Here is a 57,671-nt window from a genome sequence, read left to right on the forward strand (position 1 = left end):
AACCAGGACGGCATTTACACGCTTTACTTCGCTCATCATCGGCTGGCCAGCATCGATATGCGTGAAGCCGACTAAACTGTTACCCATGTCCTGGCACGTCCGTTACCCATGTCATCGGTCTAAACACGGAGTCAAAGAGAAGTGCCCAGAGAAAACGACACCCCGCTTGGCGCTTGCCGGGCATCGGGCAACTGCTCCTGCGTTGCCTCAACTCGGGCATCCATGCCCTCGCCACGGGCGGCAAGTCCGTGAGCCGGCGCACAGGGGCCCCGGGTAGAGCAGCGGGCCATCCTGGCCCACACTCCTCAGAAGAACCAAATCAAGGGCCCAAAGCATCAACACGCACCCAAGCGACTTGCGATGAAGCGCCCGCGCGGCTACAAACGTCTTATCGCGTTCGCGATTCAGACAGGGCCACGATTTGCATGGATAAGCGACTCAACACATTGCTCAAGCGGCTCGACAAGTCCAAGACCGAGGAAGACGTCAAATCGGCCTGGGCAAGGCACCTGAAGCTGGACTACGACACGTCGGACGACATCGACCTGTACACACCGCAGGTATTGTTCGAATTCAAGTACGACCGCAAATTGTCCAACGCCTCACAGCTGGCACCTGTCATCGCGCAGCTGATGTATTACCTCCATCGACTGAAATACGCCGGGTCGGCCAAGGGCATCCCGCAGGCCTGGTGCATAGCCGACCGCAACGAGGCCGTGATCGGCGAGGCCGTCGACTGGTCAGACCTGTACAGCGATGACGGCTCACTTTTCGACTGGGATCTTCGCCCTTCGAGTCCCGATCCCGTGCTGGTCTCGGCAGTCCGCGCGCACGCCGCATTCCGCCCATTGATGCCACGCAACCTGGGTATCCCGGCGGAAGCCGCTGCGGTTCTGGTTGAGCTGGATCAGCGTTTCTCCAAACAGGTCGCGTTCCAGTTCGGCGACAAGAAACTGATCACCGAAGACAACTTCGAAGAGGTCTACGCTCATTGGGCGGAGATCTTTGGCGAGTCGGTGCGCAATGGTTTCAAGCCGTCGCGTTATTTCGTCACCGACATCCAGCAGGGGCGCACCCAGGTCATCGCCGCCGAAGGCAAGGTGTTTTTCCAGGTTGGCCCGGACGAGATGCGGGTCAAGAAGATTCTCCCCGAGGATTACCAGCGCTTCTGGCAGTTGTACGAAAAAGTACGCGACCCCGATGTGGTGCGCGGCATCCTCGCCAAGATCGATCGACTGACCGACGACGCCGCCCGAAGGCGCGAAGGCGAATTCTTCACGCCACTGGCGTTTGCCGCCAAGGCGCTGGAAGGATTGGAGAGGACACTCGGGAACGCATGGTGGCGCAGCGGTGAATATCGCCTGTGGGACATGGCTGCCGGCACCGGCAATCTCGAATACCACCTGCCGGCCGAGGCCTGGCCGTACATCTACCTTTCCACCTTGCATGACCAGGATGTCACCCATCTGGAGAAGATCTTCCCGGGTGTAGATGTGTTCCAGTACAACTACCTGGAAGACGACATCGGCAACCTGTTCGCCGGCGACGACGACCTCGCCGTCAGTCACGGATTCAGCGGTGGTCAGCGTGGTTTCGACTTCGCCAACGCCGCCACCTGGAAGATGCCCGAGCGCCTGCGTCGCGACCTGGACAATCTTGCGCTGAAATGGATCGTGCTGATCAACCCGCCGTTCGCCACCGCTCAGAAGGGCGGCACCAAAGGCGCCAACAAATCGGACGTCGCCAATACCAAGGTGCGCGCGCAGATGCACGCCCATGATCTGGGCGAAGTCAGCCGGGAGCTGTTCGCGCAGTTCCTGTACCGCATCCGTCGGGAGTTCCGCGGCAAGCAGGCACGACTTGGCCTGTTCTCCACGTTGAAGTATGTCAATGCCACGAATGACCAGAAATTCCGCGATCAAGTATTCCGCTTCGGTTTCGAGCGAGGTTTCATGTTCTCGTCCGTGAATTTCCGGGGTACGTCCGTTGCCAGCCAGTTCCCCGTAGGCCATTTGCTGTGGAATCTCACGCGTGAGCAAGCACTCGAAGATCAACTCATTGAGCTGGACGTGTTCAATACCTCCGCAGAAAAGACCGGTCGCAAGCTCCTGAGCAGCGCACATCGTGATGGCTTCTTGTCCAAGTGGATCGATCGTCCGCCAGGCGTGGCCACCTTTCCGCCCTTTTCGTCCGCCATCACGGTCAAGACGGCCGGACCGGATATTCGCGATCGCATCAGCGCTGATTTTCTTGGTTCGTTAATGTGCGCTGGTAACGACATCCAGCACCAGAACATGACGGCGCTGTATTCGGGACCCTATGCCAGCGCAGGCGGACACAGCATCACGCCGCAGAATTTCGAGAAGGCAATGGTGGTGCATGCGGTGCGCCGATTGCCAAAAGCCGAATGGCATAACGATCGCGACCAGTTCATGCAGCCGGCTCGCACATTGACAGACGAGTTCATCTCCGACTGCACAGTCTGGAATCTGTTCCACAACAGCAACCACACGGTGGCGATGAAGAATGTCAGCTACGCGGACAAGCTTTGGCAGGTACCCAATCATTTCTTTCCACTGCGGCATGCCTCACTGCATGGGTGGTCGATCAGCGACAGTGATATCGCCCTGCAGTTGCCAACGGCAACGGATCGCTTCGTCGCCGACTGGCTGGCCGGCCGAACCTTGTCCCCGCTCGCACAAGATTTGATGACTGCCAGCATGGCTGTGTATCGCGCCTACTTCGCCTCACTCAACCAGCTACGCACCGGCAAGTTCAAGATCGAGACATGGGATGCGGGCTGGTGGCAGATACGCAGCACGCTGAAAGACCGCGACCTTGGCGGTCCTGAGTTGGCCGCGACAAAGGTTGCCCATGATGCCCTGCGCGACAGATTGCGCCCGCAATTGAGCGAGTTTGGCTTTCTTGCACCTGTCGATATATTCGCCGCAAATGAACCAGCTCCTTTGGTTGATCCAATGACGGAGCGTCCCAAGGACGGTGAACTCACATGTTGATCAAGCAAGCCGACGACCACAGCGAAGAACTGGCGCAGTTGGAGCAGTTGACCAAGTCAGGCGCGGGTGATGCCGCGAAGCATGCGGCGAAGGATCTCGCCATCCGCAAGGCGGGCCTCAAGGGTGAGGCCGAATCGGCTTATCTGATCGACTTCCACTATGCAGCCTCGCCCAACTGGGCGGTGATTCATGACCTGCGTCTGGAACACAACGGCCGCACCGCACAGATCGACCACCTGCTGATCAATCGCTGGATGGAGTGTTACGTGCTGGAGTCCAAGCACTTCAACGCCGGCATCAAGATCACCGAAGACGGCGAGTTCATGCGCTGGAACGATTACAAGCACACCTTTGAAGGCATGCCATCGCCACTGCTGCAGAACGAACGACACATCGCCGTGCTGCGCGACGTGATGAATACGCTGGAGCTGCCCACGCGATTGGGCCTGCGCATCACATTCTCGTTCCAGACCTTCGTGCTGGTTGCACCGTCGGCGCGGATCGACCGCCCCAGGAAATTCGACGCCAGCCGCGTGATCAAGTCTGACCAGATCAAGGAACGCATCTGGCGCGATATCGACAATGAAAATGCGCTCATGGGCCTCATGAGAACTGCGGCAAAAATCGTCTCTGGCGACACCGTGCGCGACGTGGCGCAACAACTTGTCAATCTGCATCGCCCCGCACCGTGGCCAATCCCTTCGGCGACCATGGCTGTCACTGAAACCAGTATCAAACCATCCACACCGGCCGCATCTTCCTCAGTCGCCAAGCCGGCGACGAAGGCTCCGGCCAAGGCAGTCAAAGCTGCAGTCCCGCCGCCCTCCGCGAGGGCCACGTCCTGCACCGGCCCGCAGTGCAAGGAATGTCACAGCCACGAAGGCAACATCCTGCACGGCAAGTACGGATATTACTTCCAATGCACGGTGTGCCATGCCAACACCGCCATCAAGTTCACCTGCCTGCCCGGACACAAGCCACGCTTGCGCAAAGCCGGCAACCAGTTCTTTCGAGACTGCGCCGAGTGCGGCAGTTCGGAGCTTTACTTCACCAACGCCTGAGCCAAGCAAGAGCCCGCTGACCCCAACCCTCTCCCCGCCTTCGTCCGGGAGAGGGAGCAGAAGCGGCGGCAACGTCAGGCTGAGCCCTCCAGCTCTCGCAACCGCGCAGCGGTTGCGCACCGAATGCGGGCCACGATGGCCCGCTGCTCTACCCGGGGCCCCTGTGCGGCGGTGAGTCGGGGTCGACAGGCCGCCCTGCTTCAAGCTTTCGATTCAAGAAATGCAAGAAGGAATGACTCATCCGCTATTTTTCCGAACCGCCACCCGCGCGTTGCTTCGCCAGTTGTGCCTCGAAGCTCGCGCGCGCAGCTTTCACGTAGGCACGGCATCCCGCGGGATCCACCAGTGCATCCGCATCGCCTTTTTCGCGCCTGGCCACACGTGCCCACAAATTCACGGCGGCCGGGTGAGGATTGAGCACGATGTCGCAAGGCAACGCCGCGACCATCGCGAAGCTGTACTCGAAATCCTTGACGATATCCGGGTACTTCGGGTTGCCGATCAGTCGGTAACCGGGCGCCGACAGGCTGCCGACATCGACCATATGCAGGCAGCGCTTGCCGTCACATGACTTCCACGTCCAGGTGGTGTTGCCTTTGGTATGCCCCGGTGTCGAGTGCGCGGTCAGCACCAAGTCACCCAGGTGCAAACTCTCGCCATCGGTCACCGTGCGCGACACCTGCAGCGGGGAGAACGGGAATCTGTCGCCGTATTCCGGATCAGCGTGACCGCCGCGTTCCAGCAAAACCGCATCCGCGGCACTCGCGATCACCTGCGCACCCGTGTCGTGCGCGAGTTGCGCCAAACCGCCGGCGTGATCGAAATGCGCGTGTGAATTGAGGATCCACTTGATGTCGCGCAGATCGATGCCGAGATCCCGGATATTCGCTTCGATCAGCGCGGCGTCCCCCGGTACACCGCCGTCAATCAGGACATCGCCGGTGGGCGCGGTGACGAGCAAGACGGTCAAGCCATGGGGCCCGACATACCAGGTACTTCCGTAGACGCGAAACGGCTTCTGCGGAGCCGTCCACGAGGGATTATCGGCGATATTCTTTTGCTCCGAGGCGGGCGGCTGCGCATATGCACCCTGCACGAGTAATCCGGTGGCGAGAATCCAAGCTGTCGACAAGCGCATGCACAACTCCCATTCTGTGGAAACCTGCACAGTGGAAAATCAACATGACTTACCGCGGGCACGACTCTGACACTTTGCGGACAGCGGCAACTGGCCGCCACGACGACACCTGGTGGCCTTTCCGCTTGGTCGCCTGCAGCTGATGGGTTGACGCCTGCCGCAACCACGGTCGGCAGTCCGGCTGCCGGCAAATGCGCCACGATTGCAGAACAAAACTCGCGACCCCGTCGCCGGTGCGCTTACAAGGCGCAGGGAACCGGTCGTCATGTCGCGTCCGCGCTTCGTGCCCCTGCTCCGCCCCTGAACCCATGACAGGCCTGCCGAAAATGGCTAATCTTGCTGGATGCAGGCCGCCAGGATGGAACTGTATATGGGGGCAAGGGGGCACCAGCTTTTGCTTGGGAGACTGGCTCATCCGGCCGGCGCATGCGAGCTCGACCGAAGCCAAGGCGCTGCCATGAGCACCATGCGATGACCGGGCAGCCCTCCTTCCTCGCCGAACTCAAGCGCCGCAATGTGCTGCGTGCCGGCGTGCTGTATGCCGGCGCGGTGTGGGCGCTGGCGCAGGGCATCGCGCAACTCGGGCCCTCGGTCGGCGCGCCGGACTGGGCGACGCGCTGGTTTCTGGTCGCCGCCGCTATCGGCTTTCCGTTCTGGCTCGCGTTCGCCTGGTTCTACGAGTTCACACCCAGTGGACTGAAGCGCGAGAGCGAGATCGACCCGGCCGATTCGATTGCCCACGCCACCGGCCGCAAGCTGAACTACTGGATCTTCGGCGTGATGGCGGTGGCGATCGTGTTGCTGCTCACCGATCGGCTGGTGTCTCTCCGTGACGGCAACCCCACGACCAGCGCAGCAGCCTCGCCCACGTCCATTGCACCCACGCCAACCGCCCTGCCCCACTCGATCGCGGTGCTCGCCTTCGACGACCTCAGCCCCGCGCACGACCAGAAGAATTTCTCCGAGGGCATGGCCGAGGAGATCCTCAACGCGCTGACCCGGGTCAAGGCACTGACGGTGATCGGGCGCAGCTCGTCGTTCCAGTTCCAGGGCACCGACGTCAGCCCGCAGCAGATCGGCACCCGGCTCGGGGTGGCGCATGTGCTGGAGGGTTCGGTGCGCAAGCAGGGCGAACAGCTGCGCATCACGGTGGCGCTGGTACAGACCAGCGACGGCGTGCAGCGATGGTCCAAAAGCTACGACGGCAGCCTGGCCGATGTCTTCAAGCTGCAGGAAGCGTGCGCGCGCGATATTGCGGCGCAGATGAATGTGGTACTCGGCGATCACGGCAAGCAGCAACTGGTTCAACACAGCACCGACAATCCCGACGCCTATGCGCTGTTCGTGGAAGCACAGACCCTGGTCAATGCGCGTGTCGGCGACAATCTGCCGCGCGCCATCGGCAAACTCGAACAGGCCACCGCGCTCGACCCGGATTTCGCCCGTGCATGGTCCAAGCTGGCGGTGGCCTACGCCGTGCTGCCGCAATACGTTTCCGGTGACTGGAAGACCAGCTGGAAAGCGTCGGATCGCGCTGCGGAGCGCGCCCTGGCGCTCGATCCCGACGATGCGGAAGCCTACGCTGCCTTGAGCTACAACCAGTTCTCGCAGCGGCATTACAACGCCATGGTCGAGCCCATGCAGCGTGCGCTGACCCTGGACCCCGGCGATTCGACCGTCAACTACTGGGCCGCCAATGAACTGTCCGCGATGGGCCGCACGCGTGACGCCGAGGCGCGAATTGATACGGCGCTGACCCATGATCCAGCCAACGTACCGTTACTGTTCTACAAAAGCATGCTGCGCTGGCGATCGGGCGACAAGGCGGCTGCGCTGGCATTCGCACAGCGTGATGGGGTCGCCGGCTCGGCGTTCGGAGCGATGATGCTGTCGTTTTACGAAGCCGCGGACGGTGACATGCAGGCATCCGCCAGAGAGTTCGCCAAGTCCGAAAGCCAAATGGGTTCGAAAATCCCGCCAACCGAACTCGAAGTGATTTACCGCGGCAGTTATGGCAATACCGCCCGGCATCAGGCGGCGCTGAACATCGTCAACGCGTATGCCCACGACGATTGGGCACCCACCATGTTGCTGCAAATCGGGGAGTCGGCACGCTCGTTCGACCTGTACGAACACGGCGGCAGCGGTCTGTCTGATGCCTATCTGAACTGGCTATGGCAACCCGAAGCGTGGTCTCGCCACGCACGCCGAAGTCCTGCCTTCCAGGGCTTCGCCAGGCGCATCGGCCTGCTCGCCTACTGGAAGGCCAACCAGTGGCCCGACCTGTGCAAAGCTGCGCCGGAAAGTGGCCCGGACGCGTTCACCTGTCGTTGAAGCCGTCAGCCTGAGCCTTGATCCCTGACCGGTGCGCCGGAAGAGTCGTCCGAAGCGCCCGCCGGCGCGCCGGGTTCCGCCACCCACGGCTGGCTTGCGGGCTCAACATGAAATGCGTGGTGTTTTGCGCTGCCAGCCCACGCTGGCGCTCGACGTCGGCAATGCCTGGGTTCAGCGCTTTGCCCATGCGCTGTCGCCCGCGCAGGTGCAGCAGGCGCGATCTGACCGGTATGCCGAGCACAGTCTCGGCGATTTCGACCATGTCGGTCTCGCCGCCTTCAGCCAAGGCCTCGCCAGCGACGTTGAAGGCACGATCGCCGCTGCAACCGTGGCCCCGGCTCCGGTTCCGGCAGTGGCTGCGGTACTGACGGTGGCTGGTGAAATGCTCGATCCAGCGCTTTTCCGCCCGCATTTCTCGCTCTGAACCCCTCGTCTGAAGCCTGCTCCAGAGCCGCGGAAAGCAGGCTTCACGGCCAATTGACGTCCATGCCGCCGCTGGCATAGTCTGGGCCTCTTTCCACGCCGCCCTGCGAGCCGCCAACCATGAGCCTGGACATCAGCATTACTTTCAATGATTCCGATCTGCAGCTGTTTGTCGAAGCACGGAACCGCAGAGCGGAAGACGCGCTGAAGAAGACAGAAACGCAGGACGCCGCTGGTATCGTGGCCGCCGCACGCAGCCTGGTGGAAGAGACCCGCGGCAAGGCGCTGCCGGATTTCGTGACGACGCGCCTGAAGCACCTGGATACCATGATCGCCATGGTCGAGGACGTCGGCTTCGGCTTGCCCGAAGCGAACAGGGACAATGTGCTGGCCGCACTGGCCTATTTCTCCAGCCCGGATGACCTGGTGCCGGACGATGTTCCGGTGTTGGGCTTTCTTGACGACGCGATCGTGATCGAGTTGTGCGTGCGCGAGCTGCAGCCCGAAATCGAGGCTTACGACGATTTCCACCGCTGGCGCGACAACGAGGCGACACGGCGTGGCGAGAACAAGGCCGGGCTGACGCTGAACCGGGTGGAGTGGGCCGAAGCGCGCCGGGTCGAAACGCTCGAGCGCATGCATCGCCGCCGCAGCGAGTCCTATACCGGTGGCGGCTGGGGTCCGTCGCTGTTCAAGGTGCGCTGAACGCCGCAGCGGTCATCACGCAGTGAAGGGCGCCTCGGCGCCCTTTCTGTTTCTGATCACGCGAAAAGCAAAGGCCGACAGAAAACTGCCGGCCTTTGCTTTTGAATCTGGCGCCCGAAGTTGGACTCGAACCAACGACCCCCTGATTAACAGTCAAGTGCTCTAACCAGCTGAGCTATTCGGGCGTGAGCTGCGTAGTTTGTCGACGCTGCGGCGAACTGTCAAGCCGTCGCGACGAAGGATCTGGCCCGGTTCAGTGGGTCACCACGCGGTAGCACGGCACGTACGCGGCACCACCCGGCAATTTCATGCGGTGCTGTGCCACGAACGCCTGCAACAGCTTGTCCAGCGCGCGCATGATGTCTGCATCGCCGTCGATATCGAACGGGCCGTTACGCTCGATCGCCTGCACGCCTTCTTCCTTCACGTTGCCGGCGACGATGCCGGAGAACGCCCGGCGCAGGTCGGCCGCCAGTTCATGCAGCGGGCGTCCGTGATGGATCTGCAGCGCGCGCATCGCCTCATGGGTGGGTCGGAACGGCTGCTGGAATTCCAGCGGGATCTGCAGCGCCCAGTTGAAGAAGAACGCATCCTTGGTATCGAGCCGGTTCTGGCGCACCTTGTCCAGTCCCTTGACCATGGTCTTCGCCACTTTTGCCGGGTCGTCCACGATGATCTGGTAGTGCTTCGCCACCTCCTCGCCCAGGCTCAGGCGCAGGAAACGGTCGATCTGCTCGAAGTAGGCGGCCGACTCGTGCGGTCCGGTGAACACCAGCGGGAACGGGATGCCGGCGTTGTCTGGATGCAGCAGGATGCCGAGCAGGTAGAGGATCTCCTCGGCCGTGCCCACGCCGCCGGGGAACACGATGATGCCGTGGCCCATGCGCACGAAGGCCTCCAGCCGCTTCTCGATGTCCGGCATGATCACCAGATGGTTGACGATCGGGTTCGGCGACTCCGCCGCGATGATCCCCGGTTCGGTGATGCCGATGTAGCGATTGTGCCGGCGGCGCTGCTTGGAGTGGGCGATGGTGGCGCCCTTCATCGGCCCCTTCATGGCGCCCGGGCCGCAGCCGGTGCAGATGTCCAGCCCGCGCAGGCCGAGCTGGTAACCGACCGCCTTGGTGTAGTCGTATTCCTGGCGCGAGATCGAATGGCCGCCCCAGCACACCACCAGGCTGGGATCGATGTTCGGCTTCAGGATACGTGCATTGCGCAGGATCTCGAACACGCCCTGGGTCAGTGCGGAGGATTCGTCGAGGTCGGCGCCGATCTGCTCCAGCTGGGTCGACACGTAGACGATGTCGCGCACCACCGCCACCAGCAGCTCGTTGATGCCGCGAATGATCTGGCTGTCGACGAAGGCCTGCGCGGGGGCGTTCGTCAGCTCGATCTTGATGCCTCGATCCTGCTGCAGCACCTGGATGTCGAAATCCGGATACTGCTCGAGGATCGCCCGCGGATCGTCGCTGATGTTGCCCGACGTGAGGACCGCCAGCGCGCAGCGGCGCAGCAGGGCGTGCTGGCCGGAATCGCTGGCGCCGCGCAGTTTCGCCACCTCGTTGCGGGACAGTACGTCGAGCCCGCCGATCGGCGAGATGCGCGCGCTGACTGTCTTGGTTGTGTCGGAAGGATCGGCGTGATTGGTGTTCATTGAATCTCCATGTTGCTGCACGGGCGCTGCCCATGTGCAGGACAGACCATGTAGCTTCAGGCCATACGCCGGACAGGGTCAAGCATTCGCTTCTCTGGTCGGTGCGTATGCGCGGCCAGAAAAAAGCCGGCGCCCTTGCGGGCACCGGCTTTTCCTGTCAGGCAGCGCGATACGCTTAGAACGTGTAGCGCAGCGTGACCATCGCCGACCAGCGCGACACCACGTTGGTCTTGGTGTTGCGACCGGCATCGTAGATGATCTTCTGGACCGGCTGGTAGTTGCCGTTCTTGTCGGTGGTCAGCGAGTAGATGTACTTGCCGTCCGCACCCACACCTTCGTAGTTGGCAAGCGCACGGGTGTACGGGAAAGCCACGTAGCTTTGCTGGCCCCAGTCGCTGTTCAGCATGTTCATGAAGTTGTAGATGTCCAGACGCAGTTCGCCCTTGTTGCCCTTGAAGATGCCGGGCACTTCCTGACGGAAGCTCAGGTCCACCTGGTTTACCCAGGCCGAAGCGGTACGGTTGCGACCCGCAATGGCCCCTTGATGGTCCTTCAGGTAAGGGTCGCTCTGGATGAAGTTGTAGAACTGATCGATCGCGGCCTGGCTGGTACCCGCCTTGAAGTTCACGTCCCCCTTGTTCGGGATGTAGATCAGGTCGGTCTTGTACGAATCGCCGTTGGCATCGTTACCGAAGACCCAACTGTACGGCTGACCGCTGTGGCCGTCATAGAATGCGCTGACGCTGGTCACGTAGTCGCCGAAGAAACGGTGCTGCCAGGTCAACGAAGCGCTCAGGCGCTGCTTGATCGCATAGTTCGACGTCGACGCCACGTCCTCGTTCGGGTTCACCCAGGCATTGTTGCTGTAGTTCGAGCTTGCCTGGCTGGAGGTGCCCGGGTTCACTTCCGTGGCGTTGCCGAAGGTCACGCCCACGCTACCGAACCAGTTCTCGGAGAACGGCTTCTTCAGCGAAAGGGTCAGCGCCTCGGAGCGGCCCTTGTGAGTATTGGTCAGCAGGGTCGAGGTGCCGGAGAATCGCTTGTCCTGATTGGCCCGCGCGTCGCCGGAGATGCTGGCCTCGCCCGGAGTCTTCCAGTACTGGTTGCGTCCGTCCGGGAGAACTCCGGTGGGTGCGCCGAGGTTGATGTTCTTGTAGAGGATGCCATTGCGGGTGATGATCTGCTGATACTCAGCCGAGAAGATCGTGCCCAGCCACGGCAACTCGCGATCGAACGCCAGGCTCATCTTCCACACCGACGGCAACTGGAAGTGCGGATCGACGGTGTCCACATTCATCTGCGGGCTGGCCGGCGGCAGATTCTGCGCGAACGGGTCGGCGCTGAACACGGGCAGCGTATTGCCCACGCCGGGTTGCTGTCCGAGGTCGTTGAACACCTGGTAGGTGGCCGTGGTCACGCCGTTGTTCTGGTACGGATTGGTCATCCATACGGTGGGCGGATTGGACTGGAACAGGCCTGCGCCGCCGCGGATCTGCATCATCCGCTCGCCGCCAAGGTTGTAGTTGAACGACAGGCGCGGCTCGACCAGCTTCATGCCGTCGATGGTGTTGTCATTGCGATACCCGAACGCGGTCGTGAAGGTCGGGTTGTAGATCGGCGAATCACCCGTCTTGTTGAGATTCACGCGCACGCCGTATTGCACCGACAAATTGTTGTTCGCCTGCCAGGTATCCTGCAGGAAGAACCCGTACTGGCGCAGCGTCCACTTGGCCGCAACGTCGGCCAGCGTGTAACCCGAAGCCGGCTGGTAGAGGTTGTAGGAGCCGTAGATGCCCTTCTCGAAATTGTCGATGCCATAGAATTCGTAGGCGCCGAACTGGGTGCGGCCGAACAGGTTGTAGATCTTGTTCTGCTGGAAGTCGACGCCACCCTTGATGGTGTGGTCGTCCAGATACAACGTACCGGCGAACAGGCCTTTCCAGGTCTTGATGTCCAGTACGTTGTAATGGCTGTACTGGTCCTCGCCCAGGTCGACATACGGTGCCAAACCCTTCTGTTTGGCCGTCTTCGGATCGACCGACATGCCCAGGTCGACCCACACCTGCGGCTGCTGCGTGTCGACCGTACGCACCTGCGAGAACTGCGAGTAGCCGATCTTGGCCTCGGTGGAGAAGTTGCTGGTCCAGTCGTCGAACACCTGCAGCACGGTGTTCTTGGTGTCGCTGTTCTTGGTGTACCAGTAGCTGGTCAGGCCGATGGAGTTGGAGGCGTTGCCCTGCACGATCGGCTGGGTTTCCTTCGTGCGCTGGTAGGACAGGCTCGCGCGATGGTTGTCGACGATGTTCCAATCCAGCTTCATCAGGTAGCGCTTGTCCTGCAGGTCGGAGGTGCCGCCGCTGAAGGAGCCCGGCTTCAGGCCGAGGTTGTTGGCTGCATTGATGATGCGCTGCAGGTCGGCCGGTGAAACCTTGTTGGAGGTCGACTTGCCGGTCAGCGAAGCATCCAGCCCATTGGCCGAGTCGGCACCCAGGCCAATGGTCTTTTCCTTCTCGAAGTTCGCGAAGAAGAACAACTTGTCCTTGATGATCGGTCCACCCAGCGTGCCGCCGGCCGTCCAGTCGCTCTTGTAGCCCTTGTAGCCACGATTCTTGTCCAACCAGCCGGCGTCGCCAACCAGTTTGTCGGCGTTGCGGTAGGCGTAGTAGACCGAGCCGTGGAAATCGTTCGTACCGCTCTTGGTCACCGCATTGATATTGGCGCCGACGGTGTCGGAGCTCACGTCATAGTTCGCGGTCGAGATGTTGTATTCCTCGATGGTGTCGGTGGACACCGGCGAGCCGATGTACGGCATGCCATTCGAGTTCAGGCCGAACGGGTCGCCGACGGAAACGCCGTCGACACTGATGTTGTTGTAACGGCTGTTCTGACCCATCGTCGACATTGAGCCGTCACCGCGGTCGGTAATGACGATGCGCGGATCGAGGCGGGCGATATCCTGGATCGAACGACCCGGCGTTGGTGCGGCCTGCAACTCGCGCTGCGACACGTTGGTCGAGAGCCCCTTGTTGTCCGGCGTGAAGGTCTGCGCCAACGCATTGGCCGTAACGGTCACGCCCTCCAGATTCTTCGCTGCTACCACACCCATGGTCAGGTTCACGGCGCTGCTCTGCGACAGCTGCAGGTAGACCTTGTCCTGCTCGGCCTGGGTCAGGCCAGCCTTGGACGCCGTCACATCGAACGGACCGCCCACGCGCAGACCCTGCGCTGCGTAGCGGCCATCCGCGTCAGTGGTGGTGGTCTTGGTGGTACCGGACGGCTCGTGCACGATTTTCACCGTGGCGCCGGCAACCGGCTGGCCGTTGCTGTCCAGCACGCGACCGGAGATCGCCGAGGAAGTGTCTTGCGCAAACACTGGCGTGGCCGCCAGCAATGCGGTAATCGCTAGAGGCAGGATCTTTGCGCGGATGCAGCTACTCATCAGTGGTTCACTCCGGGTGGCAGGTCTGGATTGGATTCGGTGAAATCTGCGAGACCCATGCGCCTGACCGCGGCAAAAGCCGCTCCCGAGCCAGTAGCCATGCCTGGCCCCTGCGGACACCTTGGCAGCGCGAAGAGCGCAATCTCGCAATTTCCACACAATTCTATTCGCATGATATTACATTTTCGTAACATATTGCGCAAATAACTGCGATCGATGGCCAGTCGAGAAAACCCATCCGAATTCCCGGAAGATCTGCCGGGTGATGCCGCCACCCAAGGCATCGGCGGCAGGCCGCGCGGCGGACAAAAAAATGCCCCCGCAAGCGGGGGCATCGCTGAGATCAGGAGGCAGGGCCGCCCGTGATGGCCGCTATCAGAACAACGAGGCGCCCAGCGTCACCATCACGGTGCGCCCCTCCAGCAGCGAGTAGTACGGCGCGCTGGCATACAACTTGGTGCCGTTCACATCCTTGATGCCGTTCGGATTGGATGCGAGGTAGGCGCTGATGTTGCTGGCGTAGGTCAGCGCCTTGTGATCGGCAAGGTTGAACGCGTTGAGCTTGATGTAGGGCTTGCGGAACCACGACGAGAAATCGCTGAAACGCCAGCCAGCGCTCAGGTTGATCGTGGTGTAGCCGCCCACCTTCTCGGTGTTGGACCAGTCGCCCCAGATCGCGCCGCGGTATTTCGCATCGATGCTCGCCCACAACGGGCCGTGGTCGTAACCCAGGCGTACGAAGCCCGAGTTCAGCGGCGTGTTGATGAAGGTCTTGCCCTTGGTGTTGTAGATGCCGTCGCCGAGGTCGCTCGGATAAACCCCCGGACCGGGGCTGATGGTATCGGTGTTGAGACTCGACTGCATGATCGACTTGGTATAGGCGTACGAGGCGTACGCGGTCCAGTCCGGGGTGATCTTGTAGCTGGCCTCGGCGGTCAGGCCGCTCATGTGCAATCTGGGTATCGACAGATACACCGACTGCCCGGTGTTCTCGTCGTAGCCGGAAACCTGCTTGTTGTTCAGGATGGACGCATACGCATCGACATTCGCGGAGAACTGGCCACCGTAATAACGCCAGCCTGCGTCATAAGTCGTCGCGGTCTCCGGCTTGTTGACCAGCCCGTTGATCGGCGTGCCATATCCATCCGGGGCCGTCGCCACGATGGCGTTGAGCAGGATCGCGCTGTTGACCGGCGCGCGGAACGTCTTGCCGGCACCGATGTAAAACTGGTTCTGGTCATTCAGCTGGAAGGTGGCACCTGCCGTAGGGCTCCAGTCGTGATAGCTGGCCTTGGTCGGGCCGCCGATCTGACTCTGGTACTTCCTCACCGAACCCGGCCACTCATAGTCGAAGCCGTCGCGCTGAACCCAGAGATAGGAAACGCCCGCGGTCAGGGTCAGCTGGTCGGTGGGAGTCCAGGTATCCGTGGCGAACACCTTGCGCGTATCCGTGCGGGTGAACTCGTCATAGGCCTTCTGCACGGAGCCATCGGGGTAGCGGATCAAATCAGCTGCGGCCCACTGGTCCGACGGAATGCCGGTAACCGGGGCGGTGGACGAAAACACCTGGCTCTGCGACTGGCGCGGCTTGTCGTACCAGAAGCCATATTCCAGGCTGTTGTTCTCGCCGAAGTCCTGGTTCAATTTCGCGATGATGCCGGGACGGTAAGTGTGCGAAGCGCTGAACGCATAAACCAGGTCGCTGCCCTTGAGCACGCCATCGCCATTCAGATCCTGATTGGTTTCCCTGTACAGGTTGAGCGTGGAGGTGGTTTCGGTGAACGTGGTACCCGACCCGCCGCCGCCATAGCCGTACTGGAAATAGGGCACCACGGACAAGTGCAGGCTGTCGCTCAACCGGAACTCTCCGTCCATGCTCACCATGTAGCTGCGGAACGGGTTGAGGTGCAACTTGTAGAAATTGGTGTCCGTCGGAGTCAGCAACGTGGCGTCGTAACCCTGATTGTAGTTCTGCTGCGCCTGCGCCTTGCTCAGGCTGTAATACTCGTTGCCCATCTCGCGGTTGTACTGGAACGATGCCGAGATCGAGTCGTCGTTGTTGATGGTCCAGATCGACTTCGCGTCAATCTTGTCGGCCGAGTAATGGCCCGGACCGCGCCACAGGTCGGCCTCGTTGTGGGAATAGGAAACCCACGAGCGGAACGCGCCGGTGTCCCCGGTATTGAGGCGCAGGAAGGTGCGCCGATAATCATTGCTGCCCAGGGTCTGGCTGACATCCAGCCCGGCGGTGTGCGAAGGGTCGATGGTCACCCACGCGATCGAGCCGCCGGCGGCGCCGGAGACGGGTGTGTCCACATCCGGGTAGCCCTGCAGCACGGTGATGTCGCCGTAGTTTTCGGTATCGCCGTACTCGGTGGAATACACCTTGTAGTTGCCGCTGTCGTTGATCGGCGCGCCATTGACGGTGGTGCCGATCTCGTCGCTGGTGAAGCCACGAATGCTGTAGTTGCCGTTGGCAAGGCCGGTGAAATCGTCCGTGGACGCATTCACGCCGGGGATGCTGTCGATCATCTGCACGAAGGTCCCACCCGGCGCCGCCTTCACGATGGCGTCGCGGCTGATCGTGGACACCGCCTTGGGCGCGGTCTGCACCGACATCAAACCACCGCCGAGAGACAGTGCCTTGCCTTGCACAAGCACCGCGGACAGCTGCTGCACGCGCTTGGTGTCGTTGGACGTCGTCTGGTTCGACGTGCTCGACGCCGAGGTGCGCTGCGCAGCCTGGGCACTATTGGCCGCAGAAGGTGTCTGCTCGGGGGCATTTTGTGCCATGGCCAGGCCGGCGCTCATGCAGCAGGCAAGTGCGATGGATACGGAAAGGCGGGTATGTTTCATGGTTGATTCCATCTCGAATAGTTCAAACAGATAAGTGGTCGGGCCTAGGGGGCCTGCGGCGGTCTTTCGCCCCACTCACGGCGCCGAACACCCTCGCTCCAACAAGCAGGGGCGGTCCGGGTTGCAGCTCACCGAAGGGGTCTCCGGAATAGTCGGCGACCAGGCTTTCACCAGGTCGCGTCGCAGTTTCTTGCCAAAATGATCCAAAAAAGCGAAAGAAAAAACGCAAATGCCGAGCACAAAAAAACCTGACTTCTCAGCCAGGCGAATAAGCCGTGATTGTTTCGCAATTACTTGCAGCCGTTCCGCCCAAGGCGGACCTGATCCATCAAAAGGGCCTCCATTAACTTGCCGGATTTACCTTACAACAATTTTACAACAACTGACGCAATTGCCAATCAATCGTTGTATCAGGCGATGGAGAGGTACGGGAGCTTGTTGCACCGCTGCCCGTCGCCATGCATGGGTCAATCGGATTTCCCCAGATAGCGGGTGCGTTTTGCGGGTTTGAGGGCGGCCAGATCAAGCAACACGAGTCCGTCCACGCAGCCGGAAAAATCGGGATCCTCACCGAAATCCAGAAATCGCACGCCATCCGATGAAACCAGATCGACATACTGTCGATACAGCACCGGCATGGTGACACCCAGTGCATCGAGATGACGCTTGAGTTTTCCCAATCCCGCCATGGCATCGAGGCCGTCGAACTCCCGCCGCACGCCATCGGCGACCTGCCGTGAAATCACGAATGGATTCCTCGCGGTCGCCAGGCCCGGAGCGCCGAAATAATGCTCATGCGCAGCAGCAATCCATTCACGGGCTTCGCGCGGCAGGTTTACCGACATGCTTACCGGCCCGAACAGATACTTCAGTTCGGGATGACGCTGCAGATAAAGACCGATACCCTGCCAAAGCTGGTCAAGCGCGCGCGAGCGCCAGTAAGCCGGAGCAATGAAACTGCGGCCCAGCTCCAGTCCCTGTGTCAGGCGTGCCTGCAGGGCTGGCGAATAATCGAACAGACTCGAGCTGTACAAGCCGGCCATGCCACGCTCCGCGATCAAGCGGCTGGCCAGGCCCAGGCGATAGGAACCAACGATACGCAACGCGTCCGGATCCCACAGCACCAGATGCTCGTAATGCGGATCGCAGGCATCCAGATCGCGCCGGGCGCCGGTGCCCTCGCCCACCTTGCGGAAGGTCAGTTCGCGCAGGCGACCGATCTCGCGCATCGCGGCACTGTCGAACGCACCCTTGAACAGCCACACCTGCTTGCCGTCGCCGAGCTCGAGCAGCTTCTCGGAGCGACTCAATTCCACCGCCACCTGCCCGGCCAGTTCAGGCAGCGCCAGGGGCGCCTGCCCGCCGAAGATCAGGCCGCGATGCCGACCGACCCGATAGACGTGCCGACGCATCAGTCGGGCGGCCTGCGCGCTTGAGCCGCCACTGCGCCTCGCGATCTCCTGTGCACTCACCAGCGCCCCGATGCTCAGGCCAATGCGCCGACTGCTCGGCGCCACTGCCTCGCGCGGCAACATCGCCGTGCCCAGTGGTCTGGCCAGCATCGACAAACCGTAGAACATGGTTGAATTTCGCGCAGCGATATGCACCGGCAATACCGGCGCCTCGCTGCGCGAGGACAGTCGTGCGAAGCCACCCGACCATTGCCCGTCGCGCACGCCCGCCGGACTGATTCGAGACACCTCACCAGCAGGGAACACAATCAGCGCCTCGCCTTTGTCGAGGGCACGATAAATGCCGCGCAGGCGCGATGCCGCACCCTGACCGAACACGTCGACCGGCAGCAGCAGCTTGCGCAATTGCGGAATGGCCGCCAGCCACTCGTTGCCGAGAATGCGCACGTCGCGGCGCACCGAGCCGATCAGCTGCAGCAGGGCAAGCGCATCCTGCATGCCGAGTGGATGATTGGCCACGACCAGCAGCGGGCCATCGACCGGAATATGCTCGCGCTCGCGTGGATCGACGTGATAGCCGATGCCCAGAACGTCCAGCGTGCGCTCCACGAAGTCGAAGCCCTCGGCGGCACCGATCCGCTGCAGCACCCGGTTGAAACGATCCTCGTCGGCCAATCGGCCGAGCATGTCCGCCACCGGTCGCCGGATGCCGGGGTAGCGCGCCAGCCAGGGCAGTCGTTCGGTGAGGGACTGTTCGATGCTGAGCATGGGGAAATCCTCGGATTTCCACCATCGTGCCTGCCGATCATGACAGTTCGACGATCCAGTGGACGCCGGGCCCAAGACTTGCCGTGGCGCTTCGGGTCAAGGCACCGAATGCAGGAACGACGCCACGCCTGACATGAACATCTGCACCGACAAGGCGATCAGCAACATGCCCATCACCCGTTCCAGCGCGGTCAGCACGCTCTCGCCGAGCCAGCGGAACAGGTAGGTGGCGCTGAGCAGGATCGCCGAGGTGGCCAGCCATGCCAGCAGCAAGGCCACCACCCAGTCTGCCGTGCGGCCGGGCTGGGTGTTGGTCAACAGCAACAAGGCGGCCATCGCGGAGGGGCCCGCCACGCCGGGGATCGCCATCGGCACGATGAAGGGCTCGCCCTGCCCGGGCTTGCCGAAGATTCCGCCGCCATCCGCCGGCGGAAACACCATGCGGATGCCGATCAGGAACAGCACGATGCCGCCGGCGATGCTGATCGAATCCGGCTTCAACTGCAGCAGGTGAAGCATGTGCTGGCCACCGAACAGGAAGGCCAGCAGCACGCCCAGCGCGATCAGCAATTCGCGCACCATCACGCGGCGCCGCCGACGCGGCGGCACACCCTTGAGCAGACTCAGGAAAAACGGGATGTTGCCGAGCGGATCCATGATCAGGAACAACATGATTCCCGCCGACAACGTGGTCATCTGCGCTTCCATCTCGACTCCCTGCAGGCTGGTTTTTGAAGTGCCGTCAGATCGTGCATGCGTAGGAGCCCGCTCGCGGGCGATGCTCGTTCTCTCGTGCGAAATGGAAGATCAAATCAACAGCATCGCCCCGCAAGCGGGCTCCTACGGCGATCATTGGTCGGAACGAAGGTTGAGCACGGCACCACGCGCGGCACGCGCCTGTGCGGCGAGCAGATAAACCGCCGCCACCGCGCCGGCATCCGGCGTCGGCCGCTGCAGGATGTCTTCGCCGAAGTAGGCCAGACGGCGCAGCGCCGTGCGCATCGGCGCGGGCAGCATGGCATGCACGCGCAGCGGGCTCTCGTCGGTTTCCTCGTGCAGGATCGCCACGAACCGCTCCAGCGCCGCCTTCGACACGCCATAGCCGCCCCAGTGCGCGCGCTGCAGCAACTCCGGATTGTCCAGCACGAATACCACCGCACTGTCGCTGGCCTGGGTGAGCAGCGGCAGGCAGGCCTGGGTCAGGGCAAACGGCGCGTTGACATTGACGTGCATGGCACGCAGCCAATCGTCGGGCCGGTGCATCGCGATCGAGGTCAGTCCGGCAAAGCTGGCGGCGCAATGCACGATGCCGTCGAGGCGACCGAAGTCGCGCTCCAGCCCTTCCGCCAGTGCGCCGTATTCCTTCGGCGTGGCCACTTCCATGTCCAGCGGATGGATCACCGGCTCAGCCAGGCCTTCCTCGCGCATCGCGTCGTGGAGCTTCTCGAGCTGGCGCTTGCGTTTGCCGGTGATCACCACGGTAGCGCCTGCGCGCGTGGCCGCACGCGCGACCGCGCTGCCGAGGCCGCCATAGGCGCCGGTGACCAGCACCACCCGATCGACCAGGGTGTCGCCCGCCGGCTGCCAGCCCGCGGGAAGGTGCGCCACGGGCAAGGTGGTCAAGACGCCATCCCCGCCACGTCGCTGGCCATGCGCGACAGTTCACCCGCCACCATCAGTTCCTCGATGATGTCGCAGCCGCCGATCAGCTCGCCATGGATGAACAACTGCGGGAAGGTCGGCCAGTTGGCGAAGTGCGGCAGGGCCGCGCGGATCTGCGGATCGGCCAGCACGTTGACGACGTGGAACTGGGCGCCGGCTTGCGTCAGCGCCTGCGCCGCGCGGCTGGAGAAACCGCACATCGGGAATTGCGGCGTGCCTTTCATGAAAAGCACGATGGGATGCTCGGCCAGCATCGCCTTGATTTGCTCGTTTGTATCCATGGTCGGGGTTTCATCTTTACAATGCATGCAATCCCTTATTGTACCAGTCGCTTGCCGGGCGCCATCCGCAGCGCCCGCGCTTTCTCCCTCAGCAACCGCCAAGGAGCCGCTCATGGCCATCGAACTTCCCCCGCTCCCCTACGAAAAGAACGCATTGGAGCCACACATCTCCGCCGAAACGCTGGAATACCACTACGGCAAGCATCACCAGGCCTACGTCACCAATCTCAACAAGATGATCGAAGGCACCGAGTTTGCCGACGCGAAGCTTGAAGACATCGTCAGGAAATCCTCCGGCGGCATGTTCAACAACGCCGCGCAGACGTGGAACCACACGTTCTACTGGAATTCGATGAGCCCCAGCGCTCCTCAGGGCCGGGGCGGCGGCGAGCCGACCGGCAAGCTGGCCGATGCGATCAACAAGGCGTTCGGCTCATTCGCCAAGTTCAAGGAGGAGTTCAGCAAGTCGGCCGCCGGCAACTTCGGTTCCGGCTGGACCTGGCTGGTGCAGCGCCCGGACGGCTCGCTCGGCATCGTCAACACCGCGAACGCGGCCACCCCGATCACCGGCAGCGACAAGCCGCTGTTCACCGCCGACGTGTGGGAGCACGCCTACTACATCGACTACCGCAACGCGCGGCCGAAATACCTGGAGGCGTTCTGGAATCTGGTGAACTGGGACTTCGCGGCGAAAAATCTCGCCTGATCCCGCCTCAACGCCACAAAAAAAGCGGAGCCTGCACCGGCTCCGCTTTTTTTGTGATCGCCGGAACGGGTCAACGCAGCGATTGCAGCACCGACGCCGCCTGCTCTTCGCGACCCAGCGCCACGGCCAGTTCGCCCAGCCGGATCGCCAGTTGCGCCGCGTCCGCCGCACATACCGTGGCGTGACCGACCTTGCGACCCGGCCGCGACTGCTTGCCGTAGTCGTGCCAGTGCGCATCCACGCCCCGCAGCACGGGCGCAGCCACGGGCAGTTCGCCGATCCAGTTGAACATGGCGGCGACGCCGCGTGCGGCGGTATCGCCCAGCGGCAGGCCGAGCACCGCGCGCACGTGATTCTCGAACTGGCTGGTGTGCGCGCCCTCGATGGTCCAGTGACCCGAATTGTGAACTCGCGGTGCCATCTCGTTGCCGAGCAACTCGCCGTCCTTGACGAACAGCTCCAGGGCGAACACGCCGACATAGTCGAGCCGCTCGGCCAGGGTGTGCGCCAGCGCGGTAGCGCGCTGCTGCAGCTGGCCCAGGTCCGGCGCAGGCGCCAGGCTCATCGACAGCACCCCGTCGACATGCCAGTTGCCGGTCAGCGGCCAGGTGCGGAATTCGCCGTCGCGGGCGCGCACGGCGATCACCGACAGCTCGCGCTCGAACGGCACGAACGCCTCCAGGATCAAGCCGTGCCTGGCCGCCTGCGCACCCAGCGCGGCCCACGCGGCGTCGGCGTCGGCCGGACCGGCGAGGCGAAACTGCCCCTTGCCGTCGTAACCGAGTCGGCGCGTCTTGAGGATCGCCGGAGTCCCGACCCTTGCCAGCGCCTGATCGAGTTCCTCGCGCGTACCCACCGTCATGAAATCAGGGGTCGGCAAGCCGCATTCACGGAACAGGGTTTTCTCGGCCAGCCGATCCTGCGCCACAGCCAGCGCCTGCGGCGCCGGAAACACTGCCACGCGTTCCGCCAGCCAGCGCGCGGTTTCGGCCGGCACGTTTTCGAAATCGAAGGTGATCACGTCGACCTGCGCGGCAAACGCCTCCAGCGCGGCGTAGTCGGTCCAGTCGGCCACCACCAGCGGTGCCACCTGACCCGCGCAGGCATCGGCCGAGCTGTCGACCACCATGGTCTTTGCACCCAGCGGCGCGCCGGCCAGGGCCAGCATGCGAGCCAGCTGACCGCCGCCAAGAATGCCCACCACGGGTTGTCGCTGCCCGCTCAAGAACGCGGATCCGGCTGCTCGAGCACGGCCTGCGTCTGCCGCGTCCGCCAGTCTTCCAACGCATGGCACAAGGCCTGGTCGTGCAGGGCCAGCACCGCGGCGGCCAGCAACCCGGCATTGACCGCGCCGGCACGCCCGATCGCCAGCGTGCCGACGGGAATACCTGCAGGCATCTGCGCGATCGACAGCAGCGAATCCATCCCGTTGAGTGCCTTCGACTGCACCGGCACGCCGAATACCGGCAGGCGGGTCTTGGCGGCCAGCATGCCGGGCAAATGGGCAGCGCCGCCGGCACCGGCGATGATCACCTGGATGCCGCGCTCCGACGCCTGTTCGGCGTAGCTGAACAGCAGATCCGGCGTGCGGTGCGCGGAAACCACCCGCACCTCGTGCGCCACGCCCAGCTCGGTCAGCACGTCGGCCGCGTGCCGCATGGTTTCCCAGTCCGAACGCGAACCCATCACCACGCCCACACGCGGCGCCTTGCTTGCTGGTGTCATGGTCGGAACGTCCAAAAACCGTTATTGTACGGGCTTTCCCGACCCGACACACCCGAACCAGGCCACCATGGACAAGCGCCTCCTAGACATCCTGTGCTGCCCGGTCAGCAAGACCCCGGTGCGCCTGCTGACGCGGCACCAACTGGACGCGCTGAACGGGGCGATTGCCGCCGGGCAGGTCGATACGGTCGCCGGCGTGGCCGTACGCGAACCGGTGGCCGAGGCGCTGATCACCATCGATCACAAGCTGATTTACCGCATCGAGGACGGCATCCCGGTCATGTTGCCCGAGGAAGGCATCGGCACCCTGCAGCTGACCGCATTTCCCGTGACGTAGGACACGGCTGGCATGTCTGCACGGGCGATGGGCGTGGCATGGGGCCGGAATTTGGCTTATTGTCATCCCCCGCGCCGCCTTTCCTGGCCCAGCCGTGCGCGGGGCACCTCAGGGGGATGTGGCGATGAATGAAGCCGGTGAGCCAACCAGGGTCGTCAACTTGAGCCCGCGCATGGAACCATCCAGCGAGCGCGTCGGCGAGTTGCTCAGCGCCGTGCGCGGGATCGCCGGCAAGAAGCTGCAGCAAACGGTGGGCAACGCGTTCGAACGGGTCGACGACGCGCTGTTCGACCTCGCCGAAAAGGCCGAGAACAACGCCGCCCAGATGCATTATTTCGACGGCATGCGCGAGGTGCGCAAGCGTCGCCCCGGCATCGAGCGCAATTTCCTCGGCGCGATCGCCCGCCACCTGAGCGACCTGGCTCACCCCGCGAATGCGAAGGCAGCTGCCGCGTCGTCTTCGCTCGGCTCGGCCGAGCTGACCCTGGTCGCGGAAAGCGACCTGGAGGAATCGCTGGCGATCACCAGCATGATCAGCAAGAACGAGGCGCGCCTGGCGCGCGATCTGTTCGCGGTCAACCAGCGGCTCTCGGTGATCTGCGGTGGCCACAAGATCGACGATGCCAACAATCCGGTGGCCCCGGCGATCCTGTCCCAGGCGTTTCGCCAGGCGCTGCAAGAACTCACCGCGGACATGCGCGTCAAGCTGATCATCTACAAGCTGTTCGATCGCTACGTGCTGTCGGTGCTGGAAGACCTCTACCAGGAAATCAATACCGAACTGGTTCGCGCCGGCGTGCTGCCGCAGCTGCGGCACCATATACCGCGCGGGGGTCAGCAGGTTCCGGCCGGTGCCGGCGCCACGAATACCGGCGGATCGGCCGCGGGCGACGAGAGCGGTGAAATTCCCGGCGACCTGCTGCATACCCTGCATGCCCTGTTCAGCGCACGCCGGGGCAGCGCCAGCGGCGGAGTTGCTCGCGAAGGCGGCGCGCACGTCATGCCGAGCGGCCCGCTGCCGTCGGCCAACGAACTGCTCGGCGCGCTCAGTGTGTTGCAGAGCCAGATCGTCAGCGCCGGCCCGCTGACGTATGACCAGGCGGACGACGCCGCCGCGCTCGGTCGCGAAGTCATGCAGCTCAAGGCGCAGTTGCTGACCCAGATCGGCGCCCTGCGCGGCGAGCGGCCCAGCCATGTGGCCAGCATGGACGAGGACACCATCGACCTGGTCGGCATGCTGTTCGAATTCATCCTGGAAGACCGCAACCTGCCCGCCGCGATGCAGGTGATGCTGGCGCGGCTGCAGATCCCCTACCTGAAGGCGGCGATCCTCGACCGCAAACTGTTCGCGCACCGCCAGCACCCCGCGCGCCGGCTGCTGGACAGCCTCGCCGAGCAGGCCAAGAGCTGGTCGGAGGAATCCGACCGCGACCACCGCCTGCACGAAAAGGTGAAGTCGATCGTCGACCAGTTGCTGCACGACTTCGACGACGACATGGGCATCTTCGAACGCCTGCTGACCGACCTGCAGCAATTCCAGGACGTCAACAAGCGCCGTTCCGAGCTGGCCGAGCAGCGCGTGGCCGAATCCACGCGCGGCCGCGAAAAACTCGAACAGGCGCGGCGCCGGGCCGCGCGCGAGATCCTCGACCGCATCGGCACGCAGAAGCTGCCCCCGCTGGTGCACGGCGTGCTGGCCCGTGCGTGGGCCAACCATCTGGTGCTCACCCTGCTGCGCCAGGGCGAGGATTCGCCCGAGTTCAAGAGCGCACTGCGCTTCATCGACGAGTTCATCGCCAGCACCCATCCGGCCAACGACACCACCAGCCGGCAGACTCTGCGCCAGATGCTGCCGGGCATCGAGCGAGCATTGCGCCACGGCCTGGCCAACGTGGCTTTCCAGGAGCAGGACGTGGAGCGACTGCTTGGCCAGTTGCACGCGTACTACCGCCAGCAACTGGGCGAACAACCCGAGCAGGGCGCGTCCGCCGATGGCGCGGTGGCCGCGGAAGACACCGCCATGCTGGCGATCCCCGACTCCATCCAGCCGGTCATCGACCAGCGGGCGGAGCCGGAAGACATCCTCGATGCGGAGGAATTGGCCGAGGTTCCGCCAGACAGCCCGCAATGGCACCAGGTGCAGGCGCTGCAACCCGGCAACTGGCTCGAGTTCACGCTGGACGGCGAGGCTCCTGCCCGGGCCAAGCTGTCGTGGATCAGCCCGATGAGCGGCCGCTACCTGTTCGTCAATCGACGCGGCCTGAAGGTGGCCGACTACGCACCGCGCGAACTCGCCGCGCTGTTCGCCGACGGGCACGCCCGCGTGCTGGCAGCCAATGCCCTGTTCGACCGCGCGATGACCGCCATCGTCGGCAAGCTGAGCCAGGCCGACGGGACGGCAACAGCCCCGACGCCCGCCGAATGACAGCGGCAGCAGCATCCTTCGCGCAGCCCGGTGCTGCGCAGATCGCCGCCGACGTCGAACATGCACTGGCCGAGGACCTGGGCAGCGGCGATGCCACCGCCGGGCTGCTGCCGGGCGATGCACGGGCCCGGGCGCAGCTGACCTGTCGCGATGCCGCGGTGATTGCCGGCAGCGCCTGGTTCGATGCCTGCTTCCGCCGACTCGACCCGGCCGTCCGGATCGACTGGTCGGTGCGCGACGGCGACCGGGTCGACCCGGGCACGCTGATCTGCCGCCTCTCGGGGCACGCCCGCTCGCTGGTCACGGCGGAGCGATCGGCGCTGAACTTCCTGCAACTGCTGTCGGCCACCGCCACGATCACCGCCGACTACGTCGCCGCGGTAGCCGGAACCGGGGTGCGCGTGCTGGACACCCGCAAGACCGTGCCCGGGCTGCGCGTGGCACAGAAGTACGCCGTCCGCTGCGGTGGTGGCCACAACCAGCGGATGGGTCTCTACGACGCGATCCTGATCAAGGAGAACCACATCATCGCCGCCGGCAGCATCGGCGCAGCCGTGACCGCGGCGCGCACGCTCCACCCCGAGCTGCCGCTGGAGGTGGAGGTGGAAGGCCTCGACGAGCTGGAACAGGCCCTGCAGGCTGGCGCGGATCGCATCATGCTGGACAACTTCGAACTGGCGCAGATGCACGAGGCGGTGAAGCGCACCGCCGGCCGGGTGCCGCTGGAAATTTCCGGCAACGTCGATCTGAAGACGATCGGCGAGTTCGCCCGCACGGGTGTCGATTTCATCTCGGTGGGCGCGTTGACCAAGCACGTGCGCGCCATCGACCTGTCGTTGCGCTTGCAACTGGACTGAACGCCGTCTTGCGCGAGGGCGCAGGCGCCCACACACTGGCTGCATGTCCGACTTGTCCAATCTCCTGCTGTTGCTGGTGCTCGGCGCCACCGTGGGGCTGTGGCTGAAACTCAGCGTGGCGCGCGAGCGCGCGGTCCGTGAAGCGCGCCAACAATGCCAGGTGCATGGCTTGCAATTGCTGGACGAAACGGTTGGTTTGCGTGGCCTGCGCCTGCGCCGGGTCAATGGCCTGCGCCGGGTCGAACGCTGCTACGGGTTCGAGGTGAGTATCGACGGGCATGACCGCGAGGCGGGTCGGCTGTGGATGATCGGCGATGCACTCAGCAGCCTCAGCCTGCCCACCATCGAGTTGCTGCCCCCCGCCGACGACGCCGATGCCGGCCCGCCATCGACTTCAGGCAAGGTGGTGGCGCTGCGTCCCCGTCAAGGCAACCGGCTGCACTGAGCGCAGCCGGCGAGCGGGAACCGGGGTGCCGCGCTACTTCACCACGCGCAGGTGCGGCGCACCACGCTTGGGCTTGTCACCACCTTCATCGGCACCCGGCGCGGGATCGGACGGCGGCGGTTCGGGCGGCGGTGTCTCGCCGCCTTCATTCTCCGCGGGGAACATCATGCCCTGGCCGTTTTCCTGCGCATACAGCGCCAGCACGGACTGCACCGGAATCTGGATCACCTGGCTGACCCCGGAGAAGCGCGCCTGGAAGTTGATCCACTCGTTGCCGAGATCAAGATTGGCCACGGCGCGGGTGGCGAGGTTGAGCACGACCTGGCCGTTCTTGACCACCTGCGGCGGCACGCGCACGCCGGCGAACGCCGCATCGACGAGGATGTACGGCGTGAGATCGTTGTCGCTGATCCAGTCGTAGATCGCCCGCAGCAGATACGGGCGATTCGAACTCATCGGTGCGCCGTCATGCTTGCTCATGGAGTTGCCGCATCGCCTTTTCCTGTTCGGTCATGCTGCGCGCGAAACCCTGGCTATGAAACAGGCGCTCGCCGTAATCGATGATCGGCTTGCCTTCGCGACCCAGATCCACCTCCAGCCAGGGCAGCCGCCAGATCACCGGCGCCACCAGGCAATCGGCGAGGCTCATCTCCGGGTTGAGGAAGAACTTCGAGGCCTTGAACAGCGGCACGGTGGACAACAAGTGTTCGCGCAGCCGCTTGCGCGCGGCATCCGCCGGCCGGCCACCGGCCCGGATCGTATCGACCTCCGGCAGCCAGTCCTTCTCGATCCGCACCGCGGCGACCCGCAGCCTGGCGCGCGATTGCGGATCGATCGGCATCAGCGGCGGATGCGGATAGCGTTCATCGATGTATTCGCACACCACCGCGGTATCGAACAGGGTCAGCTCGCGATCGATCAGGGTGGGCGTGCTGGCATAGGGGTTCAGATCGACCAGATCTTCCGGCGGCCGGGCCGGATCCACCAGCACGCGTTCGTAACTGACCCCCTTGGCGGCCAGCACGAGCCTGGCGCGATGACACTGGATGTCATCGGCGGTGGTGTACAGCGTCAATGCATTACGCAAGCGGGCGCTCTGGACCATGCGCTATTCCCCATCAATGAAACGAACGCGGCGGCTCATGGCCGCCGCATCCGCAGTGCCATCCGGCTTCAGTGGACGTCCTTCCAGTATTCCTTCTTGAGCAGGGCCAACAGGAAGGTCAGCAAGGCAAGGAAGAGGACGACCCAGATGCCATAGTGATGTCGCTGCAAGGCCGCCGGCTCGGAAGCGTATTGCAGGAAACTGGTCAGGTCGCGGGTCGCCTGCTGGTACTGCGCCGGAGTCATCTTGCCGGGCTGCGACAACACCAGTTTCTCCACCGCCGCGCTGTCGCCGTCCTTCGCCGGCTTCATCAGCGCGGTCTGCGTGCCCTGCAGCTCCCACAACGGGAACGGCATCGCGGCATTCGGCAAGGCGGTGTTGTTCCAGCCGATCGGGCTGTGCGGATCCAGGTAGAACGAATTGAGGTAGGTGTAGACCCAGTCCGCGCCCTTCGCATCCACTTCCAGTGACAGATCCGGCGGATCCTTGCCGAACCAGGTCTTGGCCAGCTCCGCCGGCATATGCGAGATCACCGGATCGTCGAACTTGGCGCCGGTGAAGTTGAGGTTCTGCATGACCTCGTTTTCGGTGAGGCCCAGGTCCTCGGCGATGCGCGAATAGCGCATGTACTTCAGCGAGTGGCAACCGACGCAGTAATTGAAGAACAGCCGCGCCCCCCGCTGCAGCGAGGCCTGATCCCGCACGTCGGCGCCGGACTTCATCAGCGCGCCTTCGCCACCCTCGGCGTGGACCGGCATGGCGCCGACCAGCAGGCCGAACGCCAGCGCGATACCGGAGAGAAAATGCTTCATCGTGGTCTGCCGCCTAGTCATGCGTGGTCACCCGTTCCGGAACCGGCTTGGTCTTCTCCCAGCCGAAATGCGTGTAGGCCCAGAGGAAGACGAAGAAGCCGAAATAGAGCAAGGTCATCAGTCGGCCGAACAGGTTCTCCCAGAAGGTGAGGTCGACATCGCCGAACCACGCCGGGATCACCTCGGCGGTGACGCCTGCACCGACCGCGCCGAGCCCGAAGAACGACAGCACGAAGATCCCCAGCGCCACCTTGTAGCCGGTGCCGCGATAGCGGATCGACTTGACCTTGCCGCGATCCAGCCAGGGCATCACGAACAGCACGGCGATCGCGCTGAACATCGCCAGCACACCCCACACGGCGGTGCCGAGGAACGACGGGATCATGCGCACGATCGCGTAGAACGGGGTGAAGTACCACACCGGCTTGATCTCCGCCGGGGTCACCAGATTGTTGGCGCGGATCGCATTGTCGTGCTCGAGGAACCAGCCGCCCAGGGTCGGCGCGAAAAAGATGATGAAGGCGGCGATCAGCAGGAAGAAGCCCACGCCGACCAGATCCTTCACCGTGTAATACGGGTGGAACGGAATGCCGTCGGCCGGCTTCAGCGCATCCCAGCGGTTGCCCTTGGGGCCCTTCTTGATCTCCACGCCGTCCGGGTTGTTCGAGCCCACCTCATGCAGCGCGGCGATGTGCAGCACCACCAGCAGCAGCAGCACCAGCGGCAAGGCAATCACGTGCAGCGCGAAGAAGCGGTTCAGCGTGGCATCGCCGGGCAGGAAGTCGCCCATGATCCAGTCCACCAGCGAATTGCCGATGTAGGGGATCGTGCCGAACAGCGAGATGATCACCTTGGCGCCCCAGAACGACATGTTGCCCCACGGCAGCACGTAGCCCATGAAGGCCTCGGCCATCAGCACCAGGAAGATCAGCATGCCGAGCAGCCACACCAGCTCGCGCGGCTTCTTGTACGAGCCGTACATGATGCCGCGGAACATGTGCAGGAACACCACCACGAAGAACAGCGAGGCACCGGTGGAGTGCATGTAGCGGATCAGCCAGCCCCACTCCACGTCGCGCATGATGTACTGCACCGAGTCGAAGGCTCCCGCCGCGCTCGGGTTGTAGTTCATGGTGAGGAAGATGCCGGTGACGATCTGGTTGACCAGCACCAGGATCGCCAGCGAACCGAAGTAGTACCAGAGATTGAAGTTCTTCGGCGCGTAGTACTCGGTCATGTGCGCGCGATACATCGGCATCATGCCCGGTGCACGCTCGTTCACCCAGGCGCCGATGTTGCTGAATACGTTGCTCATGCCGTCGCCCCCTTCGGATCCACGCCGATCTGCACCGTCGTGTCGTCGACGAAATGATACGGCGGGATCTGCATGTTCTTCGGTGCCGGCACGCCCTGGTAGACGCGGCCCGCCATGTCATAGCGCGAGTGGTGGCAGGGGCAGTAATAGCCACCCTGCCATTTCGGGTCGAACGGTTCGGGCTTGATCTCGCCCTTGTAGTCCGGCACGCAACCGAGGTGGGTGCAGATACCAACCATCACCAGCCATTCGGGCTTGATCGAGCGCGTGCCGTTCTGCGCGTACTTCGGCTGCTGGTCGACCTCGGACTTGGGATCGACCAGGCGCGGATCCTGCTCCGGCAGGACCTTCAGCTGGGCCGGGGTGCGGTTGACGATGAACACGGGCAGGCTGCGCCAACCCACGATCAGCTGCTGGCCCAGCTCGACCTTTTTCAGCGATTGCGTGACCGGAGCGCCGGCGGCCTTGGCGCGCGCGCTGGGTTCCCACGACTTGATGAAGGGCACAGCTGCCGACACGATCCCGATGCCACCGACCACTGCGGTGGTCGCTGTCAGGAAACGGCGGCGGCCGTGATCGACGACTTCGTTCGCCATCAGGCTCTCCGGTACATGCAAGGTCATCCCAGGGTGGGGTTTGGGGCCCCGAAAAATCGCGTTAGTGTAGCGTCAGGGGCGGCCTCGTACAATAAACCGGAAACTCGCCGGGTCCGCCCGACGCCTCTTGCCACGACTTGCCGGAACGTTCCCCACGACATGAAACATGCCGCCGGCACCCTGATCTTCATCGCCCGCTTCGTCGTCCTGGGATTGGCGCTCGCGTTCGTGGTCGGTCTGTTCTGGCCCGGCAGCGGCGAGCGATTGCGCGCGCGATTCGGACTGGCTCCCGCCGCGACCACACCGGCAAGCAGCGAGCGCGCCGACGCGGCGCCGGCATCCTATGCCGACGCAGTGGCCACCGCGGCACCGTCGGTGGTGAACATCTACGCCAACAAGATCGTCACCGAACAAGCCCTGCGCATGTACGACAACCCCGTGCTGCAGCAGTTGTTCGGCGGCCAGCCCACCACCTACCAGCATCGCGAGCAGACCCTCGGTTCCGGCGTGATCGTCAGCGCCCGCGGGCAGGACTACGTGCTGACCAACAACCACGTGATCGCCAATGCCGCCGACATCCAGGTGCTGCTGTACGACGGCCGCATCGCCAAGGCCAGCCTGGTCGGTTCGGATGAGGAAACCGACCTGGCCGTGCTGAAGATCGATGCCAGCAACCTGCCGGTGATCCACATGGCCGACCCGCAGCAGTTGCGGCCCGGCGACGTGGTGCTCGCGATCGGCAACCCGTTCGGGCTCAACCAGACCGTCACCATGGGCATCGTGAGCGCGATCGGGCGGCAGTTGAACAGCTCCAGCGCCGAGGATTTCATCCAGACCGATGCTGCCATCAACCTGGGCAATTCCGGCGGCGCGCTGGTGAATACCCGGGGCCAGCTGGTCGGCATCAACACCTTGCTGATCGGCAAGGGCCAGGCGGCCAACGCCGAAGGCATCGGTTTCGCAATCCCGGTCGCCACCGCCACCAAGGTGCTGGATCAGCTGATCGCCACCGGACACGTGGTGCGCGGCTGGCTCGGCGCCGACTACGCTTTCGTGCCGGTGGCCGCCAACAGCGGCTTGCCGGCGGCAGCGCGCGGCGTCCAGGTCACCGCGGTCTACCCCGGTGGTCCGGCGGCGCAGGCCGGACTCCGGCCGCGCGACATCCTGCTGCGGATCGGCCAGCACGACATCCTCGATCCGGCCGACCTGCGACGGCACGAAGCGGCACTGAAGCCCGGCAGCCAGGTCGAGGTCTCCGGCCTGCGCGACGGCGGCCCGTTCCATCTGGAGATCACCCTGGCACAGCGACCCGTGATGGGCGACAACGCCACGCTGGAACAGTAGCAGCGCCCGCCGGCACAAGGCGGTGACCATATCACCGGGGACAGCCAGGTACGGCGCAGCAGGCACTCAACTCGGGCCGCGCGACGCCAGCGGCGGGTGGATCGCCTCGCCGTAGCGCTTGCGCAAGGTCGCCACCCGTTCCACGTAGACCTCGGTCTCGGCATACGGCGGTATGCCCTTGTAACGCTGCACGGCGCCCGGGCCGGCGTTGTACGCGGCCGCGGCCAGCCGTTCGTTGCCGTTGAAATCGTGCAGCAGCAGGCTCAGGTAGCGGGCGCCGCCACGGATGTTCTGGTCGGAATTGAACGCGTCCAGCACACCCATGTCGCTGGCCGTGGTCGGCATCAGCTGCATCAGGCCCTGCGCCCCCTTGATCGACAGGGCGCGCGGATTGAACGCGCTCTCGGCATGGATGATCGCGCGCAGGAATGCCTCGTCCACGCCGTACTCGATGCTGGCGGCGCGGATCGTGTCCGCATAGGCATCAAGGTTGAGCGCGACGCTGTTCCAGTGGATCGTCGAGTGCAGGTTGCAGGCGACGCAGGTCGCGATGTAACTGAACAGCATGGTCACCGCGCGCCCCTTGCCGCCGAGCGGTTGCACATTGGTGTATTCCACGCTGCCGTCCGCACGCACGATGCGATACACCGCCCCGCGCAGCACCCGATTGGCGGAGGTATCCACCACCACTGGCGCAGCCAGCACGGCGTCGCCATGCGCTTCGCGATAACGCCACTGGCCGGGTGTGCCGGCCGCGGCGGCGGCCAGCGGCAACCTGGCGCTGGTCGCGACCGAGCCGCGCACACGGGCGAGCGATACCTGTGGTGCCGCCGGCATCGCATCCGTGGCCCGCGCGGTGGTGACGACGCTGCCGCGCACCCCGGCGAGCGAGACCAACTGCGCTCCACCGGCAAACAGGCTGCGCGCCGTGGTGGCGACGGTGCCGGTCACCCCGGTCAGCGAAGTGCGCTCGCGCGGCAGCGCGCGAACGCGTGCCTTCGGCTCGACATAGCTGCTGATCGCATGGCAGGCGCGGTAGCCCGCACGGCTGCTGCTGTACACGGTCTCGCCGCTGCTGCCGGTGCACTGGTAGAGCGTGCCGGCCCGCGCCGCGGCGCCATACAGACACGCAGCCAGCAGCGCGACCCCGGCAAGGATCGGACGTGACGGGAAGCAGCGCGCTGGCCGATCGACGCTTCCCCTGTGGCTGGCGGCACCGGACATGGGCGCAGTGTGCCGCCACGGACCGCGCACGCCAAGTGCGCGCTGGCGGTTTCGTGCGCCACGCAGCGTTTCCATGCTCCGCACACGTTGCGCCGGTGACGCGCGGTCGGCGCAAGTGCTTGATCTGCCATGGCGGATTGCTGGCAGCGCCGGCTCCACGCGGGTAAACTGCGCGGTTCAGCGGATTTCAGTTTTCCGCCAACGAACCACGGTACCCACGCCATGAGCGGCAAGCTTTTCATCAAGACCCACGGCTGCCAGATGAACGAGTACGACTCGGCCAAGATGGCCGACGTGCTGCGTGCGTCGCACGGCATGGAGCTGACTCAGGACGAGGCCGAGGCGGACGTGATCCTGATCAACACCTGCTCGATCCGCGAGAAGGCGCAGGAAAAGGTATTCAGCCAGCTCGGCCGCTGGAAACAGCACAAGAAAGACGGCCGGCAAGTCGTCATTGGCGTGGGCGGTTGCGTGGCGTCGCAGGAGGGCGCGGCGATCGTCAAGCGCGCGCCGTACGTCGACCTGGTGTTCGGCCCGCAGACCCTGCATCGCCTGCCCGAGCTGATCGAGAAGCAGCGCGCCAGTGGTTTGCCGCAGGTCGACATCAGCTTCCCCGAGATCGAGAAGTTCGACTGCCTGCCGGAACCCCGCGCCGACGGCCCGACTGCTTTCGTCTCGATCATGGAAGGCTGCTCGAAGTACTGCAGTTACTGCGTGGTGCCGTATACCCGTGGCGAGGAGATCAGCCGCCCGTTCGACGACGTGCTGGTGGAAGTCGCCCAGCTCGCCGCGCAGGGCGTGCGCGAGGTCAACCTGCTCGGCCAGAACGTCAACGCGTACCGCGGCCCCACGCATGACGGCGGCATCGCGGACCTCGCCGTGCTGATCCATGCGATCGCGCAGATCGACGGCATCGGCCGCATCCGCTTCACCACCTCGCATCCGCTGGAGTTTTCCGACTCGCTGATCGAGGCCTATGCGAACGTGCCGCAGCTGGCCAACTACCTGCACCTGCCAGTGCAGGCCGGCTCCGACCGCATCCTTTCCGCGATGAAGCGCGGCTACACCGCGCTCGAATTCAAGCAGAAGATCCGCAAGTTGCGCGCGGTGCGGCCGGACATCTGCGTGTCCTCCGATTTCATTGTGGGCTTCCCCGGCGAGACCGCCGAGGATTTCGAGAAGACCATGAAGCTGATCGACGACGTCGGCTTCGACCAGAGCTTCTCCTTCATCTTCTCCTCGCGCCCCGGCACCCCAGCGGCGAACTTGGCCGACGACACGCCGGCCAGCGAAAAGCATGAACGACTGTCCCGCCTGCAGGCCGCGATCAACGCGAACGCGAAGGCCATCAGCCAGGCCATGATCGGCAGCGTGCAACGCGTGCTGGTGGAAAAGCCCAGCACTCGCGATGCCAGCGAACTGACCGGCCGCACCGAGAACATGCGCTTCGTGAATTTTCCCGGCAACCCGCGCCTGATCGGCCAGTTCATCGACGTGGAAATCACCGAAGCGATGGCCAATTCATTGCGCGGACGTATAAAGATCGCCGACGAAGTGGCAGCTTAAGCCCCTCTCCCGCCGACGACCGACGGGAGAAGGATTCCTTCACCAACCACTTCGCCTCCCATGACCAACGGCCTCAATCAGTGCGATTTCACCCTCGACCCCGAGGACAACGCCCGTCTCGCCAACCTGTGCGGGCCGTTTGACGAACATCTGCGCCAGGTCGAATTGCGCCTCGGCGTGGAGATCAACCACCGCGGCAGCATCTTCCAGGTGATCGGCGATGACGCACCGGCCAGGGCTGCCGAGAAAGTGCTGCGTTCGCTGTATGCGACGACCGAAGACGAATCGCTGACCGGCGCCCGGATCAACCTGCACCTGGCCGAATCCGGCATCGACGCGATCGCCGAGGCGTCGGCCGACGAAGCGCAGGACGTGGTGATCAAGGTCAAGCGCGGCGTGATCAAGGGCCGCGGCCCGAACCAGGCGCGCTACCTGCACGCGATCACCAGCCACGACATCAACTTCGGCGTGGGCCCGGCCGGCACCGGCAAGACTTACCTGGCCGTCGCCAGCGCGGTCGAGGCGCTGGAGGCGAACCGGGTGCAGCGGCTGATCCTGGTGCGCCCCGCGGTCGAGGCCGGCGAGAAGCTCGGCTTCCTGCCCGGCGACCTGTCGCAGAAAGTCGATCCCTACCTGCGCCCGCTGTACGACGCGCTGTATGAGATGCTCGGCTTCGAAAAGGTCGCCAAGCTGATCGAGCGCAACGTGATCGAGATCGCGCCGCTGGCCTACATGCGTGGGCGCACGCTCAACGATTCCTACGTGATCCTCGACGAAGCGCAGAACACCACGGTCGAGCAGATGAAGATGTTCCTGACCCGCATCGGCTTCGGCACGGTGGCGGTGATCACCGGCGATGTCACCCAGGTCGACTTGCCGCGCAGCACGCGCTCGGGCCTGCGCCAGGCCATCGAAGTGCTGCGTGGGGTAGGCGGCATCAGCTTCACCTTCTTCACCTCGCGCGACGTGGTGCGCCACCCGCTGGTGGCGAAGATCGTGCGCGCGTACGAGGCGTTCGAACAGAAGGACGACCAGGACCACGACGCGTGAACTATCCGCCCTGGCCACGCGTGCTGATCCTGCCCGGTCTGTACGACTCCGGGTCGAGCCACTGGCAATCCCGCTGGGAAACGCTGCATCCGTCGTTTCGCCGGGTCGTGCAGCGCGACTGGCACAGCCCCGATTGCGACGAATGGATCGCCACGCTGGATGCCGCCATCCAGCAGGGCGGCGTGCCGGCCTTGCTGGTGGCGCACTCGGCCGCCTGCAGCCTGATCGCCCATTGGGCCGCGCGCCACCACGGCCCGGTGCTGGGCGCCCTGCTGGTATCGCCGGCGGATACCGAGGCGGCGAGCTACCCGGCCGAACCCAGCGGTTTCCAGCCCATGCCCCGTCAGCGGCTGCCGTTCCACAGCATCATGGTGGCCAGCAGCAATGATCCCTACGTGCAACTGGATCGCGCGCGCACGTTCGCCGCGAACTGGGGCTCGCAACTGGTCGAGATCGGCGCGCGCGGCCATATCAACGGCGAATCCGGCCTCGGCGACTGGCCGGAAGGACTGATGCTCCTGCGCGAACTGGCCATGGTGGACTGACGCGATGGCACTCTCCGTCGAACTCGCCGTACGCTACGGCCTCACCCGCAACGGCCTGCCCTCCCCGGCCAGCTTCCGTCGCTGGGTCGAGGCCGCGCTGCGCGGCGCGAAACGCCGCAAGCCCTCGGCGCTGGCGATCCGACTCGTCGACATCGGCGAGGGCCGCGCGCTGAACCGCGATTACCGCGGCAAGGATTACGCCACCAACGTGCTCTCCTTCCCGGTCGAATTGCCGCCGGGTGTCGCCCTGCCGCTGATCGGCGACCTGGCCATCTGTGCCCCGGTGGTGCAGCGCGAAGCCGCCGAACAGGGCAAGGCCGTGCGCGATCACTGGGCCCACCTGACCATTCATGGCGTGCTCCACTTGCTCGGCCACGACCATGTCGACGAACGCGACGCCACGATCATGGAAGCGCTGGAGACACGCATACTCGCCGGCCTGGGCATTGCCGATCCCTATGCCTGAGCGCGCCAGCGCACTGAACCGTCACGATTTTTCCGCTAGAATCGGGGTTCCGCCCGCATCCGGGCAGAATCGCAAAGAGTGATGAACGACGACCCTGGCAGTACCAGCGGCCCGGCCCACCGTACCTGGTGGGATCGACTGGGCCACCTGTTTTCCGGTGAACCGCGCAACCGCGGCGAACTGCTTGAGGAGTTGCGCTCGGCGCAGTCGAACGGCCTGCTCTCCGTCGATACCCTGACCATGGTCGAGGGTGCCATCAAGGTCACCGAACTGAGCGTGGACGACGTGATGGTGCCGCGCGCGCAGATCGTGATGCTCGCCGTCGAATCATCGCTGTCCGACCTGCTCGCCGTGGTGGTCGAATCCGGCCACTCGCGTTTTCCGGTGCACGGCGAGGACAAGGACGAGGTCCTCGGCATCCTGCTGGCCAAGGACTTGCTCAAGTTTTTCGGCGCCGCCGAGCACTTCGACATCCGCTCGATCCTGCGCTCGGCGGTCTTGATTCCCGAATCGATGCGATTGAACGTGCTGCTGGAGGAATTCCGGCTGACGCGCAACCACATGGCCCTGGTGGTCAACGAATACGGCGGCGTTGCCGGCCTGGTCACGATCGAGGACGTGCTCGAGGAAATCGTCGGCGAGATCGACGACGAGCACGATGACGAGGACGCACCCGAATTGATGCACCAGCAGCCCGGCGGCGACTGGCTGGTCAGCGCGCTGACCCCGATCGAGGATTTCAACGAGCGCACAGGCGCGACCTTCTCCGACGAGGAATACGACACCGTCGGTGGCATGGTCACCTCGGAATTCGGGCATCTGCCCGAAGCGGGCGAAGAGGTGGCCATCGACGATTACCTGTTCCACGTCACCGAGGCGGACGATCGCCGCGTGCAGCAGTTCCGCGTGACGCGACAGGCCGCCGCGTAGATCGCATGAATCGCCTCCAGCGCATCCTCGTCCTGCTTCTGCTCGTCATCGCGGCAACTGCATCCGCGACCGTTCGCGCCGGCGTTGCCGACGCGAACGGTGCAGACCTCGAGGTCTCGCTGATCACCTACGGCCCCGGCGACGTCTACTGGGAGCGTTTCGGCCATGACGCGATCGAACTGCGCGACCGCGCCTCGGGCGAGGCGATCAACTTCAACTATGGCGTGTTCGATTTCAACGAGAAGAACTTCCTGCTGAACTTCGCCCGCGGCCGCATGCACTACATGATGGACGCCGAGCCCACCGATCAGGAAGTGGCGTACTACGTGGGCGTAGGTCGCTCGGTGACGCGCCAGCGACTGGCGCTGAGCGCCGACCAGGCCGCCGAGTTGCGCGACAACCTGCTGTGGAACCTGCGCCCGGAAAATGCCGGCTACAACTACGATTACTACGCCGACAACTGCACGACCCGCGTGCGCGATGCGCTGGACAAGGTGCTCGGTGGCGCACTGAAAGAGCAGCTCACTGCGCGCCCGGGTGGCATGACGTATCGCCAGCAAACCGATCGCCTGATGAGTGCGCAACCCTGGCTGATGCTGTTGCTGGACGTGGGTCTGGGGCCATACGCCGATCAGCCGCTGAATGCCTGGCAGGAAAGTTTTCTGCCCTCCGTGCTGCAGGCACAGCTGAGCCAGGCGCGGATTCCCGCCGCCGGCAACGGCACGCTGGCGCTGGTCGGGAGCGAGCAGGCAGTCTCGCCGAACCGGCTGCAGGCGCCACCCGCATCGCCACCCGACCTGCGCCTGCCGCTCGGTGTGGCCGGCCTGGTGTTCGGCGCTCTGATCATCCTGTGTCGACGCAGCTGGCCGACCGCCTACGCCCTGCTCGGCACGCTGTACCTGGTTGCCGCCGCGCTGGTCGGCCTGTTGCTGCTGGCGCTGTGGACGCTGACCAGCCATCACTCGGCCTGGGCCAATGCCAACCTGCTGCTGTTCAACCCGTTGGCCTTCCTGTTGCTGCCCACGCTGTGGCGGGCGCGCCGCGGATTCGCCGCGTCGCGCTTCATCGATGGCGTGATCGTCGTGCAACTGCTCGCCGTGATCGTCGCCGTGGTACTGCACCTGCTGCCCGGCACGGTGCAGCAGAACCAGCCGTGGCTGCTGTTCGCGCTGCCCTGCTGGCTGGCGCTGGCGTGGAGCCTGCGGCGCAATCGTTGATCCCGTGGAGGCCGCGTTGCACGGATCGGGCGCGTAGGCGTCGCGCGTTGCCCCGTCACACGCGGCAGGGCATCATGCGGACATGAGTCCGACCCCGCCGACACCCGCCTCGCCATCGACCACGCAACCGATGGTGGTCAATTGCATCGCCTATCGCCACAACGGCGATCGCATCGGCGAAATCAGCCTGGACGCGATCAGCGACGTGCTGAAGGAGCCGGAAACCTTCGTCTGGGTCGGCCTGCACGAACCGGACGAGCCGCTGCTGGAAAAGCTGCAGGAGGAATTCGGCCTGCACGACCTCGCCATCGAGGACGCGCACAACGCGCACCAGCGCACCAAGATCGAAACCTACGGCGACTCGCTGTTCCTGGTGGTGCAGACCGCGCAACTGATCAATGGCGAGCTGGCGTTCGGCGAGACCCAGATCTTTCTCGGTCAACGCTACCTCGTCACCGTGCGCCATGGCGCATCGCTGTCCTACGCGCCCGCGCGACGTACCTGCGAACACACCCCGGAGCTGCTTGCCCACGGACCCAGTTACGGCCTGTACGGCGTGCTCGACTTCATCGTCGACAACCTGCTGCCCATCGTGCGCGACTGCCGCGAGGAACTCGGCTTGCTCGAGCAGGATATCTTCGCCGAGACATTCAAGCGCAGCACCGTGCACCGGCTGTACGACATGCAGCGCGACCTGATGACGTTGCGCCTTGCCGTCGCGCCGCTGCAGGACATCACCAGCCAACTGGTGCGGTTGCATCCGAACCTGATACCCGACGACTTGCGACCGTACTTTCGCGACGTCTTCGACCATGTATTCCGGGTCAACGAATCGATCAGCGCGATGCGCGAAATGCTCACCGCCGCGATCAACGTCAACCTGTCGCTGGTCACCTTCGGCCAGAACGAAGTAATGAAGAAACTCGCCGGCTGGGCCGCGATGCTTGCCGCCCCCACCTTGCTCACCAGCTGGTATGGCATGAACTTCCAGCACATGCCCGAACTCGGCGAGACATGGGCCTACCCGGTCATGATCGTCGTGATGGCGCTGGTGGTCAGCGGAATCTATGTGGCGCTGAAGCGGGCGAAGTGGTTTTGAGCGCAACGCGTTCCGACGACACCAACCAGCAGGAACACCGCATGACCCGCACCATCCATTGCAGCAAGCTCGGCATCGACGCCGAAGGCCTGGATTTCGCCCCCTGGCCCGGGCCGCTTGGCCAGCGCATCTACGCCGAAATTTCCAGGCCCGCCTGGCAACAGTGGCTGACCCACCAGACCACCCTGATCAACGAATACCGGCTCAACCCGCTCGATCCCAAATCGCGCGCGTACCTCGCCGAACAGATGGAGAAATTCCTGTTCGGCGGCGACGTCGACCAGGCCACCGGCTTCACCCCGCCCGACGTCGCGTCTTGACGAAAAGCCGTGCATTCGGTCTAATGCGCGGCTCCACGCACCTTCCGCGACCCATGCGGACACCCGTGGCAGCCAATTTCCGGCCGGGTAGCTCAGTTGGTAGAGCAGGGGATTGAAAATCCCCGTGTCGGCGGTTCGATTCCGTCCCCGGCCACCATCGGAACAAACGAACAGGCCCGCTTTCGAGTGGGCCTGTTTGTTTTTTACCCTGACGGTGGTAGACGAAACACCAGGCCCACCCTGGCACGGCGCGCTGCCGCGGGAAGACCGACCATGCCGACACCCCGGAAAGCCGGCGGTTGGCACGAATGCTGCTGCTGACTCCGTGAACCGCTCCGGTTCCCTCTATCGAGAAGCTGCCATGGAAGAAGTCATCGATTGCATGAATGTCACGAAGTCGCCGGAAGAGTTGGCGATCAACTTCCTGATGCGGCATGCCCGATGCCGCATGGCGCTGACCGGGTGGACCGACGAAAACACCCTGCAGCAGGCACTCGCCGGTTCCGGGCTCGACACGCCCGCCGTCCGGCCCGCGGCAGCCGATTTGTCCGCGCCCGCCGAAAACCTCATGACCACCGCCATGCCAGCGCCCGCAGTGGCCGGAGACGACAGTTGCGCAGCTCGCTTTTCAAGGGCATATGTCGCTGCGCGTCACATGTCGGCATCTCGTCACACCATGACCAGGGCGGGGAAAGCGGCTTGATGCGTGAGCGGGTGTGTGGGTGGCGAACGTGCGAAAATGGAAACGCCGATACCCACGCAAGTGACGCCCCATGAACCCCGGGAAATACGATTTTCGCCAGTTCCAGGAAGAACTGGCCAAGCTTGAACGCAAGGTCGAAAAGCAGCAACCGGCGAAGCCGCTGGGCAAGAAGGCCGCGGCCGCCCAGCGCATGGCGATGGCACGCGAGGAATTCCTTGCCATGCGCCAGCGGCACGAGTTGAGCGTGGCGGACGTCGTGGCATTCTTCCCCGAGGAAGAGGGCATCGCCTATCTGCAGGAGCTGATCGTGGCATCGCAGGCGAAGCCGCGACGCAAGCGCAAGATCTGACCCGATCGCGCCGCCATCCCGCAGAGCCTAATGCCCGTGGCGAGCGCCGGGATCGCCAGGTCGAAACGAACCCGCAGGATGATTTATCGACCGGCCTCCGGTGTGACGGACGGAGCCGGTGCCAGCGTCAGGTCGCCAAACCATGCCTTGACCTGCCCGCCGGTATTGTCGGTATCGGAGGCCAGCGCGATACCGGTCACCGGCGGCGCGGCACGGCCGAACGCCGCGCGAAAATCCGCCGCCAGATTGCGCCGCTGCAACTGCCAGCTGCCGGCATGCGCGTTGCCACTCTGCAGGACGATGGTCTTCACCTCGCCGAAGTAGGCGTTGGAGGCGATGGTGCCCACCGGATGGCGGTTGTCCCAGACATAGCACAGGGCCGCGGTGGGCATGGCGTGGCCGAGGGTGCGCCCGGCAAGGTCCAGCTTCATGCGTTGCAGCCACGACAATTGGCTGCGCGACACGTCGAAGAACACATAGACGCGCGCGGCGAAGTCGTCTCCGGATTTCTTCGACAGGTCGGCTTTCGCGACGCTGTGATCCACCTTCCAGCGCCAGCTCAGCAGGGTGGTCGCGGGGATGTCCAGCGTGTACGCGATCGCGCCGGCGGCATGGTCGGCATCGATGCCGAACACGTCATCGCCGCCATCGCGAACGATCGCCATGTGCGCGGCGGGCTTGTGCCGCGACATCGCGTAGCGCTTCCAGCCGGACGGCAGGCTGGTTCCCGGCGCGGTGTCGGAAAAGCGTAGCGTGGTGATTGCCCCGGCCGCGGCCACGGCTGCCGGGGCGACCGGCGCCAGCGCCATGACAACCAGGCAACGGATCAGCGCAAGTCCTGTCATGCGTGGCTGGCCGGTGGGTGATGCATGCCCGCGAGCATACCGATGTGGCGCACATGGCGGGTACGCGACCATGCTCGGGGAACCAACCTCATCTGCTCCGCTGGACGCACGCCACGGCTTTCGACGGAGCATCGCCGGCGCTTGCCGCCAGGATTCATTGCCTGCCTGGTCGGCGCGCTTTGGCCCTCCCGCTGCAGTTCGATTGGCCCCCCGAATCTCAAAGCAGCCACCCGGCGACCCTCCCCGTCGTGACGCGTATTGCCACCCATCGACTCGGCAACCTGGATGGCGATGTGAAAAAAAAGCATCTCGATGCACTCCAGATGAGTAAAACCCGCAAAATTTCGCTACATTGTGCAGGCCGCGAGGCCTCCGAGCCCTTCAAAGCCGGAGTTTCCCATTACCGAGATGAAATCCATGGCTACCAAAACCACTGCCAAGAAAGCCCCCGCCAAGAAGGCTCCCGCCAAGGTCGCCGCACCGGTGAAGCCGCTGGGCGAGAGCCTGTCGAAGTCGGGCCTGATCGCCCATATCGCCGCCCAGGCCAACGTCGAAGCGAAGGCGGTCAAGGCCGTGCTCGCCGGCCTCGAGTCGGCCGTGCTCGCGTCGGTGCACAAGAAGGGCGCCGGCCATTTCACCCTGCCCGGCCTGTTCAAGATCAACGCGGTCAAGGTCGCGGCCAAGCCGAAGCGCAAGGGCAAGAACCCGTTCACCGGCGAGGAGCAGATGTTTGCCGCCAAGCCCGCCACCGTGAAGGTCAAGGTGCGCGCGCTGAAGAAGCTGAAGGACGCCGCGGTCTGATCCACCCGATCTGATCCACCTGATCTGATCCACCTGATCTGATCCACGCCGTCTGATCCACCCGTACACCACTGCCCGGAGCAGTCTTTCCGGGCAGTGGCTGTGCAGTGTTCGTCCATTCCCTCGCTGAACCGTTGGGTTGTGTTCACGCCCGCGTTCACCCGGGATTTTCATTCGGCGCCCGACACTCCTGCTTTTCGCAAGCAACGAGGTGCGCCATGAAGAACCCGATCGCCACTCTTACCGTCGCGCTCACCGTGGGCGTGTTGTCGCTCGGAACCGGCAGCGCCGCGACGGCGCAACAGGCGCTGACCGAACCGCAGGTGCGCAGCGAGCTCACCGAACAGGGCTACACCAAGGTGCACGACCTGAAGTTCAAGGACGGCATGTGGCGCGCCGAGGCGAAAAGCGCCAATGGCAAGCATGTGGATGTGCGCATCGATGCCAGCACCGGCAAGGTGTATCCGGCCAGGCAGGTCTCGACGCTGAGCAGGCACGACGTGGAAGCCGCCTTGGAGACCCAGGGCTACACGCGCGTGCACGACGTCGATTATGACGACGGCATATGGAAGGCCAAAGCGGAGAACTCTGCCGGGCACAAGGTCAAGCTGCGCATCGATGCCGGGACTGGCAAGGTCATCGGCATCGAGTGAACGAAGCGCGGCAGGCCGGCCGCCGATCGAGCGGCACCGGGATGTACTAGTATCGGGCGTTCCCTCCCCCGACCGGTGACCACCCGTGAGACGACTGCTCCTGTCCGCCCTGATCATCGCCGCCTGTGCCAGCGCACAGGCAGCCGATACGCCAAGCTTCAGCACCCAGCGATTGTCCGACGAGGTCAAGACGCTTTCCTCCGATGCATTCGAAGGTCGCGGCCCGGCCACCCCGGCCGAGACCAAGACCATCGACTACGTGGTTGCGCAGATGAAGGCGGCCGGGCTGCAGCCCGGCGGCGACCTCAAGGACGGCAAACGGCAATGGACACAAGCCGTGCCGTTGCTGCGCACCGAGATCATCGGCCAGCCTTCGTTGAGCCTGCAGCTGGGCAGCACCACGGAACCGCTGACCCAGGGCAAGCAGATCGCGATACGCGCACCGATGGACGGCTCCACCTCGGTGGACATCGCGAACGCGCCGCTGGTCTTCGTCGGCTATGGCGTCAAGGCGCCGGAGCGCCACTGGGACGATTTCAAGGGCGTCGACCTGCACGGCAAGATCGCCGTGGTGCTGGTCAACGATCCGGATTTCGAAACCGGTCACGGCGACTTCGGCGGCAAGGCGATGACGTATTACGGCCGCTGGACCTACAAGTACGAGGAAGCCGCGCGGCAAGGCGCGCTTGGCCTGCTGGTGATCCACGAAACCGCGCCCGCCTCGTACGGCTGGGCCACGGTGAAGAACTCCAACACCAACACCATGTTCGACATCGTGCGCGACAAGCCCGGCGAAGAGCATCCGCAACTGGAGGGCTGGATCCAGCGTGACCTGGCGGTGCAGATGTTCAAGCACGCGGGGCTGGATTTCGACAGCCTGAAGAAGCAGGCGCAGACCCGTGCGTTCAAGCCGGTCGCGCTGAAGGGCGAAAGCCTTTCGGCCAGCTTCAAGGTCGACAAGAGCGTGATCACCTCGCACAACATCGTCGGCCGCGTGATCGGCAGCAAGCATCCGGACCAGACCGTGATCTACAGCGCGCACTGGGATCATCTCGGGGTCGGCCAGCCGGACGCCACCGGCGACCGCATCTACAACGGCGCGGTCGACAACGCGACCGGCACCGCGGCGCTGATCGAACTGGGACGCGCCTTCGCGCATGCGCCCAGGCCGGAGCGTTCGGTGGTGTTCGTGAACGTCACCGCCGAGGAAAAAGGCCTGCTAGGTTCGGAGTACTACGCCACCCACCCGCTGTATCCGCTGGCCACCACGGCGGGTGTGCTCAACATGGACGCGCTCGATCCGCATGGGCCCACGCGCAACTTCACGATCTCCGGCAATGCCAAGCTCGGCCTGCTGGACGACCTGATCGCTGACGCGAAGCAGTTCAACATGGTCTACACGCCGGACCCGAAGCCGGAGGCGGGGTATTTCTTCCGCTCCGATCACTTCTCGTTCGCCAAGCGCGGCGTGCCGGCGGTCTCGTTCGGCTCGGGCAACGACTGGGTCGACGGTGGCGTGAAGGCCGGCAACGCGGCCGAAGAGGAATACACCGCCAGGCACTACCACCAGCCCTCCGACGAATGGCAGGCCAGTTGGCCTTTCACCGGCATGGCGCGCGACCTGCAGCTGCTCTACACCGTGGGCAGCCAGTTGGCGAATTCGGACCAGTGGCCCGGCTGGAGCAAGGACTCCGAGTTCCGCGCCGCGCGCGAGGCCACGGCCGACCAGCGCAAATAAGCCACGAAACACGTAGGAGCCCGCTGGCGGGCCATGCTTTTGTGTCGGGATTCGGGATTCGGGATTCGGGATTCGGGATTCGGGATTCGGGATTCGGGATTCGCAAGAGCAAGAGCATGGCCCGCCTGCGGGCTCCTACGCGCTCGGGGTCAGGCTCCGTTGCCGAGTCTGGCGAACCATGCCCCGTGGCCTGGCAGGCGCAACGTATTCCCATATATTGAACCGGCCTGCAGACCATGGCCCCCGATTGCCGTCCACCCGCTGCCGGAAAGCGGCGGCAGGCTCAGCTCGATCGCAGCAGTGCCAAGATTGAACATCACCAGCAGCGCTTCCCCGTCTAGCCGACGGATGATGGCGAGCACCGGCTCGACCGTCTCGACGAACTCGATGTCGCCCCAGCGCAGCGCCGGGTGTGACCGACGCCAGCGCATGAAGGCGCGAAAACCGTTCAATACCGAATACGGGTCGGCCTGCTGCTGCGCCACCGCGCGTGCGCGGTGCTCCTCGGGCACCGGCAGCCACGGCATGCCGTGGCTGAAACCCGCCTGCGCATCGGCGTCGCTCCAGGGCATCGGCGTGCGGCAGCCGTCGCGTCCCTTGAACTGCGGCCAGAACGCGATGCCGTAGGGATCGCGCAGCGACTCGTAAGGCACGTCCGCCTCGGTCAGGCCAAGCTCCTCGCCCTGATAGACACAGACCGAACCGCGCAGCGAACAGACCATCGCGGTAAACAGGTTGGCCAGCTGCGCCGACGCGTCGCCGTTGCCCCAGCGGCTGAGCACGCGCTCCACGTCGTGGTTGGAGATTGCCCAGCACGGCCAGCCCTCGGTCATCTGCGCTTCCAGCTGGCGCACCGTGTCGCGGATGTGCGCCGCGCTGAAGTCGTCGGTCAGCAGTTCGAAGCTGTAGCCCATGTGCAGGCGGCCGCCCGCGGTGTATTCGGCCATCGTCGCCAGCGAATCCTCCGAGGAAATCTCGCCCAGCGCCGCCACGTCCGGATAGCGATCCATCAGCGCCCGCAGCTCGCCGAGAAAGGCCAGATTCTCCGGCTGCGTGTTGTTGTGGTAGTGATACTGGAACGCATACGGGTTGGCCGGGCTGAAGCCGCGGCCCACGCGCTGGTCGCTGGGTTTGGGCGGGTTGTCGCGCAACTGGCGGTCATGGAAGCAGAAGTTGATCGCGTCCAGGCGCACGCCGTCCACGCCCTTGTCCAGCCAGAATTGCAGGTTGTCCAGCGCCGCCGCGCGCACCTCGGGATGATGGAAGTTCAGGTCGGGCTGCGCGGCGAGGAAATTGTGCAGGTAGTACTGACCGCGACGCGGCTCCCACTGCCATGCGCTGCCACCGAACAGCGACAGCCAGTTGTTCGGCGGCGTGCCGTCCGGCCGCGCATCGGCCCACACGTACCAGTCCGCCATCGGGTTGTCGCGGCTCTGCCGGCTTGCGCGAAACCACGCATGCTCGGCCGAGGTGTGGCTGAGCACCTGGTCGATCATCACCTTCAACCCGAGCCGGTGCGCCTTGTCCAGCAGCCGATCGAAATCCGCCAGCGTGCCGAACAGCGGGTCGACATCGCGGTAGTCCGCGATGTCGTAGCCGAAGTCCGCCATCGGCGACTTGAAGAACGGCGCGATCCAGATCGCGTCGACGCCCAGGTCCGCCACATAGTCCAGTCGCTCGACGATACCCGGCAGGTCGCCCACCCCGTCGCCGTCGGTGTCGAGGAAGCTGCGCGGATAGATCTGGTAGATGACGGCACCGCGCCACCAGGGGGCATCGCTCATTCGCATGTCCATGCAATTGCCGCCCGGGTTGCAACGACACGCCGAATGACGACGTTGCCGGGCCTTGCAGGGAGCTTAACGGCTGCGCATGCGAGCGCCGTGATCGTGCATACGTATTCATGGATGACGGCTATCGCTGTGCAACAATCGTCGCCACGATTCGTTTGGCCGTCCATACCGGATTCGGTACGATCCATCAAAAATGCCGCAATAAAGGCATTATTGCGACAGTTTCGAAGCCGCCACGACACCATTGCGGCGTGCGCAAAACTGCATTCGTCAAAGCGCGCAACGCGCTTTTGCGACGCGCCGCAACAGAATGAATACGTATGCAGGGACGGTTCGTCCGTCCACAGCCGTCCTAACATCGGCTCCACGGAAAGACAACGCATCCGCTCGCCAGCATCGCCAGCCAGCCGTGTCTTGCCCATGATCGCAACCATCACAAGATTGCAGTACAACCCTGGGAGGGGACAACGGTGATACTCAAACAAAACGTGCTTGCCCTGGCATTGGCATCGGTCGGACTCTGCGCTTTCTCCAATGCTTACGCGGCGGCGCCGCTCGCCGCTCCTGCGCCCAGCCAGCAGGACACCTCGACCACACAGGAGGCGGCGCCCGCGGATGCCGCCACGAGCACGGACAAGAACGACCGCAAGCCAGCCAAGAAGAACGCGAAGCAGCTGCAGGCGGTGCAGGTCAACGGCTTCATCAGCAGCATCGAGAACGCCACCGCGCTGAAGAAGAACGCCAGCACCATCGTCGAGGCGATTTCGGCCGAGCAGGTCGGCAAGCTGCCGGGCGTCTCCATCGCCGACGCGCTGGGTCGCCTGCCCGGTCTCGCGGTGCAGACCGTGGACGGCCGCCCGCAGGTGCTGACCATCCACGGCCTCGGCCCCGATTTCTCCACTGCGCTGGTCAATGGCGGCCAGCAGGTGTCCACCTCGAACAACCGCGACGTGCAGTTCGACCAGTACCCGTCGAGCTGGTTCGACAACGTGGTGGTGCACATGAGCCCGCAGGCCGACCTGATCGGCCAGGGCCTGTCAGGCACGGTGGACATGCATACGATCCGCCCGCTGGAGAAGAGCGGCCCCGAGGCGGCGGTGAATGCCAAGTACATCTGGAACGACATGTCACAGCTGGCCAACGGCAAGGGCGTCAGCAACAGCGGCCGCAACCTCAACGGCGTGTGGGTGGACCAGTTCGCCAACCACACCGTGGGCGTGACCCTGGGCGTGGACCTGGAGGACAACCCCTCGCAGATCCAGCACCAGGCACCGTGGGGTTACGCCACCGATTCGAACGGCGACTCCGTGATCGGCGGCTCGAAGAACTACGGCATCACCGACTCCCTGAAGCGCAACGGCCTGCTGGCCACCGTGCAGTGGCAGCCGAACCAGTTCTACACCGGCACCGTCGACCTCACCTACGACAACTACAAGGAAACCCAGCAGGCCAAGGGCATGGAGTTTCCGCTGTTCTACAGCTCGGCGCAGCTGCAGCCCGGCGGCGTCGTGATACCGGACCCCCACATCAACGGCGGCGGCTTCGTGCAGAGCGGCACCTACGGCGACGTCAAGCCGGTGATCCGCAACGACTACAACAGCACCAGCGCGCGGGTCTACAACTTCAACTGGGACAACAAGTTCACCATCAACGAAAACTGGTCGGTGGACGCCGACATGAACTATTCGCGCGCCACCCGCCACGACGTCGACCTCGAGAGCTATTCCGGTACCGGCTACACCCCGGCCAACGGCGCGCTCGACACGGTGGGCTTCAACGAGCTCAGCAACGGCCTGCTCTACCTCAGCCCGTCGCTGGACTACACAAAGGGCGTGGTGCTGACCGACCCGCAGGGCTGGGGCGCCGGCAGCGACGTGGTGCAGGCCGGCTTCATCAACGCGCCGCGCACCGTCGACTACCTCGCCAACGCGCGCATCGCGGTGGAGCGCAGTTTCGCCAGTGGTCCGTTCTCCAGCCTGGAGTTCGGCGTGAGCAACAGCCGCCGCAACAAGTCCTACAACATCGACCAGGCCTTCCTGACCCTGGGTGGCGGCACCCTCAGCGGCGGCAACGCCGTCGAGACGGCCGCCTTCACCGGGAGCTCCTGCGATCCGTTGTCGTTCATGGGCATCGGTCCGCAGCTCTGCTACAACCCGTTCGCCTTGATCGACAACGGCACGCTCTCGCCGGTGCCCACCTTCGGCTCCAACACCGGTACGCCGCCGAACTGGACGACGCATGAGAATGTCTTCACGCCGTACTTCCAGTTCAACATCGACACCACCCTGGGCGGTATCAGCCTGCGCGGCAACTTCGGCATGCAGATGCAGCACACCGCACAGAGCGCCACCGGCGAGCGCGTGGCGCCGGGCAGCGCCATCACCGGCAACGCGATCGAGCTGATCCCGGTAACCGGCAACACCAGCTACACCCGCTACCTGCCCAGCGCGAACCTGATCTTCGGCTTCACCGACAACGACGACCTGCGCATCAGCGCCGCCCGCACCCTGTCGCGCCCGCGCATGGACCAGATGAACGCCGGCCTCGGGGTGAGCGGCAACGTCACCCTCCTGCAGAGCACCAACCCGAACCAGGCCTACTTCAGCGCCTCGGGCGGCAACCCGAAGCTCACGCCCACCATGGCCGACAACTACAACGTCAGCTATGAGCACTACTTCTCGGGCCCGGCGTCGGGCTACCAGTGCAGTTCCACCGACCAGAAGAACTCCGACCTGTGCCGCAGCGGCGGCGGTGGCGGCTACTTCTCGGTGTCGGGTTACTTCATCGGCCTGCATGACTACATCAACCCGAACTCGTCCTTCCTGTACAACTTCAGCTCCTTCCTGCCATTCACCCTGACCCCGGCGCAGTTGACCCAGCTGGGCACCCCCTACGGCATCGTCACCGGCCCGACCAATGACGGCCACGGCTACGTGAAGGGCCTCCAGGGCACCCTGAACCTGCCGTTCAACCTGCTCACCCCGGTGCTCGACGGCTTCGGCACCATCCTCACCGCAAACCGCACCAAGAGCTCGCTGGTTTACGCCGGCAACTCCACACCGATCACCGTGCCGGGCCTTTCCAAGTGGGTCGCCAACGGCACGATCTACTACCAGCACAACGGCTTCGAGGCGCGCATCAGCGACAACTACCGCTCCGATTTCCTGGGCGAGGTGTCGGGTATCAGCGCCACGCGCATCGAGCAGACGCTGAAGGGTGGCAGCACCTACGACGCCCAGGTGAGCTACACGTTCGAGAGCGGCAGCTTCAAGGGCCTGACCCTGATCGCACAGGGTTCGAACCTGTCCAACAAGATCTTCACCACGTTCCAGAACAACGACCCTCGCCAGGTGCAGACCTGGGAGCGCTACGGTCGCACCTACTCGGTAGGTGCCTCGTACAAGTTCCAGTAAGCGGCAACACAAGGTTCTGCGTACTCCCCCTGCCCCGCTGCGTGCAAACCAGCGGGGACTTTTTTGACGAGGCCCACACACGCACAGGGCGACGGTGGATGGCGGCGGAACCGGTTAGGGATACTCTGATCCATTCTACGCAGGCGTCACCGTGACTGTCTGTCCGCAGGCCACAGGGCCGTCGGCGAAGGCAGACTGGCCGTCTGTCGAGACGGCGGACCGAAGGCATGCGGACAGACAGTCATGGCCCCAACACATCGAATTCAAAATGATGGGGTGATGTCCAGAAGGCGCGCAGGCTGCGCCGCGCAGCTTGGCAAGACGGCCAGTCTTCCCTGCGCCGCGCAACACACCCTGCGCGCCTTCTGGACATCATGCCGCCTGCGTAGAATGGATCAGAGTATCCCCAGGGATGCAACATGAACGATGCACGCATACGTCGGCTGGTGATCGTGGGCGGCGGCACCGCCGGCTGGCTGACCGCCGCCCTGCTCGCCCACGCGCTGGGCTCGCAGCTCAAGATCCTGCTGGTGGAGTCGGCCGAGATCGGCACCGTCGGCGTGGGCGAGGCGACGATTCCGCAGATCCTGCACGTCAACCGCTTCCTCGGCATCGACGAGGACGACATGCTGCGTGCCGTGCACGGCACCTTCAAGCTCGGCGTGCAGCTCAACGATTTCACCCGCGTGGGCGATTCCTACCTGCACGCGTTCGGCGACCTCGGCCTGCCGCTGGGGCTGACGCCGTTCCACCATTACTGGCTGCGCAGCCGCGGACGCCCCGGCGCGCAGAGCCTGTGGGCGCATTCCCTGAACGCGGCGGCCGCCGCCGCGAACCGCTTCGCGCGCATGGACACGGTACCGAACAGCCCGCTCGGCGGCATTCGCTACGCCTACCATTTCGACGCTTCGCTGTACGGCCAGTACCTGCGCGAGCACATCAAGCCCGGCATCGTGCAGCGTATCGAGGGCAAGGTGGTCGACGTGCGCCTGCACGCCGATGACGGCCACATCGAGTCGCTGCTGCTGGACGGCGGCGCCACGGTCGAGGGCGACTTCTTCATCGACTGCTCCGGCTTCCGTGGCCTGCTGATCGAGGGTGCGCTGAAGACCGGCTACGAGAACTGGCAGCACTGGCTGCCCTGCGACCGCGCGCTGGCGGTGGCCAGCGCGCCGGGCGGGCCGATGCGGCCGTACACCCAGGCCAGCGCGCGCAGCGCGGGCTGGCAGTGGCGTATCCCGCTGCAGACCCGCACCGGCAACGGCCATGTGTACTGCAGCCGCTTCATCAGCGACGACGAGGCCGCCGCGCAACTGCTGGCGAACCTGGAGACCGAGGCGCTGGGCGACCCGCGCCCGCTGCGCTTCGTCACCGGCATGCGCAAGCTGGCGTGGAACCGCAACTGCCTCGCGCTGGGTCTCGCCGCCGGCTTCATGGAGCCGCTGGAATCGACCAGCATCCACCTGGTGCAGTCGGGCGTGAACCGCCTGCTGGCGATGTTCCCCGACCGCCACTGCGACCCGAAACTGGCGGACGAGTACAACCGCCAGACCCGCTTCGAGTACGAGCGGGTGCGTGACTTCCTGATCCTGCACTACAAGGCTACCGAGCGCGACGACACCGCCTTCTGGCGCCAGTGCGCGGCGATGGAGGTTCCGCCCGAGCTCGCGCGCAAGATCGCCTTGTTCCGCAGCCGTGGCCAGATCTTCCGCGAGCACGACGAGCTGTTCACCGAGATCGCCTGGCTGCAGGTGATGATCGGCCAACGCATCGAACCGCAAAACCACCACCCGCTGGCCGACGCGCTGGACGAGGCGCAACTGGACGGCTTCCTCGGCGACATCCGCACCCTGATCGGCCGCGCCTCGGCTAGCATGCCCGATCACGCACGCTTCGTCGCCGACCATTGCCGGGGCGGCCCCTGAGGAGAATCGTCATGTTTCGACGTCCGCATTTTCTCGTGTTCGCCCTGCTCGCCTTGCTGGCCATGCCGGGGGCGATGCAGGCAACGCCGACGTCGGCGCCCGGCAACGCGCCGCCGCCGGCCTCCGGCGTGTGGTACGAAATTTTCGTGCGCTCGTTCTACGACACCAACGGCGACGGCATCGGCGATCTCAACGGGGTTACCGCCAAGCTCGACTACCTGAAATCGCTGGGCGTCAGCGGCATCTGGCTGATGCCGATCAATCCCTCGCCCAGCTACCACGGCTACGACGTCACCGATTACTACGGCATCAATCCGCAATACGGCACGCTGGCCGATTTCCGCCACCTGCTGGCCGAGGCACACCAGCGCGGCATCAAGGTCATCATCGACATGGTGATCAACCACAGCGGCAATGAGAACCGCTGGTTCAAGGCCGCACTCGATCCGGACAGCCCGTACCACGACTGGTACACGTGGGCGAACAAGTACACCGATCTGGCAAGCGACAGCGTCACCGGCACCACGGCCTGGCATGCGACGGGTAAACAGTCCGCTCCCGAAACGTATTACCTCGGCATTTTCGCGCCGACCATGCCCGATCTGAATTACGACAACCCGGCCGTGCGCGCCGAGATGATCAAGGTCGGCCAGTTCTGGCTGAAGCAGGGCGTGGACGGCTTCCGCCTCGACGCCGCGCGGCACATCTACGAGAACTTCCCGTGGGAGGTGGACGATCCCGTCGCGCAGGCAAAGAACTTCGCCTGGTGGAACGCCTACCATCGCGGCCTCGACATCGTGAACCCGCACGCCTATCTGGTCGGCGAGGTGACGCGCGATTACGCCACCGAACTGGCGCCGTGGCTGAAGCCGCTGGATGCGGTATTCAACTTCCCGCTGGCGAAACAACTGATCGCCGCCGCGGCAAGCGAACGCAACCTGGGCCTCGGCCCAACGCTCGACCGTACCTATGCCGCCTACGCGGCCGTCGGCGGCGCGGCGATCAAGGACGCACCGTTCCTGTCCAACCACGACCAGGACCGGGTGATGAGCCAGCTCGACGACAACGCGCAACACATGCGCACGGCCGCCGCGATGTTGCTCACCCTGCCCGGCGAGCCGTACATCTACTACGGCGAGGAACTGGGCACGCAGGGCAGGAAACCCGACCCCGACCTGCGCCAGCCGATGCGCTGGCAACGCTCATCGACGGCGCAGGGCGAAACGACCTGGGAAGCCGGCAGCCCGGCCAACGGCGCGGCGGTCTCGGTCGAGGCCGAACAGGCCGATCCGCATTCGCTGCTGCATCTCTACACACGATTGATCCACTGGCGCAGCGAGATCCCTGCCCTGCGTGACGGTGGATTCCACGCGTATCCGGAAGCCAGCGATCACCTGGTGGCGTGGGAGCGCACCGCACCGCACGGCACCGTGCTGGTGGTGCACAATCTGTCCGGCCAGACGCAGTCGATGGCGCTGGATGTGCCCGGCGAACCGCACTTCACCCGCGTGCTGAAGCAGACCGGCCCCGGTGCCGCGATCCACGCCGGCATGCTCAGCGTGCCGGCCTATACCAGCGTGGTACTGCAATGATGTCGCGACGGATGAGCACCCCCCGGACCATGGCGAGCCCGACCCGCCACGTGGCCATCACCCACTTTCCGCACAGGTCGCCCATGTTCACCCGCATCCCCCGCACTCTCGCCCGCCATGCCATCGCCGCTGCTCTTGCCGCCGGCCTGCTGCTGTCCGCACCGATCTGCGCCGCGGATACGGCTTCCGCACCCGCCGCTTCGCTCGTCCATGCCGACACGCAAGGCGTTGCCTTCCGTCTCGGCAGCGAACGGTTGTCGATCCGCCTCGATGGTGCCGGCGTGGTGCACGTGCAGGCGTTGCCGGCCGGCGCCAGCGACTCGCATACGCTGGTGCTCGATCCCCACGCGAAACCGGTCGCGGTGGCCAGCGCACACGTGCACGACGACGGCGCCACGCTCACCCTCGCCAGCGACCGGCTTGTCGCGATCTGGCACAAGCAGGCGAACACGCTGGAACTGCAGAATGCACAACGCCATCCGCTGCTCACCCTCGACCTGGCCACGCTGGCCAAGGGCCAGGTGCAACTGACCCATGCCGCGGATGATGCCCTGTATGGCATCCACGGCTACGACAAGGACGAGAATGCTTCCAGCGGCCTGCTGCGCAGCGGTGCGCAGGTGGCCAAGGCCGGCGAGCAGGGTTACGCCGGCGCGCCGTTCGTGTGGAGCACCGCGGGTTACGGCGTGCTGGTGGACAGCAATGGCGCGAACTACGCGCTGCAGCCCGGTCGCATCGAGATCGGCGCCCTGTCCAAGCCGTCGCTGGACGTCTACCTGATGGCCGGCGATCCGCCACAACTGTTCGACCAACTGGCCACGCTCAGCGGTCGCGCGCCGCTGTTCCCGAAATGGGCGATGGGCTTCACCAACAGTCAATGGGGCATCGACCAGAAGGAACTGCTGCAGATCGTCGATACCTACCGCGCCAAACACATCCCGCTCGACAACTTCACCCTGGACTTCGACTGGAAGGCCTGGGGCGAGGACGACTACGGTGAATTCCGCTGGAACCCGGTGAAGTTTCCCGGCGGCCCCACCGGCGCGCTGGCGAAGCAGTTGCACGCGCGCGGCATCCAGCTCACCGGCATCATGAAGCCGCGCATCCACGTCGACACGGTGGAAGGACGCTACGCCACCGAGCACCATTTCTGGGTACCCGACGAAAAGGCCAGCGACGACTATTTCTCGCACAAGCCGGTGAAGAACATCGACTTCGACATCCCGGCCGCACGTACCTGGTTCGGCGACCTGGCGGTGAAGTACGGTTTCGACGAGGGTATCGCGGGCTGGTGGAACGACGAAGCCGATACCACCGGCAGCGACACCGAATTCATGAACATGCAGCGCGCGCTGTACGAAGCGCAGCGGCGCGTTTCCGATCTGCGCGTGTGGTCGATCAACCGCAATTTCTGGCTCGGCGCGCAACGCTACGCCTATGGCCTGTGGTCGGGCGACATCGACACCGGCTTCAAGAGCATGGCCGCGCAACGCCCGCGCATGCTCAGCGCGATCAACCTGGGCGAAATGTCGTGGGGCATGGACGGCGGCGGTTTCAACGGCCACCCCTCCGATGAAAACTACGCCCGCTGGATCGAATTCGGCGCGTTCACGCCGATCTTCCGCGTGCACGGCACGTTCGGCGAAAAGCGCCAGCCGTGGGTCTACGGCCCCGTTGCGGAGAAGGCCGCCACCGCGGCGATCCGCCTGCGCTACAGCCTGATTCCCTATATCTACAGCTACGAATACCAGCGCCACGTCGACGGCGTCGGCCTGGTTCGCCCCTTGATATTCGACTGGCCGCATGACGAGAACGTGCGTAACGACATCGACAGCTGGATGTTCGGCGATTACCTGCTGGTATCGCCGGTGGTGCAACAAGCTCAGACCGAAAAGCACATCTATCTGCCGGCTGGCACCTGGACCGACTGGTTCAGCGGCAAGGTCTACCAGGGCGGCCAGACCATCCGCCTCGCGATCGACGACAAGGGCTGGGGCGACATCCCGCTGTTCATCCGCGATGGCGCGATCATCCCGACGCAGCCGGTGATGGACTACGTGGGCGAAAAGCCGGTCACCGAACTTGCCGTCGAGGTCTTCCCGTCCAGCCGACGCAGCACGTTCGATGTCTACGACGACGACGGCACCACCTACGCCTATGAACACGGCGACACTTTCCTTCAGACCCTCGCAGTGCAGCGGCAAGGCCAGGCGGTGACCTTCGAGACGGACGCCAGCAGCGGCGCGTTCAAGCCGGCGTTGCGCTTCTACTTGCTGAAGATCCATGGCGATCCCGCAAGCAGCGTGAGCGTCGACGGCAAGCCCATGGCGGCACGCGCCAGTGTCGGGATGCTCCAGCAAGCCGACACGGAAGGCTGGGCGCGCGGGCACGATCGCTTCGGTGCCGTCACCTGGGTGCGCATCGCCGCGGGTCGGAAGCAGACCGTCCGCCTGCACCTGTCGTCGCGAGGCGGGCGACCGTGACGCTCCGGCGGAAGCACCGCGGTGTATCTTTGGTTTCGACCCCGGTGCTGCCGTGAAGGATGCTTCGCCATGAACCCGAAAACCTACTGGTTCGCCCGCAAGACCTTCGGTTGGGGTTGGACGCCCGCGAGCTGGCAGGGCTGGCTGGTCACTGCCGGCTTCCTGGCCATCGTGTTCCTGCTGGGGCGCGTATTCCCGCCGGCGACGCATCGCATCGATTATTTCGGTGGGATCATCGCGGCCAGCGTGCTGTTGCTGACCGTGGTGATGCTCAAGGGCGAGCCGCGCCAAGGCGGTTGAGCAGGCCAGCTGAAAGACCGCGATTGCGACCCTTGTCGCACTGAACCATCGCCTGCGGCCGCGGGGGTCACTGGACGCCGGCGACAGACTGTAAGACACTCTCCGGCACGCCATGTAAACGTTTACATGCCAAGGCACCCGCCCGCCTGTCCCGTGCCGCACGGCACCCCGACGACAAGGAAACCCCGATGACCTTCCCTCCCGTCCTGCGCCGTCATCTGCTCGCCGCCGGTGCCGCCCTG

At 64.5% G+C, this 57,671-nt stretch carries 49 protein-coding genes and 2 tRNA genes (1 of these 51 running past the window's edge); 32 read left to right on the forward strand and 19 right to left on the reverse strand.

Annotation, left to right across the window (positions count from 1 at the left end):
* Positions 1-425 precede the first annotated feature (425 nt).
* The gene (locus tag B0E47_RS10750) at positions 426-3,017 is read left to right on the forward strand and encodes a hypothetical protein (RefSeq protein WP_077514267.1); all 2,592 of its coding nucleotides are present in this window, start codon (positions 426-428) and stop codon (positions 3,015-3,017) included.
* 38 nt (positions 3,018-3,055) lie between these two features.
* Positions 3,056-4,078 carry a nuclease-related domain-containing protein gene (locus tag B0E47_RS10755; RefSeq protein WP_168171056.1) on the forward strand — a complete coding sequence of 341 codons (1,023 nt, stop codon included), beginning with the start codon at positions 3,056-3,058 and terminating at the stop codon, positions 4,076-4,078.
* A 244-nt stretch (positions 4,079-4,322) separates the two neighbouring features.
* On the opposite strand, the gene bla is transcribed toward B0E47_RS10755, so the two are convergent.
* Positions 4,323-5,216, reverse strand: a complete 894-nt coding sequence (gene bla, locus B0E47_RS10760; RefSeq protein ID WP_077514269.1) for a subclass B3 metallo-beta-lactamase — start codon at positions 5,214-5,216, stop codon at positions 4,323-4,325.
* 471 nt (positions 5,217-5,687) lie between these two features.
* Here bla and B0E47_RS10765 point away from each other — a divergent pair, with 471 nt between their 5' ends.
* The 3 genes from B0E47_RS10765 (at position 5,688) to B0E47_RS17260 (ending at position 8,678) form a co-directional block, all read left to right on the forward strand.
* The gene (locus tag B0E47_RS10765) at positions 5,688-7,550 is read left to right on the forward strand and encodes a tetratricopeptide repeat protein (protein ID WP_077514270.1); all 1,863 of its coding nucleotides are present in this window, start codon (positions 5,688-5,690) and stop codon (positions 7,548-7,550) included.
* A 112-nt stretch (positions 7,551-7,662) separates the two neighbouring features.
* Positions 7,663-7,974 carry a hypothetical protein gene (locus B0E47_RS10770; RefSeq protein ID WP_077514271.1) on the forward strand — a complete coding sequence of 104 codons (312 nt, stop codon included), beginning with the start codon at positions 7,663-7,665 and terminating at the stop codon, positions 7,972-7,974.
* 119 nt (positions 7,975-8,093) lie between these two features.
* Complete coding sequence (locus B0E47_RS17260; RefSeq protein WP_077514272.1) at positions 8,094-8,678, forward strand: YkvA family protein; 585 nt, start codon at positions 8,094-8,096, stop codon at positions 8,676-8,678.
* 108 nt (positions 8,679-8,786) lie between these two features.
* Here B0E47_RS17260 and B0E47_RS10780 read toward each other — a convergent pair.
* The 8 genes from B0E47_RS10780 to grxD form a co-directional block, all read right to left on the reverse strand.
* Positions 8,787-8,863: transfer RNA gene (locus B0E47_RS10780), tRNA-Asn, on the reverse strand.
* 68 nt (positions 8,864-8,931) lie between these two features.
* Positions 8,932-10,332, reverse strand: coding sequence for a nucleotide 5'-monophosphate nucleosidase PpnN (ppnN, locus tag B0E47_RS10785; protein WP_077514273.1), 1,401 nt, complete (start codon positions 10,330-10,332; stop codon positions 8,932-8,934).
* Positions 10,333-10,507: 175 nt separating this feature from the next.
* The gene (locus B0E47_RS10790; RefSeq protein WP_077514274.1) at positions 10,508-13,771 is read right to left on the reverse strand and encodes a carboxypeptidase regulatory-like domain-containing protein; all 3,264 of its coding nucleotides are present in this window, start codon (positions 13,769-13,771) and stop codon (positions 10,508-10,510) included.
* A gap of 375 nt (positions 13,772-14,146) precedes the next feature.
* A complete protein-coding gene (locus B0E47_RS10795) occupies positions 14,147-16,627 on the reverse strand; it encodes a TonB-dependent receptor (protein ID WP_077514275.1) in 2,481 nt (826 codons plus the stop codon).
* A gap of 467 nt (positions 16,628-17,094) precedes the next feature.
* Positions 17,095-18,807: a GNAT family N-acyltransferase gene (locus B0E47_RS10800; RefSeq protein WP_077514276.1), complete on the reverse strand. Its 1,713-nt coding sequence runs from the start codon at positions 18,805-18,807 to the stop codon at positions 17,095-17,097.
* A 96-nt stretch (positions 18,808-18,903) separates the two neighbouring features.
* Positions 18,904-19,503 (reverse strand): YhgN family NAAT transporter, encoded by a 600-nt coding sequence (locus tag B0E47_RS10805; protein WP_077514393.1) that lies wholly within the window; start codon positions 19,501-19,503, stop codon positions 18,904-18,906.
* Positions 19,504-19,656: 153 nt separating this feature from the next.
* A complete protein-coding gene (locus B0E47_RS10810; protein WP_077514277.1) occupies positions 19,657-20,430 on the reverse strand; it encodes an SDR family NAD(P)-dependent oxidoreductase in 774 nt (257 codons plus the stop codon).
* Positions 20,427-20,750, reverse strand: coding sequence for a Grx4 family monothiol glutaredoxin (gene grxD / locus B0E47_RS10815; protein ID WP_077514278.1), 324 nt, complete (start codon positions 20,748-20,750; stop codon positions 20,427-20,429). The genes B0E47_RS10810 and grxD overlap by 4 nt, the downstream gene beginning before the upstream one ends.
* Before the next feature lie 112 nt (positions 20,751-20,862).
* Between grxD and B0E47_RS10820 the strand changes: the two genes are divergently transcribed.
* A complete protein-coding gene (locus B0E47_RS10820) occupies positions 20,863-21,456 on the forward strand; it encodes a Fe-Mn family superoxide dismutase (RefSeq protein ID WP_077514279.1) in 594 nt (197 codons plus the stop codon).
* 70 nt (positions 21,457-21,526) lie between these two features.
* Here the strand turns inward: B0E47_RS10820 and B0E47_RS10825 are convergent, their stop codons facing one another.
* On the reverse strand, positions 21,527-22,681 hold the full coding sequence (locus B0E47_RS10825) for a 5-(carboxyamino)imidazole ribonucleotide synthase (RefSeq protein WP_077514280.1): 1,155 nt from the start codon (positions 22,679-22,681) through the stop codon (positions 21,527-21,529).
* The gene (gene purE, locus B0E47_RS10830; RefSeq protein WP_077514281.1) at positions 22,678-23,181 is read right to left on the reverse strand and encodes a 5-(carboxyamino)imidazole ribonucleotide mutase; all 504 of its coding nucleotides are present in this window, start codon (positions 23,179-23,181) and stop codon (positions 22,678-22,680) included. The genes B0E47_RS10825 and purE overlap by 4 nt, the downstream gene beginning before the upstream one ends.
* 67 nt (positions 23,182-23,248) lie before the next feature.
* On the opposite strand from purE, the gene B0E47_RS10835 reads away from it, so the two are divergent.
* The 4 genes from B0E47_RS10835 to B0E47_RS10850 all read left to right on the forward strand — a co-directional run bounded on the left by B0E47_RS10835 (position 23,249) and on the right by B0E47_RS10850 (position 27,245).
* Positions 23,249-23,518: a Trm112 family protein gene (locus B0E47_RS10835; RefSeq protein WP_077514282.1), complete on the forward strand. Its 270-nt coding sequence runs from the start codon at positions 23,249-23,251 to the stop codon at positions 23,516-23,518.
* A 124-nt stretch (positions 23,519-23,642) separates the two neighbouring features.
* On the forward strand, positions 23,643-25,943 hold the full coding sequence (locus tag B0E47_RS10840) for a DUF1631 domain-containing protein (RefSeq protein ID WP_077514394.1): 2,301 nt from the start codon (positions 23,643-23,645) through the stop codon (positions 25,941-25,943).
* Positions 25,940-26,800, forward strand: coding sequence for a carboxylating nicotinate-nucleotide diphosphorylase (nadC, locus tag B0E47_RS10845; RefSeq protein WP_077514283.1), 861 nt, complete (start codon positions 25,940-25,942; stop codon positions 26,798-26,800). Before B0E47_RS10840 ends, nadC begins: the two co-directional genes overlap by 4 nt.
* Before the next feature lie 43 nt (positions 26,801-26,843).
* The gene (locus B0E47_RS10850) at positions 26,844-27,245 is read left to right on the forward strand and encodes a DUF3301 domain-containing protein (protein ID WP_077514284.1); all 402 of its coding nucleotides are present in this window, start codon (positions 26,844-26,846) and stop codon (positions 27,243-27,245) included.
* Positions 27,246-27,278: 33 nt separating this feature from the next.
* Here B0E47_RS10850 and B0E47_RS10855 read toward each other — a convergent pair whose 3' ends face one another.
* From B0E47_RS10855 to petA, 5 genes are all read right to left on the reverse strand, one after another.
* Positions 27,279-27,701, reverse strand: coding sequence for a ClpXP protease specificity-enhancing factor (locus B0E47_RS10855; protein ID WP_077514395.1), 423 nt, complete (start codon positions 27,699-27,701; stop codon positions 27,279-27,281).
* Positions 27,702-27,711: 10 nt separating this feature from the next.
* Positions 27,712-28,350: a glutathione S-transferase N-terminal domain-containing protein gene (locus B0E47_RS10860; RefSeq protein ID WP_077514285.1), complete on the reverse strand. Its 639-nt coding sequence runs from the start codon at positions 28,348-28,350 to the stop codon at positions 27,712-27,714.
* Positions 28,351-28,418: 68 nt separating this feature from the next.
* The gene (locus B0E47_RS10865) at positions 28,419-29,162 is read right to left on the reverse strand and encodes a cytochrome c1 (protein WP_077514286.1); all 744 of its coding nucleotides are present in this window, start codon (positions 29,160-29,162) and stop codon (positions 28,419-28,421) included.
* A gap of 13 nt (positions 29,163-29,175) precedes the next feature.
* Entirely contained in the window at positions 29,176-30,477 is a 1,302-nt protein-coding gene (locus B0E47_RS10870; protein ID WP_077514287.1) for a cytochrome bc complex cytochrome b subunit, read from the reverse strand.
* Positions 30,474-31,073 carry a ubiquinol-cytochrome c reductase iron-sulfur subunit gene (petA, locus tag B0E47_RS10875; protein ID WP_077514288.1) on the reverse strand — a complete coding sequence of 200 codons (600 nt, stop codon included), beginning with the start codon at positions 31,071-31,073 and terminating at the stop codon, positions 30,474-30,476. Before petA ends, B0E47_RS10870 begins: the two co-directional genes overlap by 4 nt.
* Before the next feature lie 159 nt (positions 31,074-31,232).
* On the opposite strand from petA, the gene B0E47_RS10880 reads away from it, so the two are divergent.
* Positions 31,233-32,417: a trypsin-like peptidase domain-containing protein gene (locus B0E47_RS10880; RefSeq protein WP_077514289.1), complete on the forward strand. Its 1,185-nt coding sequence runs from the start codon at positions 31,233-31,235 to the stop codon at positions 32,415-32,417.
* 66 nt (positions 32,418-32,483) lie between these two features.
* On the opposite strand, the gene B0E47_RS10885 is transcribed toward B0E47_RS10880, so the two are convergent.
* Positions 32,484-33,716, reverse strand: a complete 1,233-nt coding sequence (locus B0E47_RS10885; RefSeq protein ID WP_343124532.1) for a lytic transglycosylase domain-containing protein — start codon at positions 33,714-33,716, stop codon at positions 32,484-32,486.
* Between the two features lie 147 nt (positions 33,717-33,863).
* On the opposite strand from B0E47_RS10885, the gene miaB reads away from it, so the two are divergent.
* The 11 genes from miaB (at position 33,864) to B0E47_RS10940 (ending at position 41,886) form a co-directional block, all read left to right on the forward strand.
* Positions 33,864-35,207 (forward strand): tRNA (N6-isopentenyl adenosine(37)-C2)-methylthiotransferase MiaB, encoded by a 1,344-nt coding sequence (miaB, locus tag B0E47_RS10890; RefSeq protein WP_077514291.1) that lies wholly within the window; start codon positions 33,864-33,866, stop codon positions 35,205-35,207.
* A gap of 60 nt (positions 35,208-35,267) precedes the next feature.
* A complete protein-coding gene (locus B0E47_RS10895) occupies positions 35,268-36,257 on the forward strand; it encodes a PhoH family protein (RefSeq protein ID WP_077514292.1) in 990 nt (329 codons plus the stop codon).
* Positions 36,254-36,802: an alpha/beta hydrolase gene (locus tag B0E47_RS10900; RefSeq protein WP_168171057.1), complete on the forward strand. Its 549-nt coding sequence runs from the start codon at positions 36,254-36,256 to the stop codon at positions 36,800-36,802. The genes B0E47_RS10895 and B0E47_RS10900 overlap by 4 nt, the downstream gene beginning before the upstream one ends.
* A gap of 4 nt (positions 36,803-36,806) precedes the next feature.
* Positions 36,807-37,268, forward strand: a complete 462-nt coding sequence (gene ybeY / locus B0E47_RS10905; protein ID WP_077514293.1) for an rRNA maturation RNase YbeY — start codon at positions 36,807-36,809, stop codon at positions 37,266-37,268.
* An 81-nt stretch (positions 37,269-37,349) separates the two neighbouring features.
* Positions 37,350-38,198, forward strand: a complete 849-nt coding sequence (locus tag B0E47_RS10910) for a transporter associated domain-containing protein (protein WP_077514294.1) — start codon at positions 37,350-37,352, stop codon at positions 38,196-38,198.
* 5 nt (positions 38,199-38,203) lie between these two features.
* On the forward strand, positions 38,204-39,415 hold the full coding sequence (locus B0E47_RS10915; RefSeq protein WP_077514295.1) for a DUF4105 domain-containing protein: 1,212 nt from the start codon (positions 38,204-38,206) through the stop codon (positions 39,413-39,415).
* Positions 39,416-39,497: 82 nt separating this feature from the next.
* The gene (locus B0E47_RS10920) at positions 39,498-40,514 is read left to right on the forward strand and encodes a magnesium and cobalt transport protein CorA (protein ID WP_077514296.1); all 1,017 of its coding nucleotides are present in this window, start codon (positions 39,498-39,500) and stop codon (positions 40,512-40,514) included.
* A 41-nt stretch (positions 40,515-40,555) separates the two neighbouring features.
* On the forward strand, positions 40,556-40,834 hold the full coding sequence (locus B0E47_RS10925) for an oxidative damage protection protein (protein WP_077514397.1): 279 nt from the start codon (positions 40,556-40,558) through the stop codon (positions 40,832-40,834).
* Positions 40,835-40,915: 81 nt separating this feature from the next.
* Positions 40,916-40,991, forward strand: a tRNA-Phe gene (locus tag B0E47_RS10930).
* 204 nt (positions 40,992-41,195) lie between these two features.
* Complete coding sequence (locus tag B0E47_RS10935) at positions 41,196-41,537, forward strand: hypothetical protein (protein ID WP_077514297.1); 342 nt, start codon at positions 41,196-41,198, stop codon at positions 41,535-41,537.
* A gap of 70 nt (positions 41,538-41,607) precedes the next feature.
* Positions 41,608-41,886: a hypothetical protein gene (locus B0E47_RS10940; protein WP_077514298.1), complete on the forward strand. Its 279-nt coding sequence runs from the start codon at positions 41,608-41,610 to the stop codon at positions 41,884-41,886.
* Positions 41,887-41,969: 83 nt separating this feature from the next.
* On the opposite strand, the gene B0E47_RS10945 is transcribed toward B0E47_RS10940, so the two are convergent.
* Complete coding sequence (locus B0E47_RS10945) at positions 41,970-42,731, reverse strand: DUF3047 domain-containing protein (RefSeq protein ID WP_077514299.1); 762 nt, start codon at positions 42,729-42,731, stop codon at positions 41,970-41,972.
* A gap of 417 nt (positions 42,732-43,148) precedes the next feature.
* Between B0E47_RS10945 and B0E47_RS10950 the strand changes: the two genes are divergently transcribed.
* The 3 genes from B0E47_RS10950 to B0E47_RS10960 all read left to right on the forward strand — a co-directional run bounded on the left by B0E47_RS10950 (position 43,149) and on the right by B0E47_RS10960 (position 45,923).
* On the forward strand, positions 43,149-43,532 hold the full coding sequence (locus B0E47_RS10950; protein ID WP_077514398.1) for an HU family DNA-binding protein: 384 nt from the start codon (positions 43,149-43,151) through the stop codon (positions 43,530-43,532).
* 218 nt (positions 43,533-43,750) lie between these two features.
* Positions 43,751-44,185 carry a PepSY domain-containing protein gene (locus tag B0E47_RS10955; protein ID WP_077514300.1) on the forward strand — a complete coding sequence of 145 codons (435 nt, stop codon included), beginning with the start codon at positions 43,751-43,753 and terminating at the stop codon, positions 44,183-44,185.
* A gap of 85 nt (positions 44,186-44,270) precedes the next feature.
* Positions 44,271-45,923: a M28 family metallopeptidase gene (locus tag B0E47_RS10960; RefSeq protein ID WP_077514301.1), complete on the forward strand. Its 1,653-nt coding sequence runs from the start codon at positions 44,271-44,273 to the stop codon at positions 45,921-45,923.
* A gap of 149 nt (positions 45,924-46,072) precedes the next feature.
* On the opposite strand, the gene B0E47_RS10965 is transcribed toward B0E47_RS10960, so the two are convergent.
* Positions 46,073-47,707: an alpha-glucosidase family protein gene (locus B0E47_RS10965; protein ID WP_077514302.1), complete on the reverse strand. Its 1,635-nt coding sequence runs from the start codon at positions 47,705-47,707 to the stop codon at positions 46,073-46,075.
* Positions 47,708-47,826: 119 nt separating this feature from the next.
* Between B0E47_RS10965 and B0E47_RS16880 the strand changes: the two genes are divergently transcribed.
* The 7 genes from B0E47_RS16880 to B0E47_RS10995 all read left to right on the forward strand — a co-directional run.
* The gene (locus tag B0E47_RS16880) at positions 47,827-48,030 is read left to right on the forward strand and encodes a hypothetical protein (RefSeq protein WP_139351437.1); all 204 of its coding nucleotides are present in this window, start codon (positions 47,827-47,829) and stop codon (positions 48,028-48,030) included.
* Between the two features lie 156 nt (positions 48,031-48,186).
* Positions 48,187-51,129, forward strand: a complete 2,943-nt coding sequence (locus B0E47_RS10970) for a TonB-dependent receptor (protein ID WP_077514303.1) — start codon at positions 48,187-48,189, stop codon at positions 51,127-51,129.
* A gap of 419 nt (positions 51,130-51,548) precedes the next feature.
* Positions 51,549-53,054 carry a tryptophan halogenase family protein gene (locus B0E47_RS10975; RefSeq protein ID WP_077514304.1) on the forward strand — a complete coding sequence of 502 codons (1,506 nt, stop codon included), beginning with the start codon at positions 51,549-51,551 and terminating at the stop codon, positions 53,052-53,054.
* An 11-nt stretch (positions 53,055-53,065) separates the two neighbouring features.
* Positions 53,066-54,646 (forward strand): alpha-amylase family glycosyl hydrolase, encoded by a 1,581-nt coding sequence (locus B0E47_RS10980; RefSeq protein ID WP_254422904.1) that lies wholly within the window; start codon positions 53,066-53,068, stop codon positions 54,644-54,646.
* An 83-nt stretch (positions 54,647-54,729) separates the two neighbouring features.
* Entirely contained in the window at positions 54,730-57,129 is a 2,400-nt protein-coding gene (locus tag B0E47_RS10985) for a TIM-barrel domain-containing protein (RefSeq protein ID WP_077514305.1), read from the forward strand.
* Between the two features lie 69 nt (positions 57,130-57,198).
* Positions 57,199-57,429, forward strand: coding sequence for a hypothetical protein (locus B0E47_RS10990; RefSeq protein ID WP_077514306.1), 231 nt, complete (start codon positions 57,199-57,201; stop codon positions 57,427-57,429).
* A gap of 188 nt (positions 57,430-57,617) precedes the next feature.
* A protein-coding gene (locus tag B0E47_RS10995; RefSeq protein ID WP_077514307.1) for a glycosyl hydrolase family 39 crosses the window boundary here: on the forward strand, positions 57,618-57,671 show its beginning. Its footprint extends 1,500 nt past the window's final position; the window shows 54 of its 1,554 coding nt (coding positions 1-54); it begins with the start codon at positions 57,618-57,620; its stop codon lies beyond the right edge, outside the window.

It is taken from the genome of Rhodanobacter sp. B05 (assembly GCF_002001085.1).
Taxonomy (GTDB): domain Bacteria; phylum Pseudomonadota; class Gammaproteobacteria; order Xanthomonadales; family Rhodanobacteraceae; genus Rhodanobacter.

What these genes read in the sequence shown, in the direction of transcription:
- B0E47_RS10750 (WP_077514267.1), top strand. Translation starts at nt 426, where the DNA reads ATGGATAAGCGACTCAACACATTGCTCAAGCGGCTCGACAAGTCCAAG.
- bla (WP_077514269.1), bottom strand. Translation starts at nt 5,216, where the DNA reads ATGCGCTTGTCGACAGCTTGGATTCTCGCCACCGGATTACTCGTGCAG.
- B0E47_RS10765 (WP_077514270.1), top strand. Translation starts at nt 5,688, where the DNA reads ATGACCGGGCAGCCCTCCTTCCTCGCCGAACTCAAGCGCCGCAATGTG.
- B0E47_RS10770 (WP_077514271.1), top strand. Translation starts at nt 7,663, where the DNA reads ATGCGTGGTGTTTTGCGCTGCCAGCCCACGCTGGCGCTCGACGTCGGC.
- B0E47_RS17260 (WP_077514272.1), top strand. Translation starts at nt 8,094, where the DNA reads ATGAGCCTGGACATCAGCATTACTTTCAATGATTCCGATCTGCAGCTG.
- ppnN (WP_077514273.1), bottom strand. Translation starts at nt 10,332, where the DNA reads ATGAACACCAATCACGCCGATCCTTCCGACACAACCAAGACAGTCAGC.
- B0E47_RS10790 (WP_077514274.1), bottom strand. Translation starts at nt 13,771, where the DNA reads ATGAGTAGCTGCATCCGCGCAAAGATCCTGCCTCTAGCGATTACCGCA.
- B0E47_RS10795 (WP_077514275.1), bottom strand. Translation starts at nt 16,627, where the DNA reads ATGAAACATACCCGCCTTTCCGTATCCATCGCACTTGCCTGCTGCATG.
- B0E47_RS10800 (WP_077514276.1), bottom strand. Translation starts at nt 18,807, where the DNA reads ATGCTCAGCATCGAACAGTCCCTCACCGAACGACTGCCCTGGCTGGCG.
- B0E47_RS10805 (WP_077514393.1), bottom strand. Translation starts at nt 19,503, where the DNA reads ATGACCACGTTGTCGGCGGGAATCATGTTGTTCCTGATCATGGATCCG.
- grxD (WP_077514278.1), bottom strand. Translation starts at nt 20,750, where the DNA reads ATGGATACAAACGAGCAAATCAAGGCGATGCTGGCCGAGCATCCCATC.
- B0E47_RS10820 (WP_077514279.1), top strand. Translation starts at nt 20,863, where the DNA reads ATGGCCATCGAACTTCCCCCGCTCCCCTACGAAAAGAACGCATTGGAG.
- purE (WP_077514281.1), bottom strand. Translation starts at nt 23,181, where the DNA reads ATGACACCAGCAAGCAAGGCGCCGCGTGTGGGCGTGGTGATGGGTTCG.
- B0E47_RS10835 (WP_077514282.1), top strand. Translation starts at nt 23,249, where the DNA reads ATGGACAAGCGCCTCCTAGACATCCTGTGCTGCCCGGTCAGCAAGACC.
- B0E47_RS10840 (WP_077514394.1), top strand. Translation starts at nt 23,643, where the DNA reads ATGAATGAAGCCGGTGAGCCAACCAGGGTCGTCAACTTGAGCCCGCGC.
- nadC (WP_077514283.1), top strand. Translation starts at nt 25,940, where the DNA reads ATGACAGCGGCAGCAGCATCCTTCGCGCAGCCCGGTGCTGCGCAGATC.
- B0E47_RS10850 (WP_077514284.1), top strand. Translation starts at nt 26,844, where the DNA reads ATGTCCGACTTGTCCAATCTCCTGCTGTTGCTGGTGCTCGGCGCCACC.
- B0E47_RS10855 (WP_077514395.1), bottom strand. Translation starts at nt 27,701, where the DNA reads ATGAGTTCGAATCGCCCGTATCTGCTGCGGGCGATCTACGACTGGATC.
- B0E47_RS10860 (WP_077514285.1), bottom strand. Translation starts at nt 28,350, where the DNA reads ATGGTCCAGAGCGCCCGCTTGCGTAATGCATTGACGCTGTACACCACC.
- B0E47_RS10865 (WP_077514286.1), bottom strand. Translation starts at nt 29,162, where the DNA reads ATGAAGCATTTTCTCTCCGGTATCGCGCTGGCGTTCGGCCTGCTGGTC.
- B0E47_RS10870 (WP_077514287.1), bottom strand. Translation starts at nt 30,477, where the DNA reads ATGAGCAACGTATTCAGCAACATCGGCGCCTGGGTGAACGAGCGTGCA.
- petA (WP_077514288.1), bottom strand. Translation starts at nt 31,073, where the DNA reads ATGGCGAACGAAGTCGTCGATCACGGCCGCCGCCGTTTCCTGACAGCG.
- B0E47_RS10880 (WP_077514289.1), top strand. Translation starts at nt 31,233, where the DNA reads ATGAAACATGCCGCCGGCACCCTGATCTTCATCGCCCGCTTCGTCGTC.
- B0E47_RS10885 (WP_343124532.1), bottom strand. Translation starts at nt 33,716, where the DNA reads ATGGAAACGCTGCGTGGCGCACGAAACCGCCAGCGCGCACTTGGCGTG.
- miaB (WP_077514291.1), top strand. Translation starts at nt 33,864, where the DNA reads ATGAGCGGCAAGCTTTTCATCAAGACCCACGGCTGCCAGATGAACGAG.
- B0E47_RS10895 (WP_077514292.1), top strand. Translation starts at nt 35,268, where the DNA reads ATGACCAACGGCCTCAATCAGTGCGATTTCACCCTCGACCCCGAGGAC.
- ybeY (WP_077514293.1), top strand. Translation starts at nt 36,807, where the DNA reads ATGGCACTCTCCGTCGAACTCGCCGTACGCTACGGCCTCACCCGCAAC.
- B0E47_RS10910 (WP_077514294.1), top strand. Translation starts at nt 37,350, where the DNA reads ATGAACGACGACCCTGGCAGTACCAGCGGCCCGGCCCACCGTACCTGG.
- B0E47_RS10915 (WP_077514295.1), top strand. Translation starts at nt 38,204, where the DNA reads ATGAATCGCCTCCAGCGCATCCTCGTCCTGCTTCTGCTCGTCATCGCG.
- B0E47_RS10920 (WP_077514296.1), top strand. Translation starts at nt 39,498, where the DNA reads ATGAGTCCGACCCCGCCGACACCCGCCTCGCCATCGACCACGCAACCG.
- B0E47_RS10925 (WP_077514397.1), top strand. Translation starts at nt 40,556, where the DNA reads ATGACCCGCACCATCCATTGCAGCAAGCTCGGCATCGACGCCGAAGGC.
- B0E47_RS10935 (WP_077514297.1), top strand. Translation starts at nt 41,196, where the DNA reads ATGGAAGAAGTCATCGATTGCATGAATGTCACGAAGTCGCCGGAAGAG.
- B0E47_RS10940 (WP_077514298.1), top strand. Translation starts at nt 41,608, where the DNA reads ATGAACCCCGGGAAATACGATTTTCGCCAGTTCCAGGAAGAACTGGCC.
- B0E47_RS10945 (WP_077514299.1), bottom strand. Translation starts at nt 42,731, where the DNA reads ATGACAGGACTTGCGCTGATCCGTTGCCTGGTTGTCATGGCGCTGGCG.
- B0E47_RS10950 (WP_077514398.1), top strand. Translation starts at nt 43,149, where the DNA reads ATGGCTACCAAAACCACTGCCAAGAAAGCCCCCGCCAAGAAGGCTCCC.
- B0E47_RS10955 (WP_077514300.1), top strand. Translation starts at nt 43,751, where the DNA reads ATGAAGAACCCGATCGCCACTCTTACCGTCGCGCTCACCGTGGGCGTG.
- B0E47_RS10965 (WP_077514302.1), bottom strand. Translation starts at nt 47,707, where the DNA reads ATGAGCGATGCCCCCTGGTGGCGCGGTGCCGTCATCTACCAGATCTAT.
- B0E47_RS16880 (WP_139351437.1), top strand. Translation starts at nt 47,827, where the DNA reads ATGGATGACGGCTATCGCTGTGCAACAATCGTCGCCACGATTCGTTTG.
- B0E47_RS10975 (WP_077514304.1), top strand. Translation starts at nt 51,549, where the DNA reads ATGAACGATGCACGCATACGTCGGCTGGTGATCGTGGGCGGCGGCACC.
- B0E47_RS10980 (WP_254422904.1), top strand. Translation starts at nt 53,066, where the DNA reads ATGTTTCGACGTCCGCATTTTCTCGTGTTCGCCCTGCTCGCCTTGCTG.
- B0E47_RS10985 (WP_077514305.1), top strand. Translation starts at nt 54,730, where the DNA reads ATGTTCACCCGCATCCCCCGCACTCTCGCCCGCCATGCCATCGCCGCT.
- B0E47_RS10990 (WP_077514306.1), top strand. Translation starts at nt 57,199, where the DNA reads ATGAACCCGAAAACCTACTGGTTCGCCCGCAAGACCTTCGGTTGGGGT.